Below are 56,215 nucleotides of genomic sequence, written 5' to 3'. Positions count from 1 at the left end.
CTGCCGAACGCTCTGTCCTCATCACGGCCGGGAAACACATAAGTGCCGATACGCGACTTGGCGCGCTCTTCCAGATACTCCACGACAGGCAGCCCGATGGGCCGAATGGAATAGCCTTCCTTGCTGTCTTCAAGGCGCAGGCAACTGGCTTGGGCGTCAACTTCGCTCCAGCTTAGCCCGATCATTTCCGATCGGCGGCAACCCGTCATGGTGATCTGGCGGATGATCTCGACGGTCATGGCATAATTCTCGTTCTGCGCTGCTTTGCGCAGCAAGACACCAAGTAGGCGATACTCCGCCTCGGACAGCCGACGCTTGCGGACGTTATCCTTCGGTTTCTTGATGCCATGCGCCGGGTTCCGCTCGATGATCCCAGCATCGACGGCATAGGTAAGAATACCGCCGAGAAGGCTGACGGTTCGAGCGGCAGTCCCAGGACCGCCGCGGACAATGGCCCTGCCTCTAAGCTTATCGGTCTTGACCGAAATCCGAGTTTTACCCGCCATGACGTCTTTGAGGAGCTTGTTGACGTCGGATTTGGTCAAGTCACGCACCCGCCGACTGCCCAAGAGCGGGATGATGTGCCGGTTGATCCGCCCGGTATCGGTCACAATCGTGCTGTGCTTCTTTGGACGGCCGCCTTTCCCCATGATGAGACCGGCGTTCATGTCATTCAGATAAAGAGTGCAGAGTTCCTTGACCGACATGGACTTGCGATCGAGCTGCTTTTCCTCGGCCGGGTCTTCGCCGCGCGCGATCCTGCCAAGTTGGACCTTGGCCTCCTGGCGGGCCAGTTCTGGCGTCCAGATACCATGCAGGCCGATGGTGTAGCGCCGCGACCGTCCTCCCTGGCGATACTGGATCACATAGCTGCGCTTGCCTGATGTGAAGACACGAAGCCCGAAACCGGGTAGCTCATCGTCCCAGATCACGTAATCACTGCGACGGCTTTCCGCCGCATCGACGACGCGTTTTGTAAGTTTAGCCATGGACTTCCTCCGTCACATGCCCGAAAACCCGCGTAAGCACCACGTAAGCAGCAGGGCGAAAACCGTGGCGAACAGAAGGATAGGCTTGTCGGCGAAGGAAATCAAATTCCTTTTTATTTACAGTAACATAGCGCATCATGGCGTGCCCCTTTCGGTAATCGACGGAGCTAGTCGTAATCCCTCCGAAGGCAGAGGTCACAGGTTCGAATCCTGTCGGGTGCGCCACCCAAAAACCCCTGAATGACAACGGCTTAGGCCGCGTCAGGGTGACTCCGAAAAACCCCCGAAAACCAGCCTGTCACGCTCTGGTCACAGCAACGGGGTTTTCGACATGGCCACCATCAGGAATCGGAACGGGAAATGGCAGGCGCAGGTGCGCCGCAACGGGCATACGCCCCGCACCAAATCCTTCTTGTCCAAGCGCGACGCGATGCAATGGGCGCGGCAGACGGAAGCGGAACTGGACGCAACAGTCTTCGCCGTCGATCTGCGCGTGCTGGAACGCACCACACTGCGCGACTTGCTCACCCGCTACCGCAACGAGGTCACGCCTGCGAAGCGCGGGCACGGATCGGAGAACAAGCGGATCGACGGCTTCCTGCGCGAGACATGGGCCGACAAGCCGCTGTCCAAGGCCACGCCGCAGGTGTTCAGCCGCTACAGGGACGAACGGCTGCGCAAGGTCAGCCCCGGAACCGTGATCCGCGATCTTGGCTTGCTGCGCGCTGTCTTCGAGGTGGCCCGGCTGGAATGGGACGTGCCGCTGCCCGAGAACCCGGTGGCCAAGGTGCGTAAGCCCAAAGCCCCGGACGCACGAGAACGCCGCTTGGCGTCTGGCGAACTTGATGCGCTGCTTGCGGCCTGCGAGGGGAACCGCAACGACTGGCTGCGGGCGGGCATCCTGCTTGCTGTCGAGACCGGGATGCGACGCGGCGAACTGCTCAGCATCCGGTGGGCCGATATCTCGCCCGACATGACCACGCTGCTGATCCGCAAGACCAAGAACGGGCACGCCCGGCGCATCCCGCTCACGAACCGGGCTGCGGACCTGCTGCGCGAACGCAAGGCGCACCGCGACACGGGGAACAGTCTGGTCTTCCCGGTTTCCGCTAACGCCTTCCGGCTGTGCTGGGAACGGTGCAAGCGCATCGCCGCGAAGCCATGCCCCGACATTGCGGACCTGCGGTTCCATGATCTGCGGCACGAAGCCGTCAGCCGGTTTTTCGAGATGGGCTTGTCCATCCCGGAAGTGGCGTTGATTAGCGGGCATCGCGATCCCCGGATGTTGTTCCGCTACACTCACCTGCGCGCCGAAGATATCGTGGCGAAGTTCAATGGCATCAAAAGCGTAGCGGCATGATGGCGTTCCAGCGCGGAGCAATGTCACGTCCTTGTGCCCTTATGTATTGCGATATCGGGTTGCGCAGGTTTAACTTCGCTTCATCGCATCACTGTGGACATGCGTTGCTCAAGTGCAGTGATGGAGTAGATCAATAACGTCTTTGAAGTTCTCTGTTCGTTGATCGCTTGAAAATCAGCCCGGATGCGAAGGCAAGCGCGTTCGGGTGAACTCCTTTCGGAAAGTTGCAGGCCAGCATTGCGGGTAACGCCATCATTCGGGGCTGCTCACGGTCAGCTTGGAAGGTCCAAACAAAACACTGAAATAAAATAGAAATCTCACCTACCCACATATAGACAATGAGGCGCAGGCCCGAACGTCACGAGGCCCCGGCACGGCGATGCTTTGCGAAGCGGGACGGTCACGGTTCGCCCGGCGTAGGGTGCTGGACCATCGTCGAACCACCCTCGGCGGGGCCGCGATGCGGCTTTAGTATAAGCCTATGACAAGACGGAATTTTCCTGACCTCCTGCCATATAGACAGAAGCGATGGCTGTCAGTTCCAGACATATAGACAATGCCGCGATCCCTGTGACCCTCCCCGCCCCCTGTTCCGCCGACAGAACGACCATGCTCGGCACCCCCCTGAGCGTTCAACCGGCGCATTTTCCTTTGGGATATCCCTAGAAAAATACGCCGATCAAATTCACCCGATGAAGCACACACACCCCGCCGCAAGGCGGGTTTTTTGTTCGTGGAGAGACGAATGATGAATGATGAAATATTCCACCACGCTTGCACGATACAGCACGAAATCACGGGAAAGAACGATGACTTCGATATTCAATGCAACACCGCACTCTTTCAGGCTGCACAGGCCGCATTCAAGGACGTGATGGCCAATACGGGGACGACAACCCCGCACTTGGTCAATTCCGGCACCGGCACCGGCAAGACCACTTTCTGTGTCGCCCTGATCGCCGCGAGCGTCGCCACGCTCAGCGACTATTCCGCCGCCTATGTCGTCCCGACCATCGACGAGGCGCAGAAGGTCTTCGATGACTTCGCCAAGCTGCTTCCGCCCGTTGCTGTGAGGATCCACACATCAGCCCACGAAAGCGAGGATGCAGCTCAGCAGCACGGCGCGGCTATCCTTGAGCACGTCCAGATGCGGGGCGTCAGTCGCCGCGCCGATCTCACACAACATCGGGTTGTCGTTTGCACCCATGAACTTTGGATCAAGGAGGGCGAGCACAAATCCGACTTCGGCGTGCGGCGGTTCAACGGCGCACCGCGCAGCAACGTCTTTCTGGACGAGTTCCCGGATACCGTGGCGACGGTGGAAGCCGGGCCTGCCGACCTCGACGAACTGGCGGACGAACTCCATAGGGTTCCCGAGTATCGCGACCTCGCCACGTTGGTTCGGAACGCGGCCAATGCGTTCAGGGATAGATGCGGGGACGGCAATTCCCGGTTCAAGACCGCGACCCTGCTTTCCCCGGATGACCAAGCCGCGCTGAAACGGATCGACCTGACCCGGCTCAGCGACGCCCGCGACATGGCCACGCTGCACAGGGCACTGGCGGTGTTGTCCGCGACCGGCACCGGGCGGTGCTTCCTGTTCCGCAGCAAAGCGAAGACCGCCGGGCAGGCGGACGGGCACATGATGCTGGTCGCCTACGATGATCGCTTCCGCCCGCATCCGGGACTGGTGATCCTCGACGCCACGGCGGACTTCGCGCCGCAGGTGCAGGCCGGGCATGACTTCCGCCGCTACAGCGGGCCGCAGGTCAGCTATCGCAACCTGAGTCTGACCCACATTCAGGAACCGGCGGGGTTCGACCGTATCGCCAGCCGGGCCGCGTCAGCCGAGACGATCCGGGCCTATGTCCAGTGGATCAAGGCGACTGTGAAGGCGAACACCGCCAAGGACGAAACCGTCCTGATCGTCTTGCCCAAGAAGGTCGCGGCGGAACTCGACACCGGCAACCCAATACCGGGCCGCACCGTCATGGTTGCGACCTGGGGCATGGGGGTTGGGTCGAACGCCTATCGCAACTGCGGCGCGGTGTTCCTGTTCTCGGAGTTCCACAAGCCCCGCCACATCTACCTCGCACAGAGCCTCGCCAATCGGGGCAAGGTCGCGACGCATGACGATCTGAGGCAGGCGAACGGGGCGCAATGCACCGGACCTGTGGACGCAGTGTGCAAGGCGCACCGGCTGAGGCAATTCAAGCAGATGGCGTGCCGGGGCCGTATCCGCCAACTCGACGCGGCGGGCGTGGCGAGCCCCATGCGGCTGTTCACCAGCATGGACCGGGCGCTGTTCCTCGAAAGCTACCCGGCCCTGTTCCCCGATGCGCCGCCGCCTGCGTTCATCGACGACGCGGACGCGCAGAACACCGGACCCAAGCGGCTGGCGTCTGTGCTGACGCAGGCCATGCAGCCCCGCGAACCGATCATGCTGACGGCGGACAGCATCGCGGACAGCACCGGCATTGCGGGCAAGGCGCTCAAGCGGGCGTTCCAGTCCAAGCAGTGCAGGCCGCTTCACCCGCTCGGCTGGCGGTTCGTTCCGGGCGAGGGCCGCAAGGCCAAACCCGCGCTGCGCTTCGACCCGGTGACGTTCCAGACCGAGAGGTTCGGATGCGTGACCCTGTGACCGAACCCCGCCAGCCGATCACCCGAGACGAGGCCGCCCAGCGCGGCCTTTCTCGTTTCTGGACGGGGCGTCCCTGCAAGGCCGGGCACAGGGCCGAACGCTTCGTCAGCAACCGCCAGTGCGTCGCCTGCAACGCCGAGAAGGCGCGCGAGCGGGAACGGCTCAGGGCCGCGACCGATCCGACCTTCCGGCTGTATCGTTCCGTCCAGCGGCGCGCGGGGCAGGCGTTGCGGGGGCGGGCCAGCCCGGCCCGCGCCTTGGGCTGCGGCCCCGTCACGCTGAAACGGCACATCGCGGCCAAGTTCACCGAGGGCATGGCGTGGGAGAAATACGGGCAGTGGGAGGTGGACCACATCACGCCCCTGTCGGCGGGCCGCACGGTCGAAGACCTCACACGGCTGTGCCACTACACGAACCTGCAACCCCTTTGGAAGCGGGACAACCGGATGAAGGGCGGGGCGTAAGCCTCGCCCGCATTCCCCGTGGCCATGCGCGGCCCCGCTATCTGTCTGTTTTCGATGCGCACGCGGGCGGCATGACCGCTTTCGTTCGGGCGGCGCAGACGATAGGCTGCACGAAAAGACGAACAACCAGAAAGACTTCGATGGCCGGGAAATACGACGATCTTACCCACGCGCAACTTGTCGAACTGCTGGAAAAGCGCGACCGGACCAAGAAGCTGGGGCTGGTGTGGGAGCGGGACGAGATCGAGGCCGACCGCGCGGTGGATGCGAACTTCGTCGCCTGCCGGATCGTGCCCGAGTTGTCGGACAAGCCCGCGCCGTGGGACAATCTGGTGATCGAGGGCGACAACTTCGACGCGCTGCGCTGGCTGCGGATGACCCATGCGGGCCGGGTGAAGTGCATCTACATCGACCCGCCCTACAACACCGGCAACAAGGATTGGGTCTACAACGACCGCTACATGAACCCCGAGGACCGGTTCCGCCAGTCCACATGGCTCGAGTTCCTGTATCGCCGCCTGACGCTGGCGCGGGACTTGCTGGCCGAAGACGGGGTGCTGCTGGTGTCGGTCAATGACGACCAGCGAGCAAAGATGGAAATGCTATTGGATGAAGTGTTGCCGGGCATGAAGATCGGCTCTTTTGTTTGGAGAACCCGGACAGGCGGCAATGATACCAAGGGCGCATTTCTGTCGGATAACCACGAGCATGTTCTATCGTTTGCAAAACCAAATTTCCGGTTTTCTGGAACTGAAAAGACCTTCGAACTTTATCGGCACTGGGATGAGGCAAAAAAAGACTTCTACAGGACCGGAGGGGACTTAACAAAAGCGCACAACCGGCTTGAACGACCAAACACTTATTATCCCCTGCACGATTCATCCACAGAAATTTGGTATCCCTGCAACCCCGATAGCGTTTGGCGTTATTCCTCCAAAATTTTCGGTGATGAAAAGAAGGCCATTAGAACACGATACATGGAAGAATTCATCGCAGACGGATACATCCATTTTCCGAAGGAGCAGCGCGTAGTCGTCTGGCAAACGCTCAGCGAACTTCAAGAAGCCATTCGGTCCGGGGATGTGCCGTCAAGTGGCAACGCGCGCTTCCTACGAGAAGACACGCCAAACCTCGATTTCTGGGTTGGAAAAAAAGTCGGCTTTGGAACGCCGTCACTCAAGAGATACAAGAAGGAACTAAAGGCACCAACGCAGCCTCTTTCAAGTTGGATTACGCCAAACTTTGAAAAAGAATCAATTCCAGAAGGTGACTTCAATGAGATCGTAGCTGGCACAAACATGGAAGCAGCGAAGACGATTAAGTCCGTGTATGGGGAGAAAGCCTTCAACTACGCCAAGCCGGTGTCCCTGATCCGCGAACTGGTGCGCCAGTCCACCGGCCCGGACGATCTGGTGCTGGATTTCTTCGCAGGCTCCGCCACCACGGCGCAGGCGGTGATGGAACTGAACGCCGAGGACGGGGGCAATCGCCGCTTCATCATGGTGTCGTCCACCGAGACGACCGAGGACGACCCGGACAAGAACCTGTGCCGCGACGTGACGGCGGAACGCATCCGCCGCCTGAACGCCAGCGAAGACCCGAAATACGCCGACCTCGCCGCAGGCTTCGCCTATCTGCGCACCCACGAAATCGCCTTCGAAGACCTCGACTACGACCTGACGCCCGCCGACGCATGGACGGCGCTTGAGGCCATGCACGACCTGCCCCTGACGCGCTACGACCCCGCCCGCCCGTGGAACCTGCACGAGGGCGAGGGCGTGGCGCTGGTGCTGGTGGACCGCTTCGACCCCGCGCTGCTGGACTGGCTGCGGGGCCGCGACCGGCAGAACCTGTTCGTCTATGCCTGGGCTCCGGGCCAGATCGCCCAACACCTCGACGGAACCCATGTCGATATCCGGCCTGTCCGCGACACGCTGGTGAAACGGTTCCAGCAATGAACGCGCCCGCGAAGCCCCTGCGCCTGTCGCTCGCCGCCTATCAGACCCGCGCGGTGGACGCGCTGTCGGGCGTGATCCGCAAGGTGGCCGAGTTGCACGACCGCGACCCGGCGCACCGGCAGGCCATCGCCCTGAAAAGCGGCGTGACGCTGCTGCAAAGCCCCACGGGCTCGGGCAAGACGCTGGTGCTGGGCCGGGTGCTGGAAGGGCTGCGGGGCGGGCTGTCGCGGCCCGTGGTGTGGCTGTGGTTCGCCCCCTATGCGGGCCTTGTAACGCAGACGCGCGAGGCGCTGGTGGAGCAATGCGGGGGGCTGCGCATCCGCGACGTGGCCAAGGACCGCGAACCCACGGGCACCCGCGACGGGGACGTGTTCATCCAGACATGGGCCACCGTCGCCGCCAGCAACAAGGACGCCCGCAAGGTGCGCCGCACCTCCGAGGCCGCGCTGTCCTTCGACGACATGATTGCGGCCCTGCGCGATGCGGGCTTCTTCGTCGGCGTGGTGATCGACGAGGCGCACCTGAACTTCGGCGCGTCCGCCAAGGTCGCTGCGGACTTCTACCTTGAGCATATCCGCCCGGACTTCACGATCCTCGCCACCGCCACGCCGAACGACGACAAGCTGGACGCCTTCGAGCGCACCGCCGGTATCGAGGTGGCCAGCCGCGTTGTCGTGCCCCGTTCCGAGGTGGTGGAAGCGGGGCTGAACAAGGTGGGGCTGAAGCTGGGCGTGATCCGCTTCAAGGATGGCGACCGCGACCTGATCGACCACGAACAGGCCACGCTTCAGGCCGGGTGGACGCAGCACTGCCGGGTGCGCGCCCGGCTGGCCGAACGCGGGCTGGCGGTGTCGCCCCTGATGCTGGTGCAGGTGGAGGACCAGGCCAAGGGCGGGGAAGACCCGGTGAAGCGGGTGCGCGACAAGCTGGTGGAGATCGGCGTGGATGACGCGGCCATCGCCACGCACACGTCGGGCGAGCCCGACCCGGATTTCCACAGCCTCGCCTACGACCCCGACAAGCATGTGCTGATCTTCAAGGTGGCGGTGGCGACCGGCTTCGACGCGCCCCGCGCATGGACGCTGGTTTCGGTGCGCCCGAACCGGGGGCGGGACTTCGGCTTGCAGATCGTGGGCCGGATCATGCGCGTGCACCCGTCCGTGCGCCCCATCCACGGGCAGGATGCGCTTCTGGACAGCGGCTACGTCCTGCTGACCGACCCCGAGATGCAGACGGGCCTACAGGCGGCGGTGGACGAGTTGAAGGCGGTGCGCGAGAGCATCGAACTGATAACCGACAATCTGGACATGTTCGAGTTCGGCAACCCCGATACGCCAACCGGCATGGCGGACGCGCAGCCCAAACCGACCTTCACGCCGAAGCCGCCGCAGACGGCGGACGAACGCCAGCAACGCCTGTCGGATTTGATCGACCAAGGCGTCGTGCGCCCAGACGTGCAGAACATGCCCGAAGCCGAACAGGACCGAGCGATTGTCGCGGGCGAGACATGGCGGCACATGAGCGAGACGCCGCTGTTCGGAGACCTGCCCGAAGCCCCCAAGCCGGATACCGGAGCGCAACCCGCCAAGCCGAACTTCCGACCCTATCCCCTGCGGCAGGACTTGGACCTGCCCAAGGCGCTGATCCGGGAACTGCCGCCCGACCCGTCGAAGCTGAACGACCTTGTGGGCGACATTGCGCGCGAGTTCTGCCGCGCTGCCGATGTGACGGGCCTGCTGCAACGTCGCCTGACGAAGGCGCATCTGGACCTGCGCGACATGTTCGCTGCGGAGTTGCAGGAGACGGTGGACCTGCGCCTGCGCCTGTCCAACGCGCGGGTGGCGGAGAAGGCGCAACTGGCCTTCAACTTCAACGACTCCATCGACCCGCGCCTGTTGAAGCGCGCGCTGGTGGAAGAATTGCGCGGCATCGTGGACGAAAAGGGCATCGAAGCCGACGAACGCGACCTGCGCCGCGCCATCGACCTTGCCGGGATGATGGAACCCGAGAAGCTGAAAGAGGCGATCAAGACCGCGCAGTCCCGCAACGTGCGCACCGACACCAGCGAACCCGTCCCGGACCAGTATTTCGGACCTGACGGGCTGAGCGCAGCCGAGAAGTCCGCTTATGGGGTGTTCCCGCATCGCCTGAACAAGGAGGAACAGGACTTCGCCGCGTTCCTCGACGCGGACCGCACCGGCACAGTGAAATGGTGGATGCGCAACCCGGAGAACGAGACCTGGGCCACGCGCTTGATCCTGCCTTCCGGGCACCGCTTCTTCCCCGACTTCGTGGTGGGTGTCAGCGGGCGCACTACCCCGGACGCGATTACGCTGGTGGAGATCAAGGACGACGGCGAAACGGGGCGGCTGCAATCGGATCGCAACGTGGAGAAAATCCGCGTGCAGCACCGCGAGTATCGCAACGTCTTCTGGACCTACCGGTCAGACGGCACATGGATACGCGCAGGCTATGCCGAGGGCCTGCACCGGATCGTCGATAGGGACCGCTTCGACGTGAAGGAACTCGTCTACATCGTGTAGGAGGCGGGTCAGAAAAATCCGACGAAATTTTTCGCGCGGGCACCTCTATCCAGACCGCGCGGAAGGCCCCCCATACCCCCCTCCTGTCACACCACGGTCACACCGGCAGTGTGACAGGCGCGAACCGAAACCGTTGACCGCGTGACCGCGTGACCGCCAGCGGATACACAGGGACGATAACAGGTTGATGGACGGACGTTTTTCGAAGTCGGGACGCACTTCCTAGCCAAGGTCGCAGCAGGGCGAAAAGCCGCTTTAGCTGCCCTCCGAAGGCAGAGGCCAGGGGTTCGAATCCCTTCGGGTGCGCCATTCTCCGTTTCGCCTCTGGACGCCGCGCCTTGTGTCAGGTCTTCTGACACAAATCGAAAGGGGACGGCATGGACGATCTGGAACGGCGCATAGCGCAGGCGTGCGGGGATGAGCCTGCCGATCTGGTTCTGCGTGGGGGTCGTGTGTTCGACCTGATTACGGGCAGCATGATCGCGGGCGACGTTGCCATCGGCAACGACCGCATCGTCGGAGTGGGCGATGAATACCGGGCGTCGCGCGTTGTCGACGTCAGCGGTCTGACGCTGGTTCCGGGCTTCATCGACACGCATCTGCATGTCGAAAGCAGCCTTGTGACCCCGCATGAGTTCGACCGCTGCGTCACCCCGCGCGGCATCACCACCGCCATCTGCGATCCGCATGAAATCGCCAATGTCATCGGTCTGGACGGCATCCGCTGGTTCCAGCAGGCCAGCGAATGCCTGCTGATGGACCTGCGGGTGCAATTGTCGTCCTGCGTTCCCTCGACCGCGATGGAAACATCGGGCGCGCGGATCGAGGCTGTGGATTTGCAAGCCGTCATGGGCCATCCGTCGAACATCGGGCTGGCCGAATTCATGAACTATCCCGGCGTGATCCAGCGCGATCCCGCCGCCCTGGCCAAGCTGCGCCTGTTTGCCGGCGGCCATATCGACGGCCATTGCCCGCAATTGTCGGGCCGCGATCTGTCGGCCTATGTCGCCTCAGGCATCCGCACCGAACACGAAGCCACCACGGCCGACGAGGCCCTGGAAAAGCTGCGCAAGGGGATGCGCGTCCTGATCCGCGAAGGGTCGGTCAGCAAGGATCTGGCGGCCTTGCAGCCGGTCCTGACGGATGTGACCGCGCCTTACATGTGCCTGTGCACAGACGACCGGAATCCTCTGGACATTGCCGAACATGGTCATCTGGATCACATGATCCGCGACCTGATCCGACGCGGCAGTCCGGTTCTAGCCGTCTATCGCGCGGCGTCCCTGTCGGCGGCCGAGGCGTTTGGCCTCAAGGATCGGGGGTTGATCGCGCCCGGCCTGCGCGCCGACATTGTGGCGCTTGACAGCCTGGAAAGCTGCCGGGCGCATCTGGTGCTGTGCGGCGGGCGCATCGTCGACGAGGCTGCCTTTGCCGGGCGCAGGGGGATCCAGCCGGTCGGCCGCGCCTCGGTCAAGGCGCCGCAGGTCCGGGCGCAGAATTTCCGCTGTTCCGGCAACCGCGCCGAAACCCCGGTGATCGGCATCGTCGAGGGCAAGATCATCACCCGGCACCTGATCCGCGACATCGCCCCCCGTGACGGCGACAAGCGCCCCGATCCGGCCCGCGATCTGGCGCGCATCGCGGTGATCGAACGCCATGGCCGAAACGGAAACATCGCCTCGGGCTTTGTCGAGGGCTTCGGGATCGGGCGGGGGGCCATCGCGTCGACCGTGTGTCACGACCATCACAACATCGCCGTGGTGGGCATCGACTATGACGACATGGCGATGGCCGCGAACCGTTTGCAGCAGATCGAAGGGGGATTCGTGGTCGCGGCCGGGGGAAATGTCCTGGCGGAACTGCCCTTGCCCGCCGCAGGCCTGATGAGCCTCGATCCGTTCGAAACCGTGCGCGACCGGCTGGTCCTGCTGCGCGCTGCCGCCAGAACCTTGGGCGTCACGCTGGAGGAGCCGTTCCTGCAACTGGCCTTTCTGGCCCTGCCCGTCATCCCGGCGCTGAAGATCACCGACCGGGGAATGATCGACGTGACCCGGTTCGAAATCATATCGGGCTAGAAACCCGCAATTTCAACGTCCTGGATGATCCTGTCCAAGGCGGCGGGATTCCCAACCCGAAGCCATGGCGGCTCGATCCGCTCAGCGTCGCCTCAAGACGGTTGGCATGCTGCGGGCCTTGAACGACCATGCCATGCCGGCACGTGAAAGCTCCATCAAGACCTCTGATGATGAAGACCGAGGCATCCCGACGTGGAACCAGCCAGAAAACCGGATGATCCGTTGATTATCCAAGCCGATAGTTCGGGCTTTCCCGCGTGATCTGCACGTCGTGGACGTGACTTTCCTTCAGTCCCGCGCCGGTTATGCGGACGAATTGGCAGTTCTTGCGCATTTCCTCGACCGTCGCGCAGCCGGTATAGCCCATGGCGGCGCGCAATCCGCCCACAAGCTGATGGATCACCGCATTGGCCGATCCCTTGTAGGGCACCTGCCCCTCGATCCCTTCGGGGACCAGCTTGTCGCTGGCCGCATCCTTCTGGAAATAGCGGTCGGCCGACCCACGCGCCATGGCGCCCAGCGAACCCATGCCGCGATAGGATTTGAACGACCGGCCCTGATACAGGATCACCTCTCCCGGCGATTCATCGGTGCCCGCGATGGCGCTGCCGACCATGGCGCAGCTGGCGCCCGCGGCGATGGCCTTGGCGAAGTCGCCGGAATACTTGATGCCGCCATCCGCGATGATCGGCACGTCGCCCGCGGCCCCCGCCGCGTCCATGATCGCCGTCAACTGCGGCACGCCCACGCCCGCCACGATCCGCGTGGTGCAGATCGACCCCGGACCGATGCCGACCTTGACCGCGTCGGCGCCGGCGCCGATCAGCGCCCGCGTCGCCTCGGCGGTGGCGACGTTTCCGGCCACCACCTGCACCTCGTTCGAGAACATCTTGACCCGTTCCACCGCGCGGGCCACCCCGGCCGAATGGCCATGGGCGGTGTCGATGACCACCATGTCCACGCCGGCCTCGATCAGGGCCTGGCTGCGTTCGAAGCCCTCGTCGCCCACGGTCGATGCGGCGGCGACCCGCAGGCGCCCCAGGTCGTCCTTGCAGGCCAGCGGGTTCAGGACCGACTGCTCGGTGTCCTTCAGGGTCAGCAGGCCGGTCAGCTTGCCATGGGCGTCCGTGACCAGCAGCTTTTCGATCCGGCGGGCCTTCATCAGGCTGATCGCCTGTTCGCGGTCGGCGGGTTCGCGCAGGATCGCCAGGTTGTCCGACGACATCATCGCGCGCACCGGCGTGCGGTCGTCGCTGGCAAAGCGCATGTCGCGGTTGGTGACGATGCCGACCACGCGGCCCCCGTCGTCCACCACCGGAAAGCCCGTGACGTTGTAGCGGGCCTGGAACGCCTTGGCATCGGCCAGCGTCTGGTCGGGGCGCAGCGTGATCGGATCATAGACGATGCCCGATTCGAACCGCTTGACGCGGCGAACCTCGTCGGCCTGCTGCTCGATAGTCAGGTTGCGGTGGATCACGCCCATGCCGCCCGCCTGCGCCAGGGCGATGGCCATGCGGCTTTCGGTCACGGTATCCATGGCCGATGACAAAAGCGGGATGTTCATGGCGATGGCGCGCGTCACGCGCGTGGTCACGTCCGCGGTCGAGGGCAGCACCGTGGATGCCGCCGGAACCAGAAGAACGTCGTCAAAGGTCAGGGCCTCACGAATCTGCATGGGGTGTCCTTGCGGCAGCATCGTTTGGCAGTTTCCCCTTTCACGGGCGGGGGGATTTGTCCAGTGCGGCTTTGCGGATTTGTTGCCTTCCAAGGCATCGAGACCGCAACGCAAAGTTGCCAGAATGCCACGTCTGCAACCGGACGCGCCTGCCGACGCCGCGTCATGCGAATGCCTCATTGATTGGAAAGATCTGCGCATTAAAGCTGGCCCCAAGGGTGGAAAGCTTCACGAAGGGGGAATTCATGAACAAGATCCTGTCCGGCAGCGCGGTGCTGCTGATGACGACCGCGCCGGTCGTGGCCGGAGGAATCGAACGGGCGCCGCAGTCGCTGGCTGTGCTGTTCGAACAAGGGAACTATGCCGAGTTGAGCTTTGGCGGCGTCGATCCGACGGTCGAAGGCACGGATATCGCCGGGTTCAAAACCGGCGACGTGGCGCAGGGTTACGGCTTTGCGGGGCTGTCCTACAAGCACCAGTTCAACGACAACCTCTCGGCCGCCTTCATCATGGAACAGCCGTTCGGGGCGGACATCCTGTATCCGACGCAGCCCGGCCCGTTCCCCAATCCCTCGACCGACGGCTCTGTGGTGTTGGGCGGCACGCGGGTCGAGGTCAATTCGACCACCCTGACCGCCCTGGCCCGGTACAGGTTCGAAAACAACTTTTCGATCCATGGCGGAATCCGCGCCTCGAGAGCGGATGGCCGCGTGGTTCTGGACGGGGCGGGATACAGCCGGATCGCGCCGCCCTACAACCTGGAGATCGAGGATGAATGGGGCACGGGCTATGTCATCGGCGCGGCCTACGAGATCCCCGAGATCGCCGGGCGCGTGTCGCTGACCTACAACTCTCCCATCGAACACGACTTCGACATGACCGAAACGGGCAATGTCATCCTGGGCGCGACGGGTGGCCTGACCGATACGATCTCGGGACGCTACACGGTCAAGACGCCGCGCAGCTGGACCCTGGAAGGCCAGACCGGCGTTGCCGAGGGCACACTGGTGTTCGGTTCGATCCGCTGGGTGAAATGGTCCGAATTCATCGTGGACAATGCCGTCTTCCCGATCGCGACGCCGACCGGCGGATCGGTGCCGCTGGTCGAGGTCGAGGATACGACGACCTACACGATCGGGATGGGCCGCCAGTTCACCGACAACTGGTCCGGGTCCGTGTCGTTCCTGTACGAGGCCAGCGAAGGCGACACGGTGTCGCCGCTGGCGCCGACCAACGGGCGCAAGGGCGTGACGCTGGCGGCCATCTATACGATGGACAACCTCAAGGTCACGACGGGCATCAATTATACCCGGCTGGGCGGTTCGGACCTTGGCATCGGGGAAACCGGCAACAAGACGCGGGTCGCCACCATGGAAGACAACCATGCCTGGGGCGTCGGCGTCCGCATAGGCTACAGCTTCTGACGCCTGCCCTCCGCAGGGCGACACAAAGGCCCCGCCCCGGCGGGGCCTTTGCTTTCGGCATGGCCCGCATTACCTATGCGCCTGCAACGAAAGGGCACCCGATGATCTATGGCAGCGGCGGCGAATGGCTGGGAACGAACGCAAGGCGCGTCGTGCTGTTCGGCATGTCGGGCCTGGGCAAGACCTATCTGGCCACCATGCTGCGCGATGCGGGCGACTGGTTCCATTATTCGGTCGATTACCGGATCGGCACCCGCTACATGGGCGAATTCATCGCCGACAACTTCAAGCGCGAGGCGATGAAGGTTCCCTTCCTGCGCGATCTGCTGCTGTCCGACAGCATCTATGTCGCCAGCAACATCACCTTCGACAACCTGGTGCCGCTGTCCACCTATCTGGGCAAGCCCGGCAGCCCGTCGCGCGGCGGGCTGCCTTTTGACGAATACGGCCTGCGCCAGAACCAGCACCGCCGGGCAGAAATCGCGGCGCTTCTGGACACGCGGCATTTCATGGATCGCGCCCGCGACATCTATGCCATCCCGCATTTCGTCTGCGACAGCGGCGGGTCGATCTGCGAGGTCGTGGATCCCGACGATCCCGACGATCCGGTGCTGTCGGCGCTTGAACGCGACCTGCTGATGGTCTGGATCAAGGGGTCGGACGCCCACACCGCCGATCTGGTGCGCCGGTTCGACCGCGCGCCCAAGCCCATGTATTACCAGCCGCAATTCCTGGAAAGGGCCTGGATCGCCTATCGCGTCGAAAAGGGGCTGGAGGGGGACGAGGTGAACCCCGACGATTTCATCCGCTGGACCTATGCCCGCGCCCTGGCCCACCGCCAGCCGCGATACGAAGCCATGGCCCGGCGCGGCGTCACCATCCTGGCCGAGGAGGTCGCCGCCGTGAAATCGCCCGGCGATTTCAACGCCCTGATCGCCCGCGCCATCGACCGCAAGGAAGCCTGACATGCCCATCACCCTGAACGAGAATCTGCCCGCCTATCGCATTCTGTCGGACGAAGGCGTGATGGTCATGTCTCCGGGCCGGGCGGCGACGCAGGATATCCGGCCCCTGCGGATCGGGCTGTTGAACCTGATGCCCAAGAAGATCCAGACCGAAAACCAGTTCGCCCGGCTGATCGGCGCGACGCCCTTGCAGATCGATTTCCAATTGATCCGCATGTCCGACCACGAAAGCCGCAACACCGCCGCCGACCACCTGGAAAGCTTCTATCGCCCCTTCCGCGAGGTCGAGGCCACGGGCGAGAAGTTCGACGGCCTTGTCATCACCGGCGCCCCCGTCGAACAACTGCCCTTCGAGGACGTGACCTATTGGGACGAACTGACCCGCGTGTTCGCCTGGACGCAAAGCCATGTCCATTCCACCTTCGGCGTCTGCTGGGGCGGCATGGCGATGGCCTGGCATTTCCACGGGCTTCCCAAGCATCCCCTGCCCGCCAAGGCCTTTGGCTGCTTTCGCCACCACAACCGGGCGCCCGCGTCCCCCTATCTGCGCGGTTTTTCCGACGACGTGCTGGTTCCCGTCAGCCGCTGGACCGAGGTGCGCCAGCCCGACGTGGACGCCCGCCCTGCCCTGCGGACGCTGCTGTCCAGCGATCACGTCGGTCCCTGCCTGCTGGAGGATCCGGGGCACCGCGCGCTGTATATCTTCAACCATTTCGAATACGACAGCACGACCCTGAAAGAGGAATACGACCGCGATGCCGCCTCGGGCAAGCCGATCAACGTGCCGCTGAACTATTATCCCGACGACGATCCCGCGCGCGCGCCGTCGAACCGCTGGCGCAGCCATGCGCATCTGCTCTACGGTAACTGGATCAACGAGATCTATCAGACCACCCAATACGACCTGTCCCGCATTGGCGAAGGATAAGACATGGCCGATATCCCGCACCTGCCCCTGGTCGGCAAGATCACCGAGGCGCTGAAGGCCGCGCCCAAGGAGATCAGGCAGATCCTGGAGGGCGCCGACAAGGACGCGATCCTGGATCCGGCCTATCCGTACCGCGAGGAGATGGACCGCAAGGCCTATGACGCGCAGATGGACGGGTTACAGTTGCAGCTGGTGCGCATGATGCACGATGCGGTCGCCACAGGAAAGCGCCTGGTCGTCCTGTTCGAAGGCCGCGACGCCGCGGGCAAGGGCGGCACCATCGAACGGATGCGCGAAAACCTGAATCCCCGTTCCGCCGGCATCGTCGCCCTGCCCACCCCCACCAGCCGAGAGGCGGGCCAGTGGTATTTCCAGCGGTATGTGGACTGGCTGCCCGCCGCCGGGGAAATCGCGCTGTTCGACCGCAGCTGGTACAACCGCGGCATCGTCGAACGGGTCTTCGGCTTTTCCACCGACCAGCAGCGCAATGCCTTTTTCCGCCAGTTGCCGGGGTTCGAACAGACCCTGGTCGATGACGGCATCATTCTGGTCAAGCTGTGGCTGAACGTGGGGCGGGCCGAACAGCTGCGCCGGTTCCTGGACCGCGAATCCGATCCGCTGAAACAATGGAAGCTGTCGTCCATCGACGTGGAGGGACTGGCGAAATGGGACGACTATACCCAGGCTATCCGCGACACGCTGAACCTGTCGCATTCGCCGATCGTCCCATGGACGGTGATCCGGTCCGACGACAAGCGCCGCGCGCGGCTGGCCGCGATCCAGACGGTGCTGAACGCGGTCGATTTCGCGGGCAAGGATACCGATGCCATCGGCACCCCGGATCCGGCGATCACGGGCGGGCCGGAACTATTGGACTGACGGGGGAATGGGCATGGAACTGGCACATGGCCGCGCCATCGTGACGGGCGGCGCTTCGGGCCTGGGGGCGGCGACCGCTGCATGGTTTCGCGCGAAGGGCGCGGCGGTCGTGGTGCTGGACCGCGATACGGGCGGCGATCCGAACGCCGTGCAGGCCGACGTGACATCGGCCGACAGCGCGGCGGCGGCGATCGCGCAGGCTGCGGACCGGATGGGCGGCATCGACATCTGCGTGAACTGCGCGGGCATCGTGATCGGCGAACGGACCGTAAGCCGGAACGGCCCTCATGATCTGGATGCCTTTCGCCGCGTGATCGACGTCAATCTGATCGGCAGCTTCAACGTCCTGCGGCTGGCGGCGGCCGAAATGGCAAAGAACGGGCGGGCGGAAAACGGGGTGATCGTCAACACGGCCTCCGTTGCGGCCTTTGACGGGCAGAAAGGACAGGCGGCCTATGCCGCATCCAAGGCGGGCATCGCGGGGATGACCCTGCCCCTGGCGCGCGACCTGGCGGGCCTGGGCATCCGCGTCTGCGCCATCGCGCCGGGCATCTTCGGCACGCCCATGCTGCGCGGCCTGCCCCAGGACGTTCAGGACGGGCTGGCCGCCGAGGTGACGTTTCCCGCCCGGCTGGGCGATCCGGCGGAATTTGCCCGCATGGCCGCCCACATCGTCGAGAACGGTTATCTGAACGGCGAGGTGATCCGCCTGGACGGCGCGTTGCGGATGCGCTGAGCAGGGGCTGCTCACCGTCCCGCGATGCCCTTGCACGACGGTTTCGCCGCCGCTAGCGTTTGTGTCGAACCGCCCAACAGGAAAGCCCGATTTCATGCGCTTGCTGACCACCACCGCCCTTGCCACCGCCATTGCCCTGCCCGCCCTGGCAGCCGACCCGGAACTGACCGTCTTCGACTGGGCGGGGTTCGAGGAACCGTCGATCTTTCAAGGCTATGTCGACAAATACGGCGACAGCCCGACCTATGCCTTTTACGGCGACGACGACGAGGCGTTCCAGAAGATCGCCTCGGGGTTCAAGGCCGACGTGGCCCATCCGTGCAGCCAGATGGTCAGCAAGTACCGCGACGCCGGCCTGATCGAACCCTGGGACACCTCGAAGATCCCGAACTTCGACAAGATCGACCCGCAGTTTCTGGAATCGGAAGTCTTCAAGGACGACGAGGGCGTCTGGTACATCCCCACCGACTGGGGCGCGACGGCCATCGCCTATAATACCGAAACGGTGCCTGCCGAGGACGTGTCCACGCTGCAAGTCTTTGTCGATCCGAAATACCAGGGCCGCACGTCCCTGCCGGATTCCTCGGACGATGTCTGGGCACTGGCCTATCTGGCGACGGGCACGACCGACTGGACCGACGTGACCGACGAACAGTTCCAAGCCGCCGCCGACTGGCTGCGCAAGGCCCATCAGAACGTCGCCGCCTATTGGGCAGACCCGTCCGAACAGGCGCAACTGATGGCGTCCGGCGCGGTGGACATCGCCTGGTCATGGAACGACGGCGTGGTGTATCTTCAGGCCGACAACTATCCCGTGGGCTTCCAGCGGGCGCCCAAGGAAGGGTCGTCCACGTTCTTTTGCGGCTATATCAACCTGAAAGACGGGCCGGGCAACGAAGAAAAGGCCTATGATTTCATCAACGCCTGGCTGGAGCCGTCGGCGGGCAAAGCCTTGCTGGACACGATCGGCTATGGCCATACCTCGACCGAGGCGATGGCAACGATTGCCGACGAACAGGCCGTGAAGGACGGGCTGAGCGAGGTCGATGCCCCGATCCTGGCCCAGACGCCCAACGATCCCGCGCAGCGCGAAAAACAGCTGGCCGAGTTCGAGAAGATCAAGGCCGGTTTCTGAAGAAGGCCGGGGGCTGTCTGCCCCCGGACCCTCCGAGGATATGGAAGCCAGGGTGACGGGGCGGGAATTTTATGCGGCCTCGTCCCTTTTGGGGGGGATATAGTTCAGGATCGGCGCCAGCCAGCGTTCGACCTCGGACAGGTCCATGCCCTTGCGCGCGGCATAGTCGCGGGCCTGATCCTCCTCGATCTTGGCGACCCCGAAATAATAGCTGTCGGGATGGCCGATATAGAGGCCCGACACCGACGATCCCGGCCACATCGCCATGCTTTCGGTCAGCGTGACTCCGGTGGCGTTTTCCGCGTCCAGCAGCCGGAACAGCGTCAGTTTTTCCGTATGGTCCGGTTGCGCGGGATAGCCGGGCGCAGGGCGGATGCCCTGGTAGGGTTCGCCGATCAGATCCTGCGGGCCGAACGATTCATCGGAGGCATAGCCCCACAGATCCTTGCGGACGCGTTCGTGCAGCATCTCGGCCATGGCCTCGGCGATGCGGTCGGCCAGCGCCTTGACCATGATCGCGGCATAGTCGTCGTTTGCGCGTTCGTAACGGGCGGCGATCTCGGCTTCCTGAGGACCGGCGGTGACGACAAAGCCGCCGACATGATCGGGCCGGCCTTGGGGTGCCACGAAATCGGACAGCGCCACGTTGGGACGGTCGCCGCGCTTCGTCACCTGCTGGCGCAGGGTGTGGAACGTCGCCAGCGGCCGGGTCCGGCTGTCGTCGGTGAACAGGCGGATGTCGTCGCCCACCGCATTGGCGGGCCAGAATCCCACGACGGCGCGGGGATTGAACCACTTTCCGTCGACAATCCGGGCCAGCATCTCCTGCGCTTCGCCAAACAGCGTCCGCGCGGCCTCGCCCTGCTTTTCGTCATCCAGAATGCGGGGATAGACGCCCTTCAGTTCCCAGGTCTGGAAAAACGGCGTCCAGTCGATGTAGCGCGCGATGTCGGCCAGATCCCAGTCGTCGATGACGCGGGCGCCGGTGAACTTCGGGGCCGTGGCGCGATAGTCGGTCCAGTCGATCTTGAAGGCATTGGCCCGCGCCGCAGCCAGCGGCAGGCGCTGCTTGGCCCGTTCGGCGCGCTCGTGGCGTTCGGCCACGTCCAGGTATTCGGCGCGGATGCCATCGACATAATCCGCCTGCTGCGTGGGCGACAGCAGCGACGACACCACCCCCACCGCGCGGCTGGCGTCGGTGACATAGACCGCCGCGCCCTTGTGATAGCGCGGCGCGATCTTGACCGCCGTGTGGATCTTGGATGTGGTTGCCCCGCCGATCAGCAACGGCACCCGAAACCCCTCGCGCTCCATCTCGGACGCGACATGGACCATCTCGTCCAGGGACGGCGTGATAAGGCCCGACAGCCCGATCACGTCGACGTTCCGTTCGCGCGCGACCTCCAGGATCTTCTGCGCGGGCACCATCACCCCCAGGTCGATGACCTCGTAATTGTTGCAGGCCAGGACCACGCCCACGATGTTCTTGCCGATGTCGTGGACATCGCCCTTGACCGTGGCCATCAGGATCGTGCCCGCCGTTTCCCGCTGGGTGCCGCCGGTCAGGCGCTTTTCCTCCTCCATAAAGGGCAGCAGCACGGCCACGGCCTGCTTCATCACGCGGGCCGATTTCACCACCTGCGGCAGGAACATCTTGCCCGCGCCGAACAGGTCGCCCACCACGTTCATGCCCGCCATCAACGGGCCTTCGATGACGTGCAGCGGGCGTTCGGCCCCAAGGCGCGCTTCCTCGGTATCGGCGTCGATGTATTCGGTGATGCCGTTGACCAGCGCGTGTTCCAGCCGCTTTTCGACCGTCAATTCGCGCCAGGACAGATCCTTCTCGCGCGCCTTGGCCCCGCCCTCGCCCTTGAAGCGTTCGGCGATCTCCAGCAGGCGCTCGGTGGCGTCGGGACGGCGGTTCAGGACAACGTCCTCGCAGGCCTCGCGCAGGTCCGGGTCGATGGCGTCATAGACGGCCAGCTGGCCCGCGTTGACGATGCCCATGTCCATGCCCGCCCGGATGGCGTGGAACAGGAACACGGCGTGCATCGCCTCGCGCACGGGTTCGTTGCCGCGAAAGCTGAAGGACAGGTTGGACACCCCGCCCGAGACATGGGCGTGGGGCAGGTTGCGGCGGATCCAGCGCGTCGCCTCGATGAAGTCCACGCCATAGTTGTTGTGCTCCTCGATCCCCGTCGCCACGGCGAAGATGTTGGGGTCGAAGATGATGTCCTCGGGCGGGAAGCCCACCTCCTCGGTCAGGATGCGGTACGCGCGTGCGCAGATCTCGGTCTTGCGGGCGCAGGTGTCGGCCTGGCCCTGTTCGTCAAAGGCCATGACCACCACCGCCGCGCCATAGGCCAGGCACAGCCCGGCCTGTTGGCGGAACTGTTCCTCGCCTTCCTTCATGCTGATGGAATTGACCACCGGCTTGCCCTGCACGCATTGCAGGCCCGCCTCGATCACCTCCCATTTGGAACTGTCGATCATCACCGGCACGCGGGCGATATCGGGTTCGGCGGCGACCAGGTTCAGGAATTCGACCATGGCGGCCTTTGAATCGATCAGCCCCTCGTCCATGTTGATGTCGATGATCTGCGCGCCGTTTTCCACCTGGTCGCGCGCGACCTCCAGCGCCGCCGCATAGTCGCGGTTGGTAATCAGCTTGCGGAAACGGGCGGATCCGGTGACGTTGGTGCGTTCGCCGATGTTCACGAAAGGGATGGCGGGGGTCAGGACAAAGGGTTCCAGGCCCGACAGGCGCAGGTGGCGTTCAAGCATATTCGGGCACCCTTCGCGGTTCGTACTGGCCAACCGCCTTGGCGATGGCGCGGATATGGTCGGGCGTGGTGCCGCAGCAGCCGCCGACGACATTGACCAGCCCCTCGCGCGCGAACTCGGCGATCTGCACGGCGGTGTCGTTCGGGCCTTCGTCGTATTGGCCAAAGGCGTTGGGCAGCCCGGCATTGGGATAGGCGCAGATGTTGGTGTCCGCGACGCCCGACAGTTCCGCCAGATGCGGCCGCATGGCGGCGGCGCCAAGCGCGCAGTTCAGCCCCACCGACCAGGGCCGCGCATGGCGCACCGAATGCCAAAAGGCGGTCGGCGTCTGGCCCGACAGCGTGCGTCCCGATGCATCGGTGATCGTCCCCGAAATCATCAGCGGCAGTTCCCGCCCATGGGCCTGCATCGCCTGGATGCAGGCAAAGATCGCGGCCTTGGCGTTCAGGGTGTCGAAGATCGTCTCGATCAGCAGGATGTCGGCGCCCCCTTCGATCAACCCCTGCGCCTGCTGAAGATAGGCTGTCCGCAGATCGTCAAAGGTCACGGCGCGATAGCCGGGGTCGTTCACGTCCGGGCTGATCGACGCGGTGCGGTTCGTCGGCCCGATCGCGCCCGCCACGAAGCGCGGCCGCCCGTCCTGCGCGGCCGCGCGGTCCAGGGCGCGGCGGACGATGCGCGCGCCCTCGACATTCAGGTCGTGCACGGCGGCCTGCATCCCGTAATCGGCCTGCGCGATGGTGGTCGCGGAAAAGGTGTTCGTTTCCACGATGTCGGCGCCCGCCATGGCATAGCGGTAATGGATCTCCTCGACCGCCTCGGGCTGGGTCAGCACCAGCAGGTCGTTGTTGCCTTGTTGCGGATGGTCCGCATGGTGCCGGCAGGCATGGCCCGATCCATGCCCGGTATAGTCGTCTTCGGCCAAGCCAAGCTGCTGGATCTGCGTGCCCATCGCCCCGTCCAGGATCAGGATTCGTTCGGATGCCGCGCGGTCAAGCGCGGCGAATGCGGGGGATGGGGAAAGTCTGCCGGTCATCGTCCTACCTTCGTCAGGAAGGCGCAGATATAGCCGCGACGGGCTGCGTCGGCAAATTCATAATCCTACAGAAGATTATGAACCGCAGGCATCATGCGTTGCCTTGGTCCAAATATCCCAAGGGGGTGCGGGGGACTGGTCCCCCGCCTCAATCCGCGCTGCTGCGGGCATAGACGTCCTCGTAGCGGATGATGTCGTCCTCGCCCAGATAGCTGCCGGTCTGCACCTCGATCAGGACCATGGGCACCTTTCCGGGGTTCTCCATCCGGTGCACGGCGCCCAAGGGCACATAGATCGACTGGTTTTCCGTCACCAGCGTCACCGTGTCGTCCACCGTGACCTTGGCCGTTCCCGACACCACGATCCAGTGTTCGGACCGGTGCACATGGCTTTGCAGCGACAGGGCCGCGCCGGGTTTCACCACGATGCGCTTGACCTGGAAACGGTCGGCCAGGGCCAGCGTCTCGAACCAGCCCCAGGGGCGGTGATCGCGGGGGAATGCCGTGGCCTGCTTGCGGCCCCTGGCCTTGAGCGCGGACACCGCGTGGCGCACGTCCTGGGCGCGCGACTTGTCGGCGACCAGAACGGCATCGGCGGTCGCCACCACCATCACGTCCGTCAGCCCGATGCCCACCACCTGCAAATCGTCGCTGTCGGACCGCAGCAGCACGTCGTGGCAGTCGATGGCGGTGGAATTGCGGTCCGTCACCACCCCGGTATCCGACGGCGCCTCAAGCAGCGCCTCGCGCCAGACGGCATCCCAGCCCCCCAGATCCGACCAGCGTTCGGAAAACCGCACCACGGTCAGGTTGTCGGCCTTTTCCATCACGGCATAGTCGATGGACTGATCGGGCAGGCCGTCCCACGGCCCCTTGGCCAGCCGGAGAAAGCCCAGATCGTCCCGTGCCTGATCCAGGGCCGCCAGAACGGGCGACAGGTAATCGGGGGCATGGACGCGGAACGCCTCGATCATGGCGTCGGCCTGGAACAGAAAGATACCCGCGTTCCACAGAAAGTTGCCTTGCGACAGCATCCGCGCCGCCGTCGCCGCGTCGGGTTTTTCCACGAACCGCGTCAGCGGCTGCGGGCCGTCGCCCTGCCCCCCCAGTTCCAGATAGCCATAGCCGGTTTCCGGCCGGTCCGGGGTGATGCCGAAGGTGACGATCCGCCCCTCGGACGCGGGACCGACGCCTTGCCGCACCGCGCGGGCGAAGGCGGCGTCGTCCGGGATGACGTGATCGGACGGCGCCACCAGCAGCAGCCCGTCGGGATCCTTGGCGGCAACCATCAGGGCCGCGACCAGGATCGCGGGGGCGGTGTTGCGGCCCGAGGGTTCGATCACGATGGCGCCGGGCTTGATGCCGACCTGGTCCAACTGTTCCGCCACGATAAAGCGGAAATCGGCGTTGGTCATGACCACGGGGTCGGCGAAATCCGGCCCCGCCAGCCTGCGGGCGGATGCCTGGAACAGGGTCTGGTCCCCGATCAGCGGCGCGAATTGCTTGGGAAAGCTTTTGCGGGACACGGGCCACAGCCGCGTTCCCGATCCGCCGGCCATCAGAACGGGGGTGATCTTGGTCATGGAGCTTTCCTTGCGATCCGCATCAGCGCAGGGATAGCGCGCCAAGACGCGGCGGAAAAGGCTGCGTGTCGTTCAACCTGTAGGTTTCATCGCCCGGCCCGCCACATAGGTCTGTGCGATGCTGCGGTCGTCGCCCATGATTTGCAGGATGAACAATTCCTGTTCCAGCGTTTCCGCCCGGTCCATGCGCAGGGCCATGGCAGGCGTGGCGCGGGCGTCCAGCACCACCAGGTCGGCCATGCTGCCCGGATCCAGCGTGCCGATGTCCCTGTCCATCCCCAGGGCCATCGCATTGCCGCGCGTGATCCAGTGAAAGGCCGACAGCGGCGTCAGCTTCTGGCCCCGCAGTTGCAGGATCTTGTAGCCCTCGTTCAGGGTTTGCAGCATCGAATAGCTGGTGCCGCCGCCGACATCGGTGGCGATGCCGCTGGTGATGCCCGCCGCGCGCAGCCCCCCTTTGTCGAACAGCCCCGATCCCAGGAACAGGTTCGAGGTCGGGCAGAACACCGCCCGGCTGCCGGTTTCCGCCATGCGCGCGATCTCGCGCGGGCGCAGGTGGATCGAATGGCCCAGCAGCAGCTTGGGGGACAGCAGGCCGTGGGTTTCGTAGATGTCCAGATAATCGCGCGCCTGCGGATAGAGCGACAACGTGAAGTCGATCTCGTCCAGATTTTCCGACAGATGCGTCTGGACGTGGCAGTCGGGATGCTCGCGGGCCAGTTGCCCAGCCATCGCCATCTGTTCCGGGGTCGAGGTGATCGCGAAACGCGGCGTGATCGCGTAACGCTGGCGGCCCGTGCCGTGCCAACGGTCGATCAGCGCCTTGCTGTCGTCATAGCCTTGCCGGGGCGTGTCCAGCACCTCGGGCGGGGCGTTGCGGTCCATCATCACCTTGCCCGCGACCATCGCCATGTTGCGGGCGTGCGCCGCGCTGAACAGGGCTTCCGCGCTTTCGGGATGGACCGAACAAAAGGCGACGGCGGTGGTGGTGCCGTGGTCGGTCAGCAGGTTCAGGAAGGCATCGGCCATGGCGGGGGCATGGCCCTGCTGGCGAAAGCGGGCTTCCTCGGGGAAGGTATAGGTGTTCAGCCAGTCGAGCAGTTGCGCGCCCCAGCTTGCGATGACCTGCACCTGCGGAAAATGGATATGCGTGTCGATGAAGCCCGGCAGGATCAGGTGCGGGCGGTGGTCGATTTCCGGCAGATCCGGACGGGCCAGCGCCGTGTAATCGTCCACGGCCAGGATGCGGCCGTCCTCGACCAGGATGGCCCCGTACTCACGATAGCGGTGGTTGTCGGTCGTGTCGTGGGGATCGGCGTGAAAGGAGAGGACACGGCCCCGGATCAGCTGTTGCATGGGTGTTTTTTCAACGAAGAAGCTGCGGTCAGCCGCGCGATCAGTTCGGCGGCGGCGAAAGCGGCGATGACGGCGGGGCGCTTGTCCGGGCTGAACCCCGCGCCGATGGGGCAGACCAGCGGCGCGGGATCGATGCCCCGGTCGCGGGCGAAACGGCTGAATTGCGCGCGTTTCGTGGCGCTGCCGATCATGCCGACATAGGACAGGTCGGACCGCGCCAGCGCCTCGGCTGCCAGCAGGAAATCCAGCGCGTGGTCATGGGTCAGGATGACGATGGCGCTGCCGGGGGGGGCCGCGCGGATCTCGGCCTCGGGCAGCGCGGTCAGGCGGGTCGCGATGCCGGGCGCGGCCAGGGCCAGTTCCTCGGGCCGCTGATCGATCAGGGTGGCGTTGACCGGCAAGGGGTGCAGCGCCAGCGCCAGTGCCCGCCCGACATGTCCGGCGCCGAAGACCAGCGCATCCGGATGATCCTCGGGCGTGGGGCCGTTTCGATCCAGATGCAGGACCACCCTGCCCCCGCAGCACTGACCGATTTCGGGGCCAAGGGGAATATCCATCCGCGCTTCTGCCTCACCTAAGGCAAGCATCTGACGCGCCCGGTCGATGGCCATGTATTCCAGTTGCCCGCCGCCGATGGTGCCGTCCACGCGATCCGCGCCCACGAACATCTCGGCCCCCGCGTCGCGGGGCGTGGACCCCAGGGCCGTTATGACCCGGACGCGGATCATCGGCGCAGCGCCTCGATCGCCATCAGCACGCGTTCGGGCGTGGCGGGGGCGTCCAGCCGCGCCGGTTCGCGGTAATCGCCGAAGGAGGCCACGGCCATGTTGATCGCCTCGAAAACGCTGATGCCCAGCATGAAGGGCGGCTCGCCCACGGCCTTGGACCGCTTGATGGTGCGTTCCGACGCCTCGGACCAGTCGGCCAGCGAAACGTTGAAGACGCGCGGCCGGTCGGACGCCAGCGGCACCTTGTAGGTGGACGGCGCATGGGTCCGCAGACGGCCCTTGTCGTCCCACCACAGTTCCTCGGTCGTCAGCCAGCCCGCGCCCTGGACAAAGGCGCCCTCGACCTGGCCCTTGTCGATGGCCGGATTCAGGCTGCGCCCGACATCGTGGATCACGTCGGTGCGGTCGATGACGTATTCGCCGGTCAGGGTATCGACCGACACCTCGGACACCGCCGCGCCATAGGCATAGTAATAGAACGGCCGCCCCTTTCCGGTCGCCCGGTCCCAGTGTATCTTGGGCGTCTTGTAAAAGCCTGCCGCCGACAGGTGGATCCGCGCCATATAGGCCGCCGCGATCACCTCCTTGAAGGGGATCTCGTGGTCGCCCGCGCGGATATGGCCGGGGACAAAGCGCACGTCCTCGCGCGGCTGCTGCCAGCGTTCGGCGACGAATTCGACCAGCCGGGCCTTGATCTGTTCCGCCGCGTCAAGCGCCGCCATGCCGTTCAGATCGGTCCCCGAGGACGCCGCCGTGGCCGAGGTGTTGGGCACCTTTTCGGTGGTGGTGCGGGTGATCTTGATGTTGGCGATGTCGCACTGGAACGCCTCGGCCACGACCTGGGCGACCTTGGTGTTCAGGCCCTGCCCCATCTCGCAGCCGCCGTGGTTCAGCGCAATTGACCCGTCGTTGTAGACATGGATCAGCGCGCCCGCCTGGTTGAACCAGGTCGCCGTGAAGCTGATGCCGAACTTGACCGGCGTCAGCGCGATGCCCTTGCGGATCACGCCGCCTTTCGCGTTCCAGTCCAGCACCGCCTGGCGGCGGGCGTGATAATCGCTGCTGGCCTCCAGCTCCTCGAAGATGCGCGGCAGGATCTGGTCGTTGACCTCTTGGTGATAGGGGGTCAACTGGCCGTTCTGATACAGGTTCGCCTTGCGGATCTCCAGGGGATCGCGGCCCAGGGCATAGGCGACCTCCTCGACCATGCGTTCGGCCACGATCACCCCTTGCGGGCCGCCGAAACCGCGGAAGGCGGTGTTGCTGACGGTGTTCGTCCGCATCGGATGGCTGCTGACGCGCACATCGGGATAGTAATAGGCGTTGTCGCAGTGAAACAGCGCGCGGTCCGTCACCGGGCCGGACAGGTCCGCCGAGAAACCACAACGGGCATACCAGTCGCCCTGCACGGCGCGGATTTTGCCATCGTCATCAAAGCCCACCTCGTAATCCACCACGAAGTCGTGGCGCTTGCCGGTGGCGGTCATGTCGTCGTCGCGGTCGGGGCGGATCTTGACGGCCCGGTTCCAGCGTTTGGCCGCGATGGCCGCGACGCAGGAAAACAGGTTCATCTGCGTTTCCTTGCCGCCGAAGCCCCCGCCCATCCGGCGCACGTTCACCACGACCGCGTTGTTCCGGCAGCCCAGCACATGCGCCACCATGTGCTGAACCTCGGACGGGTGCTGGGTCGAGACATTGATCGTCACGTCCTCGTCCTCGCCCGGAATGGCCATGGCGATCTGGCCTTCCAGATAGAAATGATCCTGCCCGCCGATGGCGAAGCGGCCCTTGATGACATGCGGCGCAGCAGCCATGCCCGCGTCGGCATCGCCCCGGCGCAGGGTCAGGGGGTCGGTCACATAGCCCATGCCCGCGTCGCGCGCGGCGATGGGGTCCAGCGCATGGGGCAGCACGTCATAGGTAATCTTGGCCTTGTGCGCCGCGCGCCGCGCCTGGTCGCGGGTTTCCGCGATCACGGCAAAGACCGGCTGGCCCCAGAACAGCACCCTGTCCTCGGCAAAGATCGGGTCGTCGTGCTTGCCGTTGGGCGACACGTCGTTGACGCCGGGAATGTCCCTGGCGGTCAGCACCCCCACCACCCCCGGCGATGCCAGCGTTTCCGAAAAGTCCATGCCGGTGATCGTGCCATGGGCGCATTGCGACAGGCCCAGATAGGCGTGCAGCAGCCCGTAAGGCTCGGCCAGGTCGTCGGTGTAATCGGCGCGGCCGGTGACATGCTTGATGGCGCTGTCGTGGATCGTGTCCTGATGCGCCTGGCCGTGGATGGCGGTATCGTCTTTCATCTTACGCTCCTACGGCATCAAGCAGGCGGACGGGCAGGCCGGGTTCGGACTGTTCCAGCCAGAAGCGCCGGAACAGGTTGGCGGCGACAGTGCGGCGGTAATCGGCGCTGGCGCGCATGTCGGTCAGCGGCTGGAAGTCGCCCGTGACGGCGCGGGCCGCGGCCTCGAAGGTGTCGCGGGCGAAGGGCTGGCCCGTCAGCGCGGCCTCGGCCCCCGCGGCACGTTTCGGAACGCCCGCCATGCCCCCGAAACAGACCCGCGCATCCGTGATGGTGCCGTTTTCGACGCTTAGGCAGAAACCGGCGGCGACGGCGGTGATGTCGCTGTCGCGGCGCTTGGTGATCTTGTAGGCCGCGACCCTCGCCTGCGGGCGGGTGGGAATGATGACCTCCTCGACGAACTCGCCGGGGGCGCGGTCCTGGCGCCCGTATTCGATGAAGAAATCCTCCAACGCGACCTCGCGGCGCGTGGCCCCCTTGCGCAGCACGATCCGGGCGCCCAGCGCGATCAGCAGCGGCGGCGTGTCGCCGATGGGGGAACCGTTCGCGATGTTGGCGCCGATGGTGCCCATGTTGCGCACCTGCCAGCCGCCGATGCGCAGCCAGTAATCATGGGCGGCCGGGATGTGGTCGCGGATCAGCGGCGCGGCCTCGGAATAGGTGACGCCCGCGCCCAGGCGGATTTCGCCGTCCTCGACGCGCTTTTCCTTCATCAGATGGCCGATGAACACCGCCGGGGAAATGTCGCGCATGAACTTCGTCACCCACAGGCCCACGTCGGTCGCGCCCGCGACGATGGTGGCCTTGGGTTCGGCCTCCAGCACGGCGGCCAGATCGTCGGCATCGGCGGGAATGATGGCGCGTTCGCCGCCCTTGGACAGCTCCACCCGTTGCCCGCGCATGTCGCGCAGCCTGGCCGCGACCAGTTCGCGTTCCACCGCCAGCGCATCGGAGGCCTGACCGCCCGCGCGGCCCGCGGCCAGCGCCGCCTTGATGATCGGCTCGTATCCCGTGCAGCGGCAGATGTTGCCCTGCAAGGCGACCTCGATGTCGGTGACGGAGGCATCCGGGTTCGTCATCCACAACCCGTACAGCGCCATCACGATGCCCGGCGTGCAGAACCCGCACTGGCTGCCGTGGTATTCCACCATCGCCGCCTGGACCGGATGCAACCCGCCGTCCGGGCCGCGCAGGTGTTCAACCGTCACAACATGGCAGCCGTGGCAGGACGCGAGGAACCGGATGCAGGCGTTCACCGGCTCATAAACCAGGCCGTCGTTGGTCAGCCGCCCTACCAGCACCGTGCAGGCCCCGCAGTCGCCTTCGGCGCAGCCTTCCTTGGTGCCGGTCAGGCGGCGGCTGATGCGCAGGAAATCCAGCAGCGTGTCGGATGCCCCGACCTCGGACAGGGTGATCGGCTGACCGTTCAGCAGAAAGCGCAGCGCGGGTGTCATGGCATACCTTTGTGGCTGTGGACCCTGTGGAAATCCTAGGCCGAAAAAAACGGTTGCGAAATCGGCGCCGACCCGGAAGACTTTACACGAATCCTTGAAAGCGGCCTATCACCCATGTCCTATCTGGAAAGCCTGCGCGTGTTCGTCCGGGTGGTCGAACTGGGGTCGATCACCGCGGGCGGGCGCGACCTGCGGCTGTCGCCCGCCGTCGCCTCGAATCGCATCAAGGATCTGGAAAACCGCTTTGGGGTGCGTTTGCTGAACCGCACCACCCGCAAGCTGACGCCGACCGAGATCGGGCGCGCCTTCTATGACAACGCGCGGCGCGTGATCGACACCCTGGACGAGGCCGAGGCGTTGGTCAGCAGCTTTTCCGGGCGCCCGCAGGGGGTGATCCGCCTGACCGCGCCGCTGGGCCTGGGGCGGCGGCTGATCGCGCCGCTGATCCCGCCGTTCTGCGCCGAAAACCCCGGCGTGGATTTCCGGCTGCGGCTGTCGGACCGCAACGTCAACATCGTGGAAGACGCCATCGACCTGGCCTTCTTTCTGGGCGAGCCTGCGGATTCCGCGCTGAAGTGGCGCAAGATCGCGGATTGCCCGCGCGTCCTGGTCGCCTCGCCCGCCTATCTGGCGCAGCATGGCACGCCGGCGATGCCCGAGGATCTGGTGGATCACAACTGCCTGCTGCTGCGCTATCCCCGCAGCCCGGAATATTACTGGGTGCTGCAATCGGACGACGGCCCGCAAAAGATGATGGTCGGCGGGCGCTTCGACACCGACGACGGCGACGTTCTGACGGCTTGGGCGCTTGGCGGCGAAGGCATCGCGAACCGCCCGCTGTACGAGGTGGCGGCCGACATCAGGGCCGGCCGCCTGATCGAGGTGCTGCCCCGGAACCGCCCCCTGGCATCCCAGTTCGGATGCCTGACGCCGCACCGGCGGTTGCAGGATCCCAAGGTGCGGATGTTCGCGGATTTCGCGGTGCGCGAATTGAAAAAGGTGTTCTGAGCGGCAGACCCGCGCCGGGCCTTACAGCCCCGCCAGATCGCCTGCGCCGGCGGCCCGGAACCAGCGGATCACCTGCTCGCGCTCTTGCGGTTCCATATAGGTGACGTTGGCGGGCGGCATCGCGTTGGTCAGGCCGGACTGGACATAGATTTCCCGCGCCAGCTTGGCGATGTCGGCGGGGGTTTCCAGAAACACACCCTTGGGCGCGTGATAGATGCCTTCGTAACCCGGTTCGCGCGCATGGCACATCGAGCAACGCCCCATCACGATGTCGCTGACCTGCTGAAACCCCTCGGCCTCGGCAAAACGGGTCTCGACCGGGGTCAGGGGCCGGGCCTCGGCCTGTTCCAGGGTGTCCTGGTTCAGGCCGGCGGACGACAGCCACATCACCATGATGAACAGCACGACCGTCACCGCCCAGGTCCACCAGACCATCCCCTTGCGGGCGTGCATGGTATTGAAGAAATGCCGGATGGTCACGCCCATCAGGAATATCAGCGCCGCTATCAGCCAGTTGTACTGGCTGGCGAAAGCCAGAGGATAATGGTTCGACAGCATCAGGAAGATGACGGGCAGCGTCAGGTAATTGTTGTGCGTGGACCGCAGCTTGGCGATCTTGCCGTATTTCGGATCGGGCGCCCGCCCGGCCTTCAGATCCGCCACCACGATCCGCTGGTTCGGCATGATGATGAAGAACACGTTGGCCGTCATGATCGTGGCGGTGAAGGCGCCCAGATGCAGCAGCGCGGCCCGGCCCGTGAAGACCTGCGTATAGCCCCAGCCCATCACGACCAGCGCCACGAACAGCAGCAGCATCAGCACCGTCGGCGTCTCGCCCAGCCGCGACTTGCACAGCGTGTCATAGATCAGCCAGCCCAGCGCCAGCGAACCGCCGGAAATCAGGATCGCCTGCCAGACGGCCAGATCGGCCTTGGCGGTGTCGATCAGATACAGGTTGGCGCCCGCCCAATAGACCACCATCAGCAGCGCCGCGCCGCTGATCCAGGTCATGTAGCTTTCCCATTTGAACCAGGTCAGATGATCCGGCATCCGTTCGGGGGCCACCAGATACTTGTTGATATGGTAAAAGCCGCCGCCGTGGACCTGCCATTCCTCGCCATGCGCCCCCTTGGGCAGGCCCGGCGCCTTGGTCAGGCCCAGATCCAGCGCGACGAAGTAGAAGGACGATCCGATCCAGGCGATCGCGGTGATGACATGGGTCCAGCGGACGGCAAAGGCCAGCCATTCCCAAAGAACAATGTGGTCGGGGATCAGTTGCATCATGGCGTCAGCTTCCCCGATAGGTGGAATAGCCGAAGGGAGAGACCAGCAGCGGCACATGGTAATGGTCGTCCCGCGACATGCCGAAGCGGATCGGGATCACATCCAGGAACCGCGGGCTTTCGGGGTCCACGCCGGTCGCGTCCATCCAGGCGCCCGCATGGAATTCCAGCTCATAGCTGCCGGTCGCGAAATCCGCCGCCGGCAGGATCTGGCGGTCGGTGCGACCGTCATGGTTGGTGCGCAGCCGCGCAAGCTCAGTCCGCTGGGTGCCGTCCAGACGGAACAGCACGACCTCCATCCCCTCGGCCGGGCGGCCGCGCGCGGTATCCAGCACATGGGTGGTCAGGTATCCTGGCATCATCGCCCTCCCCTTCATTCTCTTGGTTTGCTTGATAACCGATCCGCCCCCGCCCGTGCGAGAGGGACCGGAGGCAACGCAGTCTTAAGATTCCGTAGAAAATCTGCCTTTGCCTTGGCGACAAATATCCTCGGGGGGTCCGGGGGGCGAAGCGCCCCCGGCTTTACCCGGCCAACCGCGCGACGGCCCGTTCGGCGCGCGCCCGCAGATCACGCGGATCGGCGGTCAGCAGCCGGTGGTCGCCGACAACCGCCCTGCCCCCGACATACACGGCCCTGGGCCGGACCGGCGCGCAAAAGATCAGCGCCGCGACCGGATCCCATTGCCCCGCCAGCGCCAGGTCCGACACGTCCCACAAGACCAGATCGGCCTGCATCCCCGGCGTCAACGCGCCGATGTCGCCGCGGCCCAGCACCCGCGCGCCGCCCAGGGTCGCGATCTCCAGCGCCTCGCGCGCGCCCATCGCGGCGGGACCGTCGCGCAGCCGCGCGACCAGCATCGCCTGCCGCGCCTCCAGCCCCAGATGGCTGCAATCGTTGCTGGCCGATCCGTCCACGCCCAGACCCACCGGCACGCCCGCGTCGCGCATCGCGCGGACGGGCGCGATGCCGCTGGCCAGCCGCGCGTTGGAACAGGGGCAATGCGCGACCCCGGTGCCGGTGCGGGCGAACAGGGCGATCTCGGGCGGCGACAGCTTGACGCAATGGGCGTGCCACACGTCGTCGCCGGTCCAGCCCAGGCTTTCGGCGTAATCGCCCGGCAGCATTCCGAAATTGTCCAGCGAATAGCGGACATCCTCGTCATTCTCGGCCAGATGGGTGTGCAGGCGCACGCCCTTGTCCCGCGCCAGGATCGCCGCGTCCCGCATCAGTTCGCGGCTGACGGAAAACGGCGAACAGGGGGCAAGGCCCACCTGCACCATCGCCCCCTCGCCCGCGTTGTGGAACGCATCGACCACGCGTTCGCTGTCCTTCAGGATCGCGGCCTCGTTTTCAACCAGGGCATCCGGCGGCAGCCCGCCCCTGCTTTCGCCGATCGACATGGCCCCGCGCGTGGCGGTGAAGCGGATGCCCACGCGCTGCGCGGCCTCGATGCTGTCGTCCAGGCGCGCGCCGTTGGGATACAGATACAGGTGGTCCGACGAACAGGTGCAACCCGACAGGGCCAGTTCCGCCAGCCCGACCTCGGCCGACAGGCGGATGTCGTCGGGCGTCATCCGCGCCCAGATGGGATACAGCGTGCGCAGCCACCCGAACAGCGCGGCGTCCTGGGCGGCGGGCACGGCGCGGGTCAGAGTCTGGAACAGGTGGTGGTGGGTGTTCACCAGCCCCGGCGTGATGACGCAACCGGCGGCCTCGACCACCTCGGCACCCTCGCGCGGCAGGCTTTCACCCGCCGCGACGATCTTTCCATGTTCGATCAGCACATCGCCGCCAGCGATTTCCCGGCGGGCGTCGTCCATGGTGACGACGACCTCCGCCCGCCGGAACAGCGTCCTAGTGGTCCGCGACATGGCCTGCTTCGCGGATCTCGGCCTCGTCGATGGGGGGCGCGCCGTTGTAGAACCAGTTGAGCAGAACCGCGCTGATCGCCGCCAGCAGGATTCCGGAATGGATCAGCGGATAGATCGCAGGGGGCATCCACTGGTTGAAGTTCGGCGCGACCAGCGGGATCATCCCGATGCCGACCGAAATCGCGACGATGAACAGGTTGTGCCGGTTGGTGGCGAAATCGACCCGCGCCAGGATGCGTATTCCCGTTGCCGCGACCATGCCGAACATCACCAGACCGGCGCCCCCCAGAACCGTGGTCGGCAGGCTTTCGACCAGCGCGCCCATCTTGGGGATCAGGCCCAGCACGATCATGATGGCCCCGCCCGCCACGCAGACGAACCGCGACCGGATCCCCGTCACCCCCACCAGACCGACGTTCTGACTGAACGAAGTATAGGGAAAGGTGTTGAAGATGCCGCCGATGGCCGTGCCAAGACCGTCCGCGCGCAGGCCGGCGGCCAGCGATTTCTGGTCGAGCGGCTTCTTGCAGATGTCGGACAGCGCCAGGAACATGCCGGTGGATTCGATCATCGTCACCAGCATGACCAGCACCATCGTGGCGATCATGATCGGATCGAACGTGGGCATCCCGAAATGAAAAGGCTTGATGACCGCGAACCATTCCGCCGCGCCGACCTTGTCAAAGCTCATCATGCCCAGCGCGGCGGCGGCCACGCCGCCCACGACGATGCCCAGCAGCACCGCGATGTTCGACAGGAAACCGCGCGCGAACTTGGATACCAGCAGGATCGTGCCCAGCACCAGCAGCGCGATCATGATGTTGCGCCCCGACGCATAAAGCGGGTTCTGCACCGTCGGCGCCAGCGCCACGCTGGCCGGCACGTCGCCCGCGGCGCGCGCGGCCTCCAGCCAGGCCATGGCTTCGGGATCGACGATCCTGGGCGCGGTCGGGCCGACTTGCAGGCCGAAGATCCAGTTGACGCCGATGGGCATGAGGCTGATGCCGATGGTCAGGATCAGCGTGCCCGTCACGACCGGCGGAAAGAACCGCAGCATCCGGGAAATGAACGGCGCGATGGCGATGCCGATGATCCCCGCCGCAATGATCGCCCCGAACAGCGCGCGCGCGCCGTCGTGGCCGGGCAGCGACGTGGCCACCGCCACCATCGGCCCGACCGACGCGAAGGTGACGCCCATCATCACCGGCAGCTTGATGCCGAAATACTGCGTCGCGCCAAGGCTTTGGATGATGGACACGATGCCGCAGACGAACAGGTCGGCGGAAATCAGGAACGCCACCTCCTCGGGCGGCAGTTGCAGGGCGCGGCCGACGATCAGCGGGACCGCGATGGCGCCCGCATACATGACCAGCACGTGCTGGAACCCAAGCGTGAACAGCTTGGGGGCGGGCAGGATTTCATCGACCGGATGGATCCCTCCCTGATAGGTTGCGTCGGACATGGCGGACCTCCCTTTCCACGGATGCCTTGTTTCGTTCAGATCGCGACCTGGATCGCCTTTCCGTGCTGTTTCGCCAGTTCGACGACGGCGGATGCCACAGCCAGATCCTGCAAGCCCACGCCCGTTCCGTCGAAAATCGTGACCTGCGCATCGCCGCGCCCCGGATGGTTGCCGATGATGACTTGGCCTAGCGCGGTGATGTCGTCGGCGGATACGGTTTTCTGCGCGCTCGCGTGCTGGAATTCGCCGATGCTGACCGATTGGGCAACCTCGTCCGTGAACAGGCGCGCGCGGGCGACCAGCGCGGGATCCAGTTCCTGCTTGCCCTTGGTGTCGGTGCCCATGGCCGCGATATGGGTCGGACCGGTGACATGGCCGTCCAGCAGCAGGGGTTCGAAGGCCGAAGTGATGGTGATGATGACATCCGCGTCCGCGCCCAGTTGCGGCAGATCGACCGCCTCGAACGGCAGACCCAGTTCGGCCGCGGTATCGGCCAGGCGCGACAGCATGGCCGGGTGCGGGTTCCAGCCCACGACCTTTTCGAACTGCCCGAACCGCACGGCGGCGCGCATCTGGAAGGCGGACTGGTGGCCCGCCCCGATCATGCCCAGAACCCGCGCGCCCTCGGGCGCCAGGTATTTGCTGGACACCGCGCTGGCGGCTGCGGTGCGCAGGGCGGTCAGCAGGTTCCCCCCAACCGCTGCCGATACGCGCCCCGTATCCGGGTCGAACAGGAACACGGTGGACTGGTGGTTTATCAGCCCGTGTTTCTGGTTGTTCGGCCAATACCCCCCGGCCTTCAGGCCAAGGGTCATCCCCGCCCCGTCGAAGCCGCCCTTGAAGCCGTAGAGCGCATCCTCGTGGCCCAGGGCCTCTCGCACGACGGGAAAGTTCCGGGCATCGCCGCGCGCCATCGCGGCAAAGACCGCCTCGACCGCGTCGAACGCGGCCTCGGGGGTCATCAGCCCGGCGATCTCGTGTTCAGGAACGACCCACATCAATAGGCCTTTCCGCGCGCCGAGACGGGCCACAGGGTTTCGACCTTGCCGTTCCGTACGCCCACATACCAGTCGTGGACGTTGCAGGTCGGGTCGCAATGACCGGGCACCAGGCGCAGCTTGTCGTTGACCTTCAGCACGCCCTGCGGGTCGTCCACCACGCCGTGTTCGTCGCTGCACTTGACGTATTTCACGTCGTCGCGGCCATAGACGAAGGGCAGCCCGCTGTCCACAGACTGCGCCTTGAGGCCCGCGTCCACGATGGCCTTGTCGGGCTTGGCATGGCTCATCACCGAGGTCAGGATGAACAGCGCGTTTTCCCATTCGCCCTGGTCGATCCGCTTGCCGTCCTTGTCCAGGATGCGGCCGTAATCCGCGTCCATGAAGGCATAGGAACCGCACTGCAATTCGTTGTAGACGCCCGAATTGCTTTCGAAATAATAGCTGCCGGTGCCGCCGCCGCTGACCAGCTCTGGCTCCAGCCCCTCGGCCTTCAGCGCGTACACGGCTTCCTTCACCTGGGCGATGGCCGCGTCCAGTTTTGCCTTGCGGTCGTCATAGCTGTCCATGTGCTGCATGGCGCCCTGATAGGCCTGGATGCCGGTGAACTTCAGCCCAGGCGCGGCGTCGATGGCCCGCGCGATCTCGACCACCGCATCGGCGGTCTTGACGCCGCAGCGCCCGGCGCCGCAGTCGATCTCGACGAAGCATTCGATGGTCGTGCCGTGCTTTTGCGCCGCCTCTGACAGGTCGGCCACGTTCGCCACGTCGTCCACGCAGACGATGATCCGGCTGCCCAGCTTGGGCAGGCGGGCCAGGCGGTCGATCTTGGCGGGGTCGCGGACCTGGTTGCTGACCAGCACATCCTTGATTCCGCCGCGCACGAAAACCTCGGCCTCGCTGACCTTCTGGCAGCAGACGCCGACCGCGCCGCCCAGGGATTCCTGCAATTTCTGCACGTCCACGGACTTGTGCATCTTGCCGTGGCTGCGGTGGCGCATCCCATGCGCCTTGGCGTAATCGCCCATCTTGCGGATGTTGCGTTCCAGCGCGTCCAGATCCAGGATCAGGCACGGCGTCTGGATATCCGCCTCGTCCATGCCCGGCAGCGCGGGCACGTCAAAGCCGACCTCCAGATTGTCGAAGTTCACGCCGTTCGACTTGATCGGTGCGTTCATGATCCCTCTCCCTTAAATCCAGGGCAGCGTGTCGAGATCGACATTGCCGCCGGTGATGATGATGCCGACGCGCTTGCCGGCAAAGGCGTCCTTGTTCTTCAGAATGGTGGCCAGCGGCACGGCGCTGCTGGGTTCCATCACGACGCGCAGGTGCTTCCAGATCAGTTTCATGGCATCCACGATTTCGGCGTCGGACGCGGTGTAGATTTCCGACACGTGGTTGGAAACGAAATGCCAGGTAAGATCCTTCAGCGGCACCAGCAGCCCGTCGGCAATGGTCTTGGGCGCGTCGTCGGCGATGATGTGGCCCGCCTTGAAGCTGCGATAGGCGTCGTCGGCCTGTTCCGGTTCCGCCGCGATGACCCGCGTTTCCGGGGCCAGCGTCGCCAGGGTCAGGCAGGTGCCCGAAATCATGCCGCCGCCGCCGATGGGGGCCACCACCATGTCCAGCCCGTCGGTCTGTTCCATGAATTCGCGCGAACAGGTGCCCTGCCCCGCGATCACGCGCGGATCGTTGTAGGGGTGGACGAAATCGCCCCCGGTCGCCGCCTGCACCTTGGCAAAGGTTTCCTCGCGCGAGGATGTGGACGGCTCGCATTCGGTGATGACCCCGCCATACCGGCGCACGGTGTCCTTTTTCGCCTGCGGCGCGGTGCGCGGCATGACCACGTTGCAGGGAATGCCCCGGCGCATCGCGGCATAGGACAGGCAGGACGCATGGTTGCCCGACGAATGGGTGGCCACGCCCCGCGCGGCCTGCGCCTCGTCCAGACCAAAGACCGCATTGGCGGCGCCGCGGACCTTGAAGGCCCCCGGCTCCTGGAAATTCTCGCATTTGAAGAACAACTGCGCCCCGGTCAGCTCGTTCAGGTAATCCGAGGTGCGGACCGGCGTGCGCCGGATATGGGGCAGGATGCGGTCATGGGCATCCAGCATGTCCTGATAGGTCGGAATATACATGGCATCCTTCATCATGCGGCCTTCTGCATCGCGGGGACGCTGTGGCGGTAATGATCCTGCGCGGCGGCGACGCCGCTGCCCAGCGTCACCGGCAGGCCCAGATCGGCCATGACCATTTCCGCCGTGGCGATGCCCGACAGGGCCATCACGTCGGTCAGGCTGCCCAGGTGGCCGATGCGGAACACCTTGCCCGCGACATCGCCAAGGCCCGTCCCGAAGGCCACGCCATAGGCGTTCAGCGCATGGCTGACGATCTTGTTGGCATCGAAGCCTTCCGGCACGCGGATCGCGCTGACGCTGTCGGAATACAGGTCGGGCCGCTTGGCGCACAACGGCATCCCCCAGGCGGCGACCGCGCGGCGCACGCCTTCGGCGATGCGATGGTGGCGGGCAAAGACGTTCTCCAGCCCCTCGTCCAGCAGCATCTGGCAGGCGACGTTCAACCCGTTCAGCAACCCGACCGGAGGGGTGTACGGAAAACCGTTTGCCGCATAGCCGCGCGCCTGGTCGCGGATGTCGAAGAAGGTGCGCGGCAGTTTCGCGGTTTCGACCGCTGCCATCGCCTTGGGTGAAAAGCCGACGATGGCCAGGCCGGGGGGCAGCATGAAGCCCTTCTGGCTGCCGGTCACGGCAACATCGACGCCCCATTCGTCCATGCGGAAATCATAGCAGGCGATCGACGACACCCCGTCCACGAACAGCAGCGCCGGGTGGCCGGCCGCGTCCAGGGCGCGGCGGACGGCGGCGATGTCGCTGCGCACGCCGGTGGCGGTCTCGTTATGCGTCGCCAGGACGACCTTGATCTCGTGGCCCTTGTCGGCGGTCAGGATCTCCTCGAACCGGTCGGCCGGAACGCCCTCGCCCCATTCCTGGGCGACGACCTGCACGTCCAGCCCGTGACGCTGGCACATGTCGATCCAGCGGTGGCTGAACATGCCGTTGCGGGTCGCCAGAACCTTGTCGCCGGGCGACAGCGTGTTGGTGATCGCGGTTTCCCAACCGCCCGTCCCGGTCGAGGGGAAAACGAAGACCTGCCCGTCCGTGGTCTTCAGCACCTTCTTCACGCCCTCCAGGGCCGGATGCAGGATGCGGCCGAAAACCGGGCTGCGGTGGTCGATCGTGGGCATGTCCACGGCCTTGCGCAGCACCTCGGGGATGTTCGTCGGGCCGGGAATGAACACGGGATTCTGGCTGGTCATGGCGGTTCCTCCTCTGATACGCCCAGCATACCCCTTGCGGCCAGATGCCACAATTTTTCTGGAAAACATTTCCATTTTGACGCTAAAAGCGGAATCAGCGAACATTGCCATTGGCTTGGCATTTTTCAGCCCGCGTTTCCGATTATCGCGGTTTCCGCAATGTATTCTTTAGAAAAGGACAAAAATGTCTGAACCGACCCGCCGCCGCGGCCGCCCCCGCAGCGCCAAGGACCAAGGCGGCACCGTGCAGGTGCTGGACCGCGCCCTGGACATGCTGGACCTGCTGGCCGCCCATCCCGGCCTGACGCTGAGCGAGGTTGCCGACCGGATGGACCAGTCGCCCTCGACCGTCCACCGCCTGCTGCATTCGCTGGCCGCGCGCGGCATGGTGGAAAGCGATCCGGCAACCCAGGCCTGGAACATCGGGCCTGCCACGTTCCGTCTGGGTTCGGCCTTCATGCGCCGGTCGGGCATCGTCGAACGCGCCCGCCCGATCCTGCGCGCGCTGATGGAACATACCGGAGAAACGGCGAATCTCGGGATTCTGAACGGCGATGCCGTGCTGTTCGTCAGCCAGGCCGAGACACACGAGACGATCCGCGCCTTTTTTCCGCCAGGCACCCGGTCGCCCCTGCACGCATCTGGCATCGGCAAGGCATTGCTGGCGTTCGGGCGCCCCGAAGTCCTGCGCGGTTATCTGGACGGTCCGGGCCTGAAACGCTTTACCGACAAGACCCAGGTGACGGTCGATGCCTTAGCCCAGGACATGGCTCGCATCCGCGCCCGAGGCTTTTCCTTTGACGACGAGGAGCGGACGCGGGGGATGCGCTGCATCGCCGCCCCGGTCTTCGACATGAGCGGCGAGGCGATCGCCGGGGTCAGCGTCAGCGGCCCGTCGCACCGGATCGGCCACGAGCATGTCAAGACGCTGGGCGCGGTCGTGGCGGCAGCGGCGGCGGAACTGTCGGCGGCGATGGGGGGATGAGGACGAGCACAGGCGGTCATCCGTCGTCGGGGCAGCCGCCTGTGCCACCGCCTGCGGTGTCAATGCCCGCCGAAGAAGGCGAACTTGATGACGAACAGCGCGGCCACGATCCAGGTCGCGGCATGGACCTGGGACGCCTTGCCGGTCAGCAGCTTGATGACCGCATAGCTGATGAAGCCGAAGGCCAGCCCGTTGGCGATGGAATAGGTGAAGGGCATCACCAGGGCGGTCAGCACGGCGGGGGCGGCCTCGGTCACGTCCTCCCACGCGATCTCGGACAGTTCGCGCACCATCAGGGTGGCGACATACAGCAGCGCGGGCGCGGTGGCATAGGCGGGAACGGACCCGGCCAGCGGGGCAAAGAACATCGCCAGCAGGAACAGGACGGCCACGACCAGCGCGGTCAGCCCGGTGCGCCCGCCCGCCTGCACGCCGGACGCGCTTTCGACATAGGCGGTGGTGGACGACGTGCCCAGCATCGATCCGATGGTGATCGCCGTCGAATCCGCCATCAGCGCGCGCGACAGGCCGGGGTTGGTATGGGCCGGGCCTTCGTTCAGCAGGCCCGCGCGCTTGGCCACGCCGATCAGCGTGCCGGTGGCGTCGAACACCTCGACCAGCACCATCACCAGGATGACCTGGATGATGCCGAACCCCAGCGCGCCCCACACGTCCAGTTGCAGCAGCGTGGGCGCGATCGATGGCGGCATCGACATCACGCCGCCGAACTGACTGACGCCCAGCAGGATCGCGGCGACGGTGATGACCAGGATGCCGATCAGGATCGCGCCCGTCACCCGCAGCGCATCCAGCGCCACGATGATGAAGAACCCCGCGATGGCCAGCAGCGCGCCCGGCGCCGTCAGGTCGCCCAGCGTGACCAGCGTGGCGGGGCTGTCCACCACGATGCCCGAGGATTTCAGCGCGATGATGCCCAAAAACATCCCGATCCCGGCCGCGACGCCGCTGCGCATGGACACCGGAATGCCCGCCACCAGCCAGCGGCGGATGCCCGTGGCCGACAGGGACAGGAAGATCAGCCCGCTGATGAAGACCGCGCCCAGCGCCTGTTGCCAGGTGAAGCCCATGGCGCCGACGACGGTGAATGCGAAGAAGGCGTTCAGCCCCATGCCCGGCGCCATGCCGATGGGCCAGTTCGCCCACAGCCCCATCACCGCCGATCCGATGGCGGCGGCCAGGCAGGTGGCGATGAACACGGCGTTGCGGTCCATCCCCGTGGTTGACAGGATGTCGGGGTTGACGAAGATGATATAGGCCATCGTCAGGAAGGTGGTGATGCCTGCGATCACCTCGGTCCTGACCGTGCTGCCGTGCTCTGACAGCTTGAAGTAGCGTTCCATGGGTTTTCCCTCCCGCGCGGCTCCTCCGGCCGCCATGCGCGCAGCTTAGGGGGGCCGGGTTCGGGGCAACAATCGGCGCCAACCCGCAAGTCTTTCAACGGCTATTTGAAACCGCCGGTGATCTTTTCCGATTCGTTGATACAGAATTCCGTCTCTGACCGCTTGCCGCGCAGGCCCGCACGCGGTTTGCTGCGACCACCATGCCACGAAAAGGATGTTTCGATGCGCTACAGCCGCGACTTGCGAGGATATGGCGAAACCACCCCCGACCCGCAATGGCCCGGCGGCGCCCGGATCGCCGTGCAGATCGTGGTGAACTACGAGGAAGGCGGCGAAAACAGCATCGAACATGGCGACGCCGCGTCCGAGGCGTTCCTGTCCGAGATCATCGGCGCCCAGCCTTGGCCGGGCAAGCGCCACTGGAACATGGAATCCATCTACGATTACGGCGCGCGGGCGGGCTTCTGGCGGCTGCACCGGCTGCTGCGCGACATTCCCGTGACGGTCTATGGCGTGGCGACCGCCCTGGAACGCAGCCCCGAACAGGTGGCGGCGATGCAGGCGGCGGGGTGGGAAATCGCCACCCATGGCCTGAAATGGATCGATTATCGCGACCTGCCCCGAGAGGTCGAGGCCGACCACATCGCCCAGGCGGTCGCCCTGCACACCCGCGTCACCGGGCAGCGCCCGCGCGGGTTCTATCAGGGCCGCTGTTCCATGAACACGGTGGCGCTTGGCTGCGAGGAAGGCGGCTTCGAATACCTGGCCGACACCATCGCGGACGACCTGCCCTATTGGCACGTCCACAACGGCCGACCGCAGCTGATGGTGCCCTATACGATGGACGCCAACGACATGCGGTTTTCGTCGGGTCAGGGCTTTGGGACAGGCACGGATTTCTTCGACTATCTGCGCGACAGTTTCGACATGCTGTATGCCGAGGGCGTGGCGGGCGCGCCCAAGATGATGAGCATCGGCCTGCATTGCCGCCTGGCCGGTCGGCCGGGCCGCGCCATGGCGATTCAGCGGTTCCTTGACCATTGCCGGGCGCACGAGGGGGTCTGGTTCGCGTCCCGCCTGGACATTGCCCGGCACTGGGCCGAGGCGCATCCGTATCGACCGAAGGCCCGGCCATCGCAGATGGACCGAAACGAATTCGTGCAGGCATTCGGCGGCATCTATGAACATTCGCCCTTCATCGCCGAACGGGTCTGGGACGGGGAAATGGGCGCGGTCCACGACAGCCCGGCGGGCCTTGCCGCGCGGATGGCGCAGGTGTTCCGCGCCAGCAGCGACGACGAACGGCTGGGCGTCCTGAACGCCCATCCCGACCTGGCGGGCAAGCTGGCGCAGGCGAAACGGCTGACGGCGGACAGCACCGCCGAACAGGCCAGCGCGGGGCTGGACAGCCTGACCGACGACGAACGCGCGACCTTCACCCGGCTGAACGACGCCTATGTCGCCAGGCATGGATTCCCGTTCATCATCGCCGTGCGCGACCACGACAAGCCTGGCATCATGGCCGCCATGCAGGCCCGCACCCAAAACGACACCCCGACCGAGCGCGCCGAGGCCGAGCGCCAGGTCATGCGCATCGCGGAACTTCGCCTGAACGAGGCCCTGACATGACCGACCTGTCCCCCGACCTGCCGCCCGCCGGCGCCCCCACCGGCGACATCGCCCCCGTCCCGCCGACGGAAACCCGGCGCATCCCCTATGCCGGTCCCGTGGCGGGCCTGCCGCCGCAGACCGGCATGACCACCGACACGGCCGTCTTCACCGAGGCCTATGCGGTGATCCCCCGCACCGTGATGCGCGACATCGTGACCAGCTATCTGCCCGGCTGGACCGGGATGCGGATGTGGATGATTGCCCGGCCCCTGTCGGGGTTCGCGGAAACCTTCAGCCAGTACATCGTCGAGCTGGCCGAGGGCGGCGGGTCCGACACCCCCGACGACGATCCCGAGGTGCAGCACGCCCTGTTCGTCACGGGCGGGTCGATGTCGGTCGTCATCGCCGGAACCGAACATCTGCTGCGCCCCGGCGGGTTCGCCTATGTCCCCCCCGGCACCGCCTGGTCGGTCAGGAACACCACGCCGGGCAACACCGGGTTCCACTGGTGGCGCAAGCGGTGGCAGCCCAGCCACGGCGTGGACCGGCCCGATCCAATCGTCGCGCAGGAACAGGACGTGCCGCCGTCGATGATGCCCGACACGGACGGGGCCTGGGGCACGACGCGATTCATGGACCCGGCCGACCTGCGCCACGACATGCACATCACCGTGGTGACGTTCAAGCCTGGCGGCTCGATCCCGTTTGCCGAAACGCATGTGATGGAACACGGCCTGTTCGTGCTGGAGGGCAAGGCCGTCTATCGCCTGAACCGCGACTGGGTCGAGGTCGGCCCCGGCGACTATATGTGGCTGCGCGCCTTTTGCCCGCAGGCCTGCTATGCGGGCGGGCCGGGGCCGTTCCGATACCTGCTGTATAAGGACGTGAACCGCCACGCGCCCTTGTGGCCGAACCGGTGAACAAAGGGCCGGGCCATGTGCCCGGCCTTTGTCACAATCCGTAAATCTGCCCGAACTTCTGTTCCAGATAGGCCAGCAATGGCTCGGGCGACACATCGCCGCCGGTCGCGTCCTCGATCAGCGCGCGGGGGCGTTTCAGGCCACCATGGCGCTGCACGTTCTCGCGCAGCCATTCGACGGCCGGGGACGCATCGCCTGCGGCCAGCGCATCGTCCAGACCGGGCACGGCATCCTGCATCGCACGGTTCAGGCAACCCGCGAAGACGTTGCCAAGGGCATAGGTCGGAAAATAGCCGAACAAGCCGACGGACCAATGCACGTCCTGCAAGACGCCGTTCGCCGGACGGTCCACGGCCACGCCGAAATCGCGCAGGAACCGGGCGTTCCACGCGTCGACCAGATCATCCGTGGACAGCCTGCCCGAGATCAGGTCGCGTTCCAGGTCGAACCGCATCATGATGTGCAGGTTGTATTGCACCTCGTCGGCCTCGGTGCGGATGAAACCGGGGGTGACTCGGTTGACGGTGGCATAGAAGGCATCGGGATCGGCGATGTTCAGTCCGTCGAAGGCGTCCGACATGCGGTGGAACAGCCAGCCGGCAAAGGCCCGGCCCCGGCCCATCTGGTTTTCATAGATGCGGCTCTGGCTTTCGTGAACGCCCATCGACACGCCCCGGCCCAGCGGGGTGAAGGCGTAATCCGGATCGATGCCCAGTTCGTAGCTGGAATGGCCGACCTCGTGGATGGTGGAATAGATGCAGTTGAACGGATCGGTTTCCACCACCCGCGTGGTGATCCGGCTGTCCTGCCATCGGCCGCTGCTGAACGGGTGAACGGCGATGTCCATGCGCCCCCGCGTCCAGTCGTAGTCAAAGGCCGTGGCGCAGATCCGGGCCAGGCGGATCTGGGTTTCCTGGGGGAAATGGCCGGTCAGGGGCTGGGGCCGGGTATCCGCGTCCAGAATCTTTTCGCGCAGGGCGACAAGGCGCGGGCGCATCGCGTCGAACAGCGCCGCGATCTCGGCGCCCGTCATCCCCTGTTCATAGTCGTCCAGCAGCGCGTCGTACAGATCGCCGCCGTCCGCGATGGCCGCCGCTTCCTCGCGCTTCAGCATCAGAACCTGATCCAGCGTCGGCAGGAAATCGTCCGGGGCGTCGTTGGCGCGCGCGTCGGCCCAGATGCCCTGGGACAGCGAGGTCAGGCGTGCCAGTTCCTGCGCCAGACGCGCGGGGACACGGCTGGCCCGGTTGAAATCGCGGGCGATCAGGTCGACGGACCGGGCCTCGGCCTCGGACTGGGGGTCGGCCACGTCCAGCCATTCGCCGATGCGGGGATCTGTGCGGCGTTCGTGCAGCACGGATTCGATGGCGGCCATTTCCTCGGACCGCTGTTCCACCGCGCCGCGCGGCATGACGGTTTCCTGATCCCAGCCCAGGCGTTCGGCAACGGACGACAGCGCCTCGGTCTGGCGCTGAAAGGCAAGCAGGTCGTTGATGGCCGTCATCGGATAGTCCCCCTGACAGACGTTTCATGCGGATACCGCGCGTGATGCCGCGCGCGGATAATCAGCGAAAACAGCGCCACCGCGCCGATCTGATGCGCCAGCGCCAGCGCCAGGGGCGAGGCATGGATCACGTTCAGGATCCCCAGCGCCACCTGCACCGCCACCGCCACGATCATCGCGGCAAAGGCCCCGCGGGTCACCGGATGGGGCGAGCGGCGGGCGCGCAGCCAGACCACCACGGCAAAAATCGCCAGCAGATAGCCCGTCATGCGATGCACGAACTGCACCAGCGCGGGGTTTTCGAACAGGTTGCGCCAGCCAAGCGCGGGATCCCAGATCAGCGACGGGATCCATTCGCCGCCCATGGTCGGCCAGCCGGTATAGGTGCGGCCCGCGTCGATTCCCGCGACCAGGGCGCCGATCAGGATCTGGACAAAGGCCAGATGCATCAGGCCGGTGGACATGGAGAACAGCTTGGTTTCCCCGGCCCGGCGGGCGCGCAGCAGATCGGCCTCGGACCGGCCCAGCAGCAGGACATACCAGGCGATCAGGCCCAGGATCACGAAGGCCAGGCCCAGATGGGTAGCCAGGCGATAGGACGCCACGCGGGTCATCCCAGGGACCAGGCCGGAACTGACCATCCACCAGCCGATGGTCCCTTGCAGACCGCCCAGCGCGCCAAGGCCCAGCAGGCGCGGGGTCCAGCCGGTTGGGATGCGCTTGGTTGCCAAGAAAAACACAAAGCCCGCCGCCCAGACAAGCCCGATGAGGCGGCCCAGCAGTCGGTGCCCCCATTCCCACAGATAGATCTGCTGGAAGCCCGCCAGATCCATGTCGGGATTGACCTCGGCATATTGGGGGATCAGCTTGTACGCGTCGAATTCGGCTTGCCAGTCCGCGTTGGACAACGGCGGGATGGTGCCCGTGACGGGCGCCCATTCGGTGATGGATAGGCCCGATCCGGTCAGGCGCGTCGCCCCGCCCAAGGCGATCATGGCGACCACCAGGACGAACAGGATCGTCAGCCAGGCGCGGATCGCCCGGCGGGCGCCGCGCGGGGCGGCATCGATCATGCCGGTCCTCGCAACGGGGCGGCTGGGGGCGGCCGGGTCAAGGACTTCCTCGAAAACGGGGCGCTTGGCCATCGCGTGCTCCTTGGGGTCGGGCAAAGGGTAGGTTGGGGTCAGCGCCGGGTCAACTGGCGCAGCATCCCGTGCAGAATGCGCACGTCGCCGCGCGTCAGCGCCAGCCGCGCCCACATGTTGCGCAGGTTCAGCCGCATGGACGCGGCCTTGGTTTCGGGAAAGAAAAAGCCTGCCTCGGACAGCCTTTCCTCGAAATGATCGCCCAGCTTCTCGATCTCCACACGGTCGGCGGGCTGGATCGCCTCGGGGCGGGCATGGTGGGGGGACGGCTCGGGCGGCAGCAGATCGCGCCCGTATTCGTAACCCATCAGCAGCACCGCCTGGGCCAGGTTCAGCGACGGGAAATCCGGGTTCACCGGCACCGTCACGATGGCGTTGGCGCGGGCCACGTCGTCGTTTTCCAGGCCCGTGCGTTCCGGCCCGAAGATGATCGCGCAGCGCCCGTCATGGGCGCGGGCCATCGCCATCGCGGTGGCGGGGGTGTGGACGGGCTTGGACAGTTCGCGGCCCCGCGCGGTTGTGGCAAAAGCCAGGTCGATGCCCTCCATGGCCTGCGCCAGCGTCGGATAGATCCGCGCGCGGTCCAGCACCTGTCCCGCCGCGCCGGACGCCATGGCCACAGCGCGCGGGTTGGGCCAACCGTCGCGGGGATCGACCAGACGCATCTCGGTCAGGCCGAAATTCAGCATGGCGCGGGCGGCGGCGCCGATGTTTTCGCCCATCTGCGGGCGGACCAGGATGATGACGGGCAGGCGTTCGCTGTGCATGGGGGCCAGATAGTCCGTCTGGCGGCGGGCGGCAAGCTGCGCTATCTGCGGCATAAAGGAGTATCCGCCATGCCCGACCCCGCCCCCGACGCCCCGCAGCTTTACCTGATGACGCCCGCAGGCGCGCAGGCATCCACCCTGGGGCCGCAGCTTTCGGCGGTGATGGACGCCTTTCCGGTCGCCTGCCTGCGCATCCGCGCGGGCGCCGAGGAGGACGAGCTGGGGCGCCTGGCCGATCTGGCGCGGGAAATCGCCCATGCCCGCGACGTGGCGGTGGTGATCGACGACCATCTGGTCCTGGCCCAGCGGCATGGCCTGGATGGGGTGCATCTGACGGATGGGGCGCGAACGGTGCGCTATGCCCGCAAGGAATTGGGCGCGGACGCCATCGTCGGCACCTTTTGCGGCACTTCGCGCCACGACGGGATGAGCGCGGGCGAGGCGGGCGCCGATTACGTCAGTTTCGGCCCCATCGGCGCCTCGGCCCTGTATCGCGGCGATCCGGTGGATCTGGACCTGTTCGAATGGTGGTCCGAAACCATCGAGGTGCCGGTCGTGGCCGAAGGCGCGATCACCCGCGCATTGCTTGAACAGGTGTCCCCGGTCAGCGACTTCATCGCCATCGGGCCGGAAATCTGGTCGGCCGACGATCCGGTGGCGGCACTGGCCGCGCTGTGGGGCTAAAGGTCGCAGCGTTCGCGCGAACCCGACGCAAAACGGCGCAGGATCAGCGGGTAAAGCCGGTGTTCGCCGTCCAGAACGCGGGCGGCCAGCGTTTCCGGGGTGTCGTCCGGCAGCACCGCGACGCGCGCCTGGCCCAGGATCGGGCCTGCATCCAGATCGGTCGTGACCTCGTGCACCGTGGCGCCTGCCTGGGTGTCGCCTGCCGCGATGGCGCGGGCGTGGGTGTGCAGGCCGGGGTATTTGGGCAACAGGGATGGATGGATGTTGAGCATCCGGCCTGCGAAGCGGTCGATGAAGGCGGGCGTCAGGATGCGCATGAAGCCCGCAAGGCACAGGATGTCGGGGCGCGCGTCCAGCAGGGGTTCCAGCAAGGCCGCCTCGAAGGCGGCGCGGTCGCCCCGGTAGGCGCGATGATCCGCGGCGGCGGTGGGAACGCCCAGCGCCGCGGCCCTGGCAAGGCCCGCCGCTGCGGGGTCGCTGGATGCGACCAGCACCGGCGTTGCGGGATGGCCGCCCCTCTGCATGTCCTCGACCAGCCGCACCATGTTCGATCCGCCGCCCGAAATCAGGATGGCGACACGCTTCACGCAAGCGTCCCGCCGTAGCGGACGCCAGGCCCCGCTGTCACGCGGCCCAGCCTGTGGACCGTCTCGCCCTGCCCGGCCAGCAGGTCGGTCAGCGCATCGGCCCGGTCGGCGGCGACCGACAGGATCATGCCGATGCCGCTGTTGAAGGTCTTGAGCATCTCGGCCTGACCGATCCCGCCCGCCTCGGCCAGCCAGCGGAAGACCGGCGGCAGGGGCCAGGACGACAGGTCGATGTCTGCGCCCAGATCCTTGGGCAGCACGCGCGGCAGGTTTTCGGTGATGCCGCCGCCGGTGATATGGGCCAGGGCGTGGACCCCGCCCGCGCGGATCGCGGCCAGCGCGGGTTTCACATAAAGCCGCGTGGGCGTCAGCAGCGCCGCGCCTAGGTTCCCGTCGCCAAAGGGCGAGGCCGCGTCCCAGCCCCGGCCCGCGTGATCCGCGATCTTGCGCACCAGCGAATAGCCGTTGGAATGCACCCCGTCCGACGCCAGGCCCAGCAGCACGTCCCCCGCCACCACACCGGCGGGCAATGCCGCGCCACGCCGCATCGCGCCGACCGCGAAACCGGCCAGATCGAAGTCGCCGTCGTGATACATGCCCGGCATCTCGGCCGTCTCGCCGCCGATCAGGGCGCAGCCAGCGGCGCGGCACGCCCACGCGATGCTTTCGACGACCCGTGCGCCCTCGTCCACCGACAGCTTGCCGGTCGCGAAATAGTCCAGAAAGAACAGCGGTTCCGCGCCCTGGCAGACCAGATCGTTGACGCACATCGCCACCAGATCCTGACCGATGCCGTCCAGATGCCCGGTGTCGATGGCGATGCGCAGCTTGGTGCCCACGCCATCCGTCGCCGCGACCAGGACCGGATCGTCATAGCCCGCCGCACGCGGGTCGAACAGCGCGCCGAACCCGCCCAGCGCATCCATCACGCCGGGCCGCGCGGTCGCGGCGGCGGCGGGCTTGATGCGTTCGACAAGCGCATTGCCCGCGTCGATATCGACCCCCGCGTCGCGATAGCTGATCCCGTTCGTGGTCATGACGGCCCCCGGCTGAATGCTGCGCCCCCGATAGCGCAGGCGTCACACGGAGGCAACGGCGATCGGCGCTTGACCGAAAGCCGCCCTGCGATTAACCGGGAAACCGCTGCGGGCCTGTAGCTCAATGGTCAGAGCAGGGCGCTCATAACGCCTTGGTTGGGGGTTCGAGTCCCTCCGGGCCTACCAAATGCCTTGTTTTGGTAAGTCATTTCAAATCCTTAGCAGATTTTTTGACGAACCTTGCGGGGTGGTTCGTCAATTTCTGTTCCCCATTCGCCCCGCTGGGAAGGCTTGCGATGGCAGAGTCGGCCAGCGCCTTGCGGCCAAACTCCTCGCAATATTTCTGCGCCTCTTTCAGGCTGATATGCCCGCTCACGGACATGATCTGGAAAGCCGTTCCTCCGGCTTCCGCGATGCGACGGCAGATCGCCTTGCGCAGCCCGTGCGAACTGCAAAGCGACAGGCCAGCCTTGTCACACCATTTCCGCATAGATGATCCCAAGCCCTTCACCGACCGCGACAGGCCATTTTCAGTTTGCAGAAAGGTGAAGGCATCGGACGGGACACGCGCCAATGTCTCGGCAAGGTAGGGGTGGATTGGAATGTTGACCTCGATCCCCTCGGGATTGCGCCGCGTCTTGTTGCGTCTATAGATCAGCCGTCCGTCACGGACATTGCCGCGACCCATCTTTACCGCATCACACTTTGCCGCGCCGGTATAGAGCATCAACGTCATGGCAAGGTGCGCCGGGGTTCCGATTTCATGCACTTCATAGAACCGGGCGATCTCGCCTTCGTCCCAGGTGTGGAAGCCTCCGGCGTTCGTCGGATATAGCTTCACGCCGTCAACGGGATTGTCAGTGCGCCATTCCAGGTCTTTCGCCAGTTCCATCATCTGCGAAAGGCGTTTCAGGGTCTTGTTGGCTTGCTGTGGTGTGGCAGCCATGTCGGCCTTGATCGCAATGACATGCCGCCGTGCCATTTGGGACACACGTTTGTGCCCATGCTGGACGCGCAAAGCGTCGATGAGGGCGCGGTAATCTGCCGCTGTGCTTTCTGCGACTGTGGGCAGATGCAGCTTATAAAATTGCACGGCTAAGGCGTTTAGGGTGCCCGGAACGGTTCGGTCGGCCCCTGCCCCGCTTTTAGCGTGACCGTTGACAGCTTCGGCATAGCGACGGCAGAATTCTTCGCTGCCCCATTCGGTTCCTAGTTCGGCAGTCACACCCTTATGGCGAAATCGCCAGCGGCGCTTGCTGTGACGGTCGGTGTAGGATTTTGCGAAGGGGAAACGATCAGCCTTCTTCATCCTCAATCCCAATCGTTCTTTTCGGCTTGAGTGGAAGCGTCGCCTACCAAGACGACAATCTTGCCTTCACGGTCGATCTCCACCCGTCCAACCCGCAGCCCGGCAGCAACCACGCCCTTCGCGGCACGCGTCACATCGACTTGTTTGAAGGTGGCACGAGGGTGAGACATCAGCTTTTGTCCTCCTGCCCAACACCGAAGACATGCCGGGCTGCGATCTCTGCCGCGTTTCCACTGGCCACCATATCTTCCCAGGTTGTGCCGTCTTCGCGTTCCAGAAAGAAGAGAATAGCCATCTCGCGGAGATCGGACGCGGAAATACTGCGAACCGCCGCAATGCCTCGAACAACCGGATAAGGGCTGCCATTACGATCTTCTATCCAGCTATTGTTCTGCTCGTCGTCGGTCAGAGTGCTTTGAAAATATACCGTTCCTCCGAAAACCCGAATGATTGCCGCAGGTATGTTCTGGAATACCTCGATGCTTCCACCGGATTTGCGAAGAACATTAAAGTGGGCAGATAGCAGGTTGCATAGGTGATCCTCGAAGGTTTCACCAATCTCCCCAATCTCTATCTGCTTGCCATCCAGTTCTGCCTTGGCTGCAAATCCACAGGTTGCGGCACGGTATCTGTTCAAAGCAGACACCGCATCAGAAGGACGATCTGTCGCACATAGGGCAATGAGCGTGCGCGTAAGATCCATCACCGTCATTTCGGGTGCATTGACACCACGCGCGCCCGAGGTCACCAAGCCCGCCTCTTTCAAATTGCGCACGAATATCGCTACCGTTTTCTCAGGGATGCGGCAGCTTTTGGCGACGATATGAGTGAATGCGCTGTGTTTCATACTTAATGAGTAGCACACGGTTAGACTCGCCGCAAGCCTAAATGTGCGTTGCGCGGAAAGCCCCCGCTCACTTTTCCAGCCGGGGGCGATCTGCATCAAGCGGCCTGACGCTTTACGCGGGCCGGATTGCCCAGAATGTCGCCGATCCGGTCAAGGTTGCGCTGCACATCCTCTAGACCGAACATGATTCTGTCGGTAATCCACAAGAGCGCGTCCCGATCAGGGCCAGGGTGCGAAAGATCCAGCATTTCGATCATGGGCCGCAGAGCATGGGACAGGTGCAGTGATTCCTCGAAACGATCAGGATAGGTTTCGCTCTTGGGTTGCATCATGTCCTGCACGGCCTTGATCACGTCGCGAGGATCCACCGGCAAGCTGGCCTCGTATTTGGCCTGCCGCGCGCGAAGGGCGGCAATTTCATCCATGTTGTTCTCATGGATCTTGTCGCAGGACAGGGCCATGCCCTTGACCGCTTCATTTTCCCACATTGTGACAGGACGAGCGGTATCGGTCGCGCAAGCGCGTTGAGCAATCGTCATAAGCGTTTCTCCCAGGGTTCAAGCCGTTGCGGCCTCTTGACGTTCCATCCGTTCGCGGACGGCGCGCAAGATTTCAGAATTCTGGCTGGAAGCGTTTTGCTCGGCTTGCGCCGCGATCCACGCCTTCAGGTCGGTCGGCAGCCGAAGCTGCACGGACTTCCGGTCGGTCATAGCAACCTCTTTAAGTCACCGTGACATCATATGGCACCGTGACGCCATTGCAGTCAAGCACGATGTAGTGTCACGGTGCCACAAAGATAAGGGTGATGATTGTGGCCGGTCCAATTGGACGAGAAAGCGACAAGTTTATGCTTCGGCTTCCCGAGGGGATGCGGAACCGGATCAAGAGCGTTGCCGAGGCAAATAACCGAAGCATGAACGCGGAAATTATTGCCACGCTTGAGGATGCTTTTCCCCCGCTTATCACGGCAAGCGAAGCCCAAATCGAGGAGGCACTCCGTTCAACACGCGATGCCCTGTATTCGTCTGATCTAACCGAAGATCAGAAGGACCAGCTTTGGAACATGATGATGAAGGTCGTTCATGAGGGGGGATTCTAAGCGTGCGGGCGAATGGTTGGGGACGGCAACGTTGGAAAGCGCTCCCCGCGTGCGCGTGGAGCGCCCAGGCTTCCCAAGCGGCAAATTTGCCGCTTGGGAAGCGTCAGCGTTCCCCCCGCGCAGAGCGTCAGCGCCTTGCAACGTCCGCAACCTCAACCTGTTCTTGAGAGTTTGATGTCAGATTGCTATATCATCGCGGTAGCATGAGGGTGCCGATGACCGAACAATCTCCGATCAAGGTCCGTATCGGGTGGGATCAGGACGCTGGCGTCTGGGTCGCCACCACCGACGATGTGGCCGGTCTTGCTATCGAGGCAAGCAGCCTTGATAAGCTGCACGAAAAGGTCATGGCTGCACTCTATGATCTTGTGGAACTGAACGGGTTTGCCCATGAGGGGGATCAGATCCCGGTGCATCTGATGACCCAGGAATTGCTGAAGACCGCCCACGCCTGAACTATGGTCAAGGGCTATTACCGCGAATTGGTCGAGGCATTGAAGGCGGCGGGCTGCGCCTATGTCCGGGCAGGCAAGGGCGATCATGAAATCTGGTTCAGCCCGCTTTCCGGCGTCCACTTCACCGTAGATCACGGCTGCAAATCACGCCACACCGCCAACGCGACCTTGAAGCAGGCAGGCTTACCCAAGCAGTTTTGATCCGGGGCGCATCCACGCGCGCGGAAGCAAAGGCCGGGAAGCACTGCCCCCCGGCCCGTGACAGTCCCCGGCTTTAAACCGTGACTGCCTGCGCCACGCCCCCAAGGAGGAAAGGGGCCGCGCCGTGTCGGGGTTTGCCCACTCGCCGACTAAAGGGGATGCTTCGGCCCATGCCCATAAGGGAAGCCGGGCGCATCCTGCCCTGTCACTGGATCCGCATCACGTAGGGCGGCTTTTCGGCCCGCAGCGCGCGGACGCATTGCGCCACCAGTTCCAGATAAACCTCGGCTTCCGTCACGCCGGGATCGCGCTGATCGTGCGTCTCGCGCCACATCATCCGGGCCATGCCCGACGCGGCTTTCGCCACGCTGTCAAACGGCTCCATCGTTCGCCCCCCAGTTCACCAATGTCAGCGCGTCGTTCAGTTCGGACGGCGACAAGCCGCCTTCTTTGGCCTGCGCCAGGGCCTGAACAATCGTCGCCAGCGCCCGCGCCCGGCCCGATACATCGAAGGCTTGCAAGGGCCGCAGCGTGTCGATCTCGACCGGCTGTCCCAGCTTGTTCGTCGCTTCCTCGGCCAGCAGCGCGGCCATCGGCTGCAAGGTCCAATAGGCCAGGTGCCGTTGGGCTTCCCGATAGTGTCCCAGCACGTGGTGTAGGAGGCCGCGCGCGGAGCCTTCGGCGTAGCGCAAGCCGCGCGGCCGTGGGTTACGCTGGCGGTCACCGCCG

General features: G+C 65.1%; 50 protein-coding genes, 2 tRNA genes and 1 pseudogene (1 of these 53 cut by a window edge). 22 read left to right on the top strand and 31 right to left on the bottom strand.

Features of this window, described 5'->3' with window-relative positions:
- A protein-coding gene (locus CHB77_RS14860; RefSeq protein ID WP_080620466.1) for a tyrosine-type recombinase/integrase crosses the window boundary here: on the bottom strand, nucleotides 1–989 show its 5' portion. 370 nt of this gene lie to the left of the window's left edge; 989 of the gene's 1,359 nt are visible here — the first part of the coding sequence; it begins with the start codon at nucleotides 987–989; its stop codon lies off the left edge, out of view.
- Entirely contained in the window at nucleotides 982–1,128 is a 147-nt protein-coding gene (locus CHB77_RS18395; RefSeq protein ID WP_155043630.1) for a hypothetical protein, read from the bottom strand. The genes CHB77_RS14860 and CHB77_RS18395 overlap by 8 nt, the downstream gene beginning before the upstream one ends.
- Before the next feature lie 192 nt (nucleotides 1,129–1,320).
- On the opposite strand from CHB77_RS18395, the gene CHB77_RS14855 reads away from it, so the two are divergent.
- From CHB77_RS14855 to ade, 7 genes are all read left to right on the top strand, one after another.
- Nucleotides 1,321–2,349 (top strand): tyrosine-type recombinase/integrase, encoded by a 1,029-nt coding sequence (locus CHB77_RS14855; protein WP_089389001.1) that lies wholly within the window; start codon nucleotides 1,321–1,323, stop codon nucleotides 2,347–2,349.
- A gap of 745 nt (nucleotides 2,350–3,094) precedes the next feature.
- Nucleotides 3,095–4,990, top strand: coding sequence for a DEAD/DEAH box helicase (locus tag CHB77_RS14850; RefSeq protein WP_089389000.1), 1,896 nt, complete (start codon nucleotides 3,095–3,097; stop codon nucleotides 4,988–4,990).
- Nucleotides 4,975–5,454, top strand: a complete 480-nt coding sequence (locus tag CHB77_RS14845) for an HNH endonuclease signature motif containing protein (RefSeq protein ID WP_131023376.1) — start codon at nucleotides 4,975–4,977, stop codon at nucleotides 5,452–5,454. Before CHB77_RS14850 ends, CHB77_RS14845 begins: the two co-directional genes overlap by 16 nt.
- Nucleotides 5,455–5,594: 140 nt before the next feature.
- Nucleotides 5,595–7,412: a site-specific DNA-methyltransferase gene (locus CHB77_RS14840; protein WP_165456298.1), complete on the top strand. Its 1,818-nt coding sequence runs from the start codon at nucleotides 5,595–5,597 to the stop codon at nucleotides 7,410–7,412.
- Nucleotides 7,409–9,955 (top strand): DEAD/DEAH box helicase, encoded by a 2,547-nt coding sequence (locus CHB77_RS14835; RefSeq protein ID WP_089388998.1) that lies wholly within the window; start codon nucleotides 7,409–7,411, stop codon nucleotides 9,953–9,955. Before CHB77_RS14840 ends, CHB77_RS14835 begins: the two co-directional genes overlap by 4 nt.
- Nucleotides 9,956–10,189: 234 nt before the next feature.
- Nucleotides 10,190–10,264, top strand: a tRNA-Arg gene (locus tag CHB77_RS14830).
- A 68-nt stretch (nucleotides 10,265–10,332) separates the two neighbouring features.
- Entirely contained in the window at nucleotides 10,333–12,030 is a 1,698-nt protein-coding gene (ade, locus tag CHB77_RS14825; protein ID WP_089388997.1) for an adenine deaminase, read from the top strand.
- A gap of 226 nt (nucleotides 12,031–12,256) precedes the next feature.
- On the opposite strand, the gene guaB is transcribed toward ade, so the two are convergent.
- The gene (gene guaB, locus CHB77_RS14820) at nucleotides 12,257–13,705 is read right to left on the bottom strand and encodes an IMP dehydrogenase (protein ID WP_089388996.1); all 1,449 of its coding nucleotides are present in this window, start codon (nucleotides 13,703–13,705) and stop codon (nucleotides 12,257–12,259) included.
- A 245-nt stretch (nucleotides 13,706–13,950) separates the two neighbouring features.
- On the opposite strand from guaB, the gene CHB77_RS14815 reads away from it, so the two are divergent.
- From CHB77_RS14815 to CHB77_RS14790, 6 genes are all read left to right on the top strand, one after another.
- A complete protein-coding gene (locus CHB77_RS14815; protein ID WP_089389011.1) occupies nucleotides 13,951–15,129 on the top strand; it encodes an OmpP1/FadL family transporter in 1,179 nt (392 codons plus the stop codon).
- Between the two features lie 101 nt (nucleotides 15,130–15,230).
- Nucleotides 15,231–16,094 (top strand): ATPase, encoded by an 864-nt coding sequence (locus tag CHB77_RS14810; RefSeq protein ID WP_089388995.1) that lies wholly within the window; start codon nucleotides 15,231–15,233, stop codon nucleotides 16,092–16,094.
- A gap of 1 nt (nucleotide 16,095) precedes the next feature.
- On the top strand, nucleotides 16,096–17,022 hold the full coding sequence (locus CHB77_RS14805; protein WP_089388994.1) for a homoserine O-succinyltransferase: 927 nt from the start codon (nucleotides 16,096–16,098) through the stop codon (nucleotides 17,020–17,022).
- Between the two features lie 3 nt (nucleotides 17,023–17,025).
- On the top strand, nucleotides 17,026–17,901 hold the full coding sequence (ppk2, locus tag CHB77_RS14800) for a polyphosphate kinase 2 (RefSeq protein WP_089388993.1): 876 nt from the start codon (nucleotides 17,026–17,028) through the stop codon (nucleotides 17,899–17,901).
- A 13-nt stretch (nucleotides 17,902–17,914) separates the two neighbouring features.
- The gene (locus CHB77_RS14795; RefSeq protein WP_089389010.1) at nucleotides 17,915–18,637 is read left to right on the top strand and encodes an SDR family NAD(P)-dependent oxidoreductase; all 723 of its coding nucleotides are present in this window, start codon (nucleotides 17,915–17,917) and stop codon (nucleotides 18,635–18,637) included.
- A 94-nt stretch (nucleotides 18,638–18,731) separates the two neighbouring features.
- Entirely contained in the window at nucleotides 18,732–19,772 is a 1,041-nt protein-coding gene (locus CHB77_RS14790) for an ABC transporter substrate-binding protein (protein ID WP_089388992.1), read from the top strand.
- A gap of 69 nt (nucleotides 19,773–19,841) precedes the next feature.
- Here CHB77_RS14790 and metH read toward each other — a convergent pair whose 3' ends face one another.
- The 7 genes from metH to xdhA all read right to left on the bottom strand — a co-directional run bounded on the left by metH (nucleotide 19,842) and on the right by xdhA (nucleotide 31,014).
- The gene (gene metH, locus CHB77_RS14785) at nucleotides 19,842–22,556 is read right to left on the bottom strand and encodes a methionine synthase (RefSeq protein WP_089388991.1); all 2,715 of its coding nucleotides are present in this window, start codon (nucleotides 22,554–22,556) and stop codon (nucleotides 19,842–19,844) included.
- The gene (locus CHB77_RS14780; protein ID WP_089388990.1) at nucleotides 22,549–23,592 is read right to left on the bottom strand and encodes a homocysteine S-methyltransferase family protein; all 1,044 of its coding nucleotides are present in this window, start codon (nucleotides 23,590–23,592) and stop codon (nucleotides 22,549–22,551) included. Before CHB77_RS14780 ends, metH begins: the two co-directional genes overlap by 8 nt.
- 148 nt (nucleotides 23,593–23,740) lie before the next feature.
- Nucleotides 23,741–25,174, bottom strand: a complete 1,434-nt coding sequence (locus CHB77_RS14775; protein WP_089388989.1) for a mannose-1-phosphate guanylyltransferase/mannose-6-phosphate isomerase — start codon at nucleotides 25,172–25,174, stop codon at nucleotides 23,741–23,743.
- 72 nt (nucleotides 25,175–25,246) lie between these two features.
- Nucleotides 25,247–26,530 (bottom strand): guanine deaminase, encoded by a 1,284-nt coding sequence (gene guaD / locus CHB77_RS14770; RefSeq protein WP_089388988.1) that lies wholly within the window; start codon nucleotides 26,528–26,530, stop codon nucleotides 25,247–25,249.
- Nucleotides 26,518–27,258 carry a xanthine dehydrogenase accessory protein XdhC gene (xdhC, locus tag CHB77_RS14765; protein WP_089388987.1) on the bottom strand — a complete coding sequence of 247 codons (741 nt, stop codon included), beginning with the start codon at nucleotides 27,256–27,258 and terminating at the stop codon, nucleotides 26,518–26,520. The genes guaD and xdhC overlap by 13 nt, the downstream gene beginning before the upstream one ends.
- Complete coding sequence (gene xdhB, locus CHB77_RS14760; protein WP_089388986.1) at nucleotides 27,255–29,561, bottom strand: xanthine dehydrogenase molybdopterin binding subunit; 2,307 nt, start codon at nucleotides 29,559–29,561, stop codon at nucleotides 27,255–27,257. The genes xdhC and xdhB overlap by 4 nt, the downstream gene beginning before the upstream one ends.
- Nucleotide 29,562: 1 nt before the next feature.
- Nucleotides 29,563–31,014, bottom strand: coding sequence for a xanthine dehydrogenase small subunit (gene xdhA / locus CHB77_RS14755; protein ID WP_089388985.1), 1,452 nt, complete (start codon nucleotides 31,012–31,014; stop codon nucleotides 29,563–29,565).
- A 114-nt stretch (nucleotides 31,015–31,128) separates the two neighbouring features.
- Here xdhA and CHB77_RS14750 point away from each other — a divergent pair, with 114 nt between their 5' ends.
- On the top strand, nucleotides 31,129–32,022 hold the full coding sequence (locus CHB77_RS14750) for a LysR family transcriptional regulator (protein WP_089388984.1): 894 nt from the start codon (nucleotides 31,129–31,131) through the stop codon (nucleotides 32,020–32,022).
- A gap of 21 nt (nucleotides 32,023–32,043) precedes the next feature.
- On the opposite strand, the gene CHB77_RS14745 is transcribed toward CHB77_RS14750, so the two are convergent.
- The 8 genes from CHB77_RS14745 to bhcA all read right to left on the bottom strand — a co-directional run bounded on the left by CHB77_RS14745 (nucleotide 32,044) and on the right by bhcA (nucleotide 40,974).
- Nucleotides 32,044–33,306: a urate hydroxylase PuuD gene (locus tag CHB77_RS14745; protein ID WP_423212902.1), complete on the bottom strand. Its 1,263-nt coding sequence runs from the start codon at nucleotides 33,304–33,306 to the stop codon at nucleotides 32,044–32,046.
- Between the two features lie 4 nt (nucleotides 33,307–33,310).
- On the bottom strand, nucleotides 33,311–33,664 hold the full coding sequence (gene uraH, locus CHB77_RS14740) for a hydroxyisourate hydrolase (RefSeq protein WP_089389008.1): 354 nt from the start codon (nucleotides 33,662–33,664) through the stop codon (nucleotides 33,311–33,313).
- A gap of 163 nt (nucleotides 33,665–33,827) precedes the next feature.
- A complete protein-coding gene (locus CHB77_RS14735; RefSeq protein ID WP_089388983.1) occupies nucleotides 33,828–35,177 on the bottom strand; it encodes an 8-oxoguanine deaminase in 1,350 nt (449 codons plus the stop codon).
- Complete coding sequence (locus CHB77_RS14730) at nucleotides 35,161–36,639, bottom strand: nucleobase:cation symporter-2 family protein (protein WP_089388982.1); 1,479 nt, start codon at nucleotides 36,637–36,639, stop codon at nucleotides 35,161–35,163. Before CHB77_RS14730 ends, CHB77_RS14735 begins: the two co-directional genes overlap by 17 nt.
- Nucleotides 36,640–36,674: 35 nt before the next feature.
- Entirely contained in the window at nucleotides 36,675–37,637 is a 963-nt protein-coding gene (gene bhcD / locus CHB77_RS14725) for an iminosuccinate reductase BhcD (protein ID WP_089388981.1), read from the bottom strand.
- Nucleotides 37,637–38,815, bottom strand: coding sequence for a 3-hydroxy-D-aspartate aldolase BhcC (gene bhcC, locus CHB77_RS14720; protein ID WP_089388980.1), 1,179 nt, complete (start codon nucleotides 38,813–38,815; stop codon nucleotides 37,637–37,639). The genes bhcD and bhcC overlap by 1 nt, the downstream gene beginning before the upstream one ends.
- Before the next feature lie 12 nt (nucleotides 38,816–38,827).
- Entirely contained in the window at nucleotides 38,828–39,787 is a 960-nt protein-coding gene (gene bhcB / locus CHB77_RS14715) for a beta-hydroxyaspartate dehydratase BhcB (protein ID WP_089388979.1), read from the bottom strand.
- Nucleotides 39,787–40,974: an L-aspartate--glyoxylate aminotransferase BhcA gene (gene bhcA / locus CHB77_RS14710; RefSeq protein ID WP_089388978.1), complete on the bottom strand. Its 1,188-nt coding sequence runs from the start codon at nucleotides 40,972–40,974 to the stop codon at nucleotides 39,787–39,789. The genes bhcB and bhcA overlap by 1 nt, the downstream gene beginning before the upstream one ends.
- Nucleotides 40,975–41,158: 184 nt before the next feature.
- Between bhcA and bhcR the strand changes: the two genes are divergently transcribed.
- The gene (bhcR, locus tag CHB77_RS14705) at nucleotides 41,159–41,959 is read left to right on the top strand and encodes an HTH-type transcriptional regulator BhcR (RefSeq protein WP_089388977.1); all 801 of its coding nucleotides are present in this window, start codon (nucleotides 41,159–41,161) and stop codon (nucleotides 41,957–41,959) included.
- A 59-nt stretch (nucleotides 41,960–42,018) separates the two neighbouring features.
- Here the strand turns inward: bhcR and CHB77_RS14700 are convergent, their stop codons facing one another.
- Entirely contained in the window at nucleotides 42,019–43,320 is a 1,302-nt protein-coding gene (locus tag CHB77_RS14700; RefSeq protein WP_089388976.1) for an NCS2 family permease, read from the bottom strand.
- A gap of 222 nt (nucleotides 43,321–43,542) precedes the next feature.
- Between CHB77_RS14700 and puuE the strand changes: the two genes are divergently transcribed.
- Both puuE and CHB77_RS14690 read left to right on the top strand, forming a co-directional pair.
- Nucleotides 43,543–44,949: an allantoinase PuuE gene (gene puuE / locus CHB77_RS14695; RefSeq protein WP_089388975.1), complete on the top strand. Its 1,407-nt coding sequence runs from the start codon at nucleotides 43,543–43,545 to the stop codon at nucleotides 44,947–44,949.
- Complete coding sequence (locus CHB77_RS14690; protein ID WP_089388974.1) at nucleotides 44,946–45,851, top strand: bifunctional allantoicase/(S)-ureidoglycine aminohydrolase; 906 nt, start codon at nucleotides 44,946–44,948, stop codon at nucleotides 45,849–45,851. The genes puuE and CHB77_RS14690 overlap by 4 nt, the downstream gene beginning before the upstream one ends.
- A 31-nt stretch (nucleotides 45,852–45,882) precedes the next feature.
- Here CHB77_RS14690 and CHB77_RS14685 read toward each other — a convergent pair whose 3' ends face one another.
- Genes CHB77_RS14685 through CHB77_RS14675 form a run of 3 tightly spaced genes read right to left on the bottom strand, consistent with a single transcriptional unit; the run spans nucleotide 45,883 to nucleotide 49,267 of the window.
- Nucleotides 45,883–47,355 (bottom strand): carboxypeptidase M32, encoded by a 1,473-nt coding sequence (locus CHB77_RS14685; RefSeq protein WP_089388973.1) that lies wholly within the window; start codon nucleotides 47,353–47,355, stop codon nucleotides 45,883–45,885.
- Nucleotides 47,352–48,500 carry a heme A synthase gene (gene ctaA / locus CHB77_RS14680; RefSeq protein WP_089388972.1) on the bottom strand — a complete coding sequence of 383 codons (1,149 nt, stop codon included), beginning with the start codon at nucleotides 48,498–48,500 and terminating at the stop codon, nucleotides 47,352–47,354. Before ctaA ends, CHB77_RS14685 begins: the two co-directional genes overlap by 4 nt.
- Before the next feature lie 38 nt (nucleotides 48,501–48,538).
- On the bottom strand, nucleotides 48,539–49,267 hold the full coding sequence (locus CHB77_RS14675) for an RNA methyltransferase (RefSeq protein WP_089389007.1): 729 nt from the start codon (nucleotides 49,265–49,267) through the stop codon (nucleotides 48,539–48,541).
- A 69-nt stretch (nucleotides 49,268–49,336) separates the two neighbouring features.
- Here CHB77_RS14675 and CHB77_RS14670 point away from each other — a divergent pair, with 69 nt between their 5' ends.
- Nucleotides 49,337–49,951: a thiamine phosphate synthase gene (locus CHB77_RS14670; protein WP_089388971.1), complete on the top strand. Its 615-nt coding sequence runs from the start codon at nucleotides 49,337–49,339 to the stop codon at nucleotides 49,949–49,951.
- On the opposite strand, the gene purN is transcribed toward CHB77_RS14670, so the two are convergent.
- The gene (gene purN, locus CHB77_RS14665; protein ID WP_089388970.1) at nucleotides 49,948–50,538 is read right to left on the bottom strand and encodes a phosphoribosylglycinamide formyltransferase; all 591 of its coding nucleotides are present in this window, start codon (nucleotides 50,536–50,538) and stop codon (nucleotides 49,948–49,950) included. The two genes, CHB77_RS14670 and purN, sit on opposite strands and share 4 nt — an antisense overlap.
- Complete coding sequence (purM, locus tag CHB77_RS14660) at nucleotides 50,535–51,575, bottom strand: phosphoribosylformylglycinamidine cyclo-ligase (RefSeq protein WP_089388969.1); 1,041 nt, start codon at nucleotides 51,573–51,575, stop codon at nucleotides 50,535–50,537. The genes purN and purM overlap by 4 nt, the downstream gene beginning before the upstream one ends.
- Before the next feature lie 110 nt (nucleotides 51,576–51,685).
- Here purM and CHB77_RS14655 point away from each other — a divergent pair.
- Nucleotides 51,686–51,761, top strand: a tRNA-Ile gene (locus CHB77_RS14655).
- Nucleotides 51,762–51,780: 19 nt separating this feature from the next.
- Here CHB77_RS14655 and CHB77_RS14650 read toward each other — a convergent pair.
- From CHB77_RS14650 to CHB77_RS14635, 5 genes are read right to left on the bottom strand one after another with little or no spacing between them, the layout of a single operon-like run.
- Nucleotides 51,781–52,884, bottom strand: a complete 1,104-nt coding sequence (locus CHB77_RS14650; protein WP_089388968.1) for a tyrosine-type recombinase/integrase — start codon at nucleotides 52,882–52,884, stop codon at nucleotides 51,781–51,783.
- Nucleotides 52,885–52,886: 2 nt separating this feature from the next.
- Complete coding sequence (locus tag CHB77_RS18390) at nucleotides 52,887–53,054, bottom strand: hypothetical protein (protein ID WP_165456299.1); 168 nt, start codon at nucleotides 53,052–53,054, stop codon at nucleotides 52,887–52,889.
- Nucleotides 53,054–53,827, bottom strand: a complete 774-nt coding sequence (locus CHB77_RS14645) for a hypothetical protein (protein ID WP_089388967.1) — start codon at nucleotides 53,825–53,827, stop codon at nucleotides 53,054–53,056. The genes CHB77_RS18390 and CHB77_RS14645 overlap by 1 nt, the downstream gene beginning before the upstream one ends.
- A complete protein-coding gene (locus tag CHB77_RS14640) occupies nucleotides 53,827–54,270 on the bottom strand; it encodes a hypothetical protein (protein WP_131023378.1) in 444 nt (147 codons plus the stop codon). Before CHB77_RS14640 ends, CHB77_RS14645 begins: the two co-directional genes overlap by 1 nt.
- Before the next feature lie 18 nt (nucleotides 54,271–54,288).
- The gene (locus CHB77_RS14635) at nucleotides 54,289–54,441 is read right to left on the bottom strand and encodes an Arc family DNA-binding protein (RefSeq protein ID WP_089388965.1); all 153 of its coding nucleotides are present in this window, start codon (nucleotides 54,439–54,441) and stop codon (nucleotides 54,289–54,291) included.
- 95 nt (nucleotides 54,442–54,536) lie between these two features.
- Between CHB77_RS14635 and CHB77_RS18805 the strand changes: the two genes are divergently transcribed.
- From CHB77_RS18805 to CHB77_RS14620, 3 genes are all read left to right on the top strand, one after another.
- A complete protein-coding gene (locus CHB77_RS18805; RefSeq protein ID WP_089388964.1) occupies nucleotides 54,537–54,830 on the top strand; it encodes an Arc family DNA-binding protein in 294 nt (97 codons plus the stop codon).
- A gap of 215 nt (nucleotides 54,831–55,045) precedes the next feature.
- Entirely contained in the window at nucleotides 55,046–55,285 is a 240-nt protein-coding gene (locus CHB77_RS14625) for a DUF1902 domain-containing protein (protein ID WP_089388963.1), read from the top strand.
- A 3-nt stretch (nucleotides 55,286–55,288) separates the two neighbouring features.
- Nucleotides 55,289–55,486, top strand: a complete 198-nt coding sequence (locus CHB77_RS14620) for a type II toxin-antitoxin system HicA family toxin (RefSeq protein ID WP_089388962.1) — start codon at nucleotides 55,289–55,291, stop codon at nucleotides 55,484–55,486.
- Between the two features lie 205 nt (nucleotides 55,487–55,691).
- Here CHB77_RS14620 and CHB77_RS14615 read toward each other — a convergent pair whose 3' ends face one another.
- On the bottom strand, nucleotides 55,692–55,871 hold the full coding sequence (locus CHB77_RS14615) for a hypothetical protein (RefSeq protein ID WP_089388961.1): 180 nt from the start codon (nucleotides 55,869–55,871) through the stop codon (nucleotides 55,692–55,694).
- Nucleotides 55,858–56,215 (bottom strand): annotated as a pseudogene (locus CHB77_RS14610) (hypothetical protein); the annotation flags it as partial. The gene CHB77_RS14615 and the pseudogene CHB77_RS14610, both read right to left, overlap by 14 nt.

The sequence above is a fragment of the Paracoccus sediminis genome (assembly GCF_900188295.1).
Classification (GTDB): domain Bacteria; phylum Pseudomonadota; class Alphaproteobacteria; order Rhodobacterales; family Rhodobacteraceae; genus Paracoccus; species Paracoccus sediminis.
This window is presented reverse-complemented; position numbering and strand designations above follow the sequence as displayed.

Bases quoted from the DNA above. Each gene is read 5' to 3' on its own strand.
- CHB77_RS18395 (WP_155043630.1), bottom strand. From the start codon at position 1,128: ATGATGCGCTATGTTACTGTAAATAAAAAGGAATTTGATTTCCTTCGC.
- CHB77_RS14855 (WP_089389001.1), top strand. From the start codon at position 1,321: ATGGCCACCATCAGGAATCGGAACGGGAAATGGCAGGCGCAGGTGCGC.
- CHB77_RS14850 (WP_089389000.1), top strand. From the start codon at position 3,095: ATGATGAATGATGAAATATTCCACCACGCTTGCACGATACAGCACGAA.
- CHB77_RS14845 (WP_131023376.1), top strand. From the start codon at position 4,975: ATGCGTGACCCTGTGACCGAACCCCGCCAGCCGATCACCCGAGACGAG.
- CHB77_RS14840 (WP_165456298.1), top strand. From the start codon at position 5,595: ATGGCCGGGAAATACGACGATCTTACCCACGCGCAACTTGTCGAACTG.
- CHB77_RS14835 (WP_089388998.1), top strand. From the start codon at position 7,409: ATGAACGCGCCCGCGAAGCCCCTGCGCCTGTCGCTCGCCGCCTATCAG.
- ade (WP_089388997.1), top strand. From the start codon at position 10,333: ATGGACGATCTGGAACGGCGCATAGCGCAGGCGTGCGGGGATGAGCCT.
- guaB (WP_089388996.1), bottom strand. From the start codon at position 13,705: ATGCAGATTCGTGAGGCCCTGACCTTTGACGACGTTCTTCTGGTTCCG.
- CHB77_RS14815 (WP_089389011.1), top strand. From the start codon at position 13,951: ATGAACAAGATCCTGTCCGGCAGCGCGGTGCTGCTGATGACGACCGCG.
- CHB77_RS14810 (WP_089388995.1), top strand. From the start codon at position 15,231: ATGATCTATGGCAGCGGCGGCGAATGGCTGGGAACGAACGCAAGGCGC.
- CHB77_RS14805 (WP_089388994.1), top strand. From the start codon at position 16,096: ATGCCCATCACCCTGAACGAGAATCTGCCCGCCTATCGCATTCTGTCG.
- ppk2 (WP_089388993.1), top strand. From the start codon at position 17,026: ATGGCCGATATCCCGCACCTGCCCCTGGTCGGCAAGATCACCGAGGCG.
- CHB77_RS14795 (WP_089389010.1), top strand. From the start codon at position 17,915: ATGGAACTGGCACATGGCCGCGCCATCGTGACGGGCGGCGCTTCGGGC.
- CHB77_RS14790 (WP_089388992.1), top strand. From the start codon at position 18,732: ATGCGCTTGCTGACCACCACCGCCCTTGCCACCGCCATTGCCCTGCCC.
- metH (WP_089388991.1), bottom strand. From the start codon at position 22,556: ATGCTTGAACGCCACCTGCGCCTGTCGGGCCTGGAACCCTTTGTCCTG.
- CHB77_RS14780 (WP_089388990.1), bottom strand. From the start codon at position 23,592: ATGACCGGCAGACTTTCCCCATCCCCCGCATTCGCCGCGCTTGACCGC.
- CHB77_RS14775 (WP_089388989.1), bottom strand. From the start codon at position 25,174: ATGACCAAGATCACCCCCGTTCTGATGGCCGGCGGATCGGGAACGCGG.
- guaD (WP_089388988.1), bottom strand. From the start codon at position 26,530: ATGCAACAGCTGATCCGGGGCCGTGTCCTCTCCTTTCACGCCGATCCC.
- xdhC (WP_089388987.1), bottom strand. From the start codon at position 27,258: ATGATCCGCGTCCGGGTCATAACGGCCCTGGGGTCCACGCCCCGCGAC.
- xdhB (WP_089388986.1), bottom strand. From the start codon at position 29,561: ATGAAAGACGATACCGCCATCCACGGCCAGGCGCATCAGGACACGATC.
- xdhA (WP_089388985.1), bottom strand. From the start codon at position 31,014: ATGACACCCGCGCTGCGCTTTCTGCTGAACGGTCAGCCGATCACCCTG.
- CHB77_RS14750 (WP_089388984.1), top strand. From the start codon at position 31,129: ATGTCCTATCTGGAAAGCCTGCGCGTGTTCGTCCGGGTGGTCGAACTG.
- CHB77_RS14745 (WP_423212902.1), bottom strand. From the start codon at position 33,306: ATGATGCAACTGATCCCCGACCACATTGTTCTTTGGGAATGGCTGGCC.
- uraH (WP_089389008.1), bottom strand. From the start codon at position 33,664: ATGCCAGGATACCTGACCACCCATGTGCTGGATACCGCGCGCGGCCGC.
- CHB77_RS14735 (WP_089388983.1), bottom strand. From the start codon at position 35,177: ATGTCGCGGACCACTAGGACGCTGTTCCGGCGGGCGGAGGTCGTCGTC.
- CHB77_RS14730 (WP_089388982.1), bottom strand. From the start codon at position 36,639: ATGTCCGACGCAACCTATCAGGGAGGGATCCATCCGGTCGATGAAATC.
- bhcD (WP_089388981.1), bottom strand. From the start codon at position 37,637: ATGTGGGTCGTTCCTGAACACGAGATCGCCGGGCTGATGACCCCCGAG.
- bhcC (WP_089388980.1), bottom strand. From the start codon at position 38,815: ATGAACGCACCGATCAAGTCGAACGGCGTGAACTTCGACAATCTGGAG.
- bhcB (WP_089388979.1), bottom strand. From the start codon at position 39,787: ATGAAGGATGCCATGTATATTCCGACCTATCAGGACATGCTGGATGCC.
- bhcA (WP_089388978.1), bottom strand. From the start codon at position 40,974: ATGACCAGCCAGAATCCCGTGTTCATTCCCGGCCCGACGAACATCCCC.
- bhcR (WP_089388977.1), top strand. From the start codon at position 41,159: ATGTCTGAACCGACCCGCCGCCGCGGCCGCCCCCGCAGCGCCAAGGAC.
- CHB77_RS14700 (WP_089388976.1), bottom strand. From the start codon at position 43,320: ATGGAACGCTACTTCAAGCTGTCAGAGCACGGCAGCACGGTCAGGACC.
- puuE (WP_089388975.1), top strand. From the start codon at position 43,543: ATGCGCTACAGCCGCGACTTGCGAGGATATGGCGAAACCACCCCCGAC.
- CHB77_RS14690 (WP_089388974.1), top strand. From the start codon at position 44,946: ATGACCGACCTGTCCCCCGACCTGCCGCCCGCCGGCGCCCCCACCGGC.
- CHB77_RS14685 (WP_089388973.1), bottom strand. From the start codon at position 47,355: ATGACGGCCATCAACGACCTGCTTGCCTTTCAGCGCCAGACCGAGGCG.
- ctaA (WP_089388972.1), bottom strand. From the start codon at position 48,500: ATGGCCAAGCGCCCCGTTTTCGAGGAAGTCCTTGACCCGGCCGCCCCC.
- CHB77_RS14675 (WP_089389007.1), bottom strand. From the start codon at position 49,267: ATGCACAGCGAACGCCTGCCCGTCATCATCCTGGTCCGCCCGCAGATG.
- CHB77_RS14670 (WP_089388971.1), top strand. From the start codon at position 49,337: ATGCCCGACCCCGCCCCCGACGCCCCGCAGCTTTACCTGATGACGCCC.
- purM (WP_089388969.1), bottom strand. From the start codon at position 51,575: ATGACCACGAACGGGATCAGCTATCGCGACGCGGGGGTCGATATCGAC.
- CHB77_RS14650 (WP_089388968.1), bottom strand. From the start codon at position 52,884: ATGAAGAAGGCTGATCGTTTCCCCTTCGCAAAATCCTACACCGACCGT.
- CHB77_RS18390 (WP_165456299.1), bottom strand. From the start codon at position 53,054: ATGTCTCACCCTCGTGCCACCTTCAAACAAGTCGATGTGACGCGTGCC.
- CHB77_RS14645 (WP_089388967.1), bottom strand. From the start codon at position 53,827: ATGCAGATCGCCCCCGGCTGGAAAAGTGAGCGGGGGCTTTCCGCGCAA.
- CHB77_RS14640 (WP_131023378.1), bottom strand. From the start codon at position 54,270: ATGACGATTGCTCAACGCGCTTGCGCGACCGATACCGCTCGTCCTGTC.
- CHB77_RS14635 (WP_089388965.1), bottom strand. From the start codon at position 54,441: ATGACCGACCGGAAGTCCGTGCAGCTTCGGCTGCCGACCGACCTGAAG.
- CHB77_RS18805 (WP_089388964.1), top strand. From the start codon at position 54,537: ATGATTGTGGCCGGTCCAATTGGACGAGAAAGCGACAAGTTTATGCTT.
- CHB77_RS14625 (WP_089388963.1), top strand. From the start codon at position 55,046: ATGACCGAACAATCTCCGATCAAGGTCCGTATCGGGTGGGATCAGGAC.
- CHB77_RS14620 (WP_089388962.1), top strand. From the start codon at position 55,289: ATGGTCAAGGGCTATTACCGCGAATTGGTCGAGGCATTGAAGGCGGCG.
- CHB77_RS14615 (WP_089388961.1), bottom strand. From the start codon at position 55,871: ATGGAGCCGTTTGACAGCGTGGCGAAAGCCGCGTCGGGCATGGCCCGG.